The 57,340-nt window shown below is 53.4% G+C and carries 56 protein-coding genes, 1 pseudogene and 1 other annotated feature (2 of these 58 running past the window's edge); of the genes and pseudogenes, 45 read left to right on the top strand and 12 right to left on the bottom strand.

Annotation, left to right across the window (positions count from 1 at the left end; translation table 11 throughout):
- Nucleotides 1–1,066: the 3' portion of a hypothetical protein gene (locus KNP76_RS03630; protein WP_214842729.1), read on the top strand. 473 nt of this gene lie to the left of the window's left edge; the window shows 1,066 of its 1,539 coding nt (coding positions 474–1,539); the start codon falls outside the window, past its left edge; its stop codon occupies nucleotides 1,064–1,066.
- 42 nt (nucleotides 1,067–1,108) lie between these two features.
- Here KNP76_RS03630 and KNP76_RS03625 read toward each other — a convergent pair whose 3' ends face one another.
- From KNP76_RS03625 to KNP76_RS03610, 4 genes are all read right to left on the bottom strand, one after another.
- Nucleotides 1,109–1,393: a putative quinol monooxygenase gene (locus tag KNP76_RS03625; RefSeq protein WP_214842726.1), complete on the bottom strand. Its 285-nt coding sequence runs from the start codon at nucleotides 1,391–1,393 to the stop codon at nucleotides 1,109–1,111.
- 15 nt (nucleotides 1,394–1,408) lie between these two features.
- A complete protein-coding gene (locus tag KNP76_RS03620) occupies nucleotides 1,409–2,047 on the bottom strand; it encodes a nitroreductase family protein (protein ID WP_214842725.1) in 639 nt (212 codons plus the stop codon).
- Between the two features lie 23 nt (nucleotides 2,048–2,070).
- The gene (locus KNP76_RS03615; protein WP_214842723.1) at nucleotides 2,071–2,481 is read right to left on the bottom strand and encodes a MarR family winged helix-turn-helix transcriptional regulator; all 411 of its coding nucleotides are present in this window, start codon (nucleotides 2,479–2,481) and stop codon (nucleotides 2,071–2,073) included.
- Nucleotides 2,482–2,602: 121 nt separating this feature from the next.
- A complete protein-coding gene (locus KNP76_RS03610; RefSeq protein WP_214842721.1) occupies nucleotides 2,603–3,337 on the bottom strand; it encodes a hypothetical protein in 735 nt (244 codons plus the stop codon).
- Between the two features lie 198 nt (nucleotides 3,338–3,535).
- Between KNP76_RS03610 and KNP76_RS03605 the strand changes: the two genes are divergently transcribed.
- From KNP76_RS03605 to mnhG, 16 genes are all read left to right on the top strand, one after another.
- Nucleotides 3,536–3,928 carry a GntR family transcriptional regulator gene (locus KNP76_RS03605; RefSeq protein ID WP_251137318.1) on the top strand — a complete coding sequence of 131 codons (393 nt, stop codon included), beginning with the start codon at nucleotides 3,536–3,538 and terminating at the stop codon, nucleotides 3,926–3,928.
- Nucleotides 3,894–4,775 (top strand): ABC transporter ATP-binding protein, encoded by an 882-nt coding sequence (locus KNP76_RS03600; RefSeq protein WP_214842719.1) that lies wholly within the window; start codon nucleotides 3,894–3,896, stop codon nucleotides 4,773–4,775. The genes KNP76_RS03605 and KNP76_RS03600 overlap by 35 nt, the downstream gene beginning before the upstream one ends.
- Nucleotides 4,765–5,892 (top strand): ABC transporter permease subunit, encoded by a 1,128-nt coding sequence (locus KNP76_RS03595; protein ID WP_214842717.1) that lies wholly within the window; start codon nucleotides 4,765–4,767, stop codon nucleotides 5,890–5,892. The genes KNP76_RS03600 and KNP76_RS03595 overlap by 11 nt, the downstream gene beginning before the upstream one ends.
- Nucleotides 5,893–5,904: 12 nt before the next feature.
- Nucleotides 5,905–6,378, top strand: coding sequence for a DUF4825 domain-containing protein (locus KNP76_RS03590; protein WP_214842715.1), 474 nt, complete (start codon nucleotides 5,905–5,907; stop codon nucleotides 6,376–6,378).
- Between the two features lie 137 nt (nucleotides 6,379–6,515).
- A complete protein-coding gene (locus KNP76_RS03585) occupies nucleotides 6,516–8,189 on the top strand; it encodes an AMP-binding protein (protein WP_214842713.1) in 1,674 nt (557 codons plus the stop codon).
- A gap of 79 nt (nucleotides 8,190–8,268) precedes the next feature.
- Nucleotides 8,269–8,847 (top strand): fatty acid metabolism transcriptional regulator FadR, encoded by a 579-nt coding sequence (locus tag KNP76_RS03580; RefSeq protein ID WP_214842711.1) that lies wholly within the window; start codon nucleotides 8,269–8,271, stop codon nucleotides 8,845–8,847.
- 79 nt (nucleotides 8,848–8,926) lie between these two features.
- On the top strand, nucleotides 8,927–9,700 hold the full coding sequence (locus KNP76_RS03575; RefSeq protein WP_034809796.1) for an electron transfer flavoprotein subunit beta/FixA family protein: 774 nt from the start codon (nucleotides 8,927–8,929) through the stop codon (nucleotides 9,698–9,700).
- Between the two features lie 13 nt (nucleotides 9,701–9,713).
- Nucleotides 9,714–10,679, top strand: a complete 966-nt coding sequence (locus tag KNP76_RS03570) for an electron transfer flavoprotein subunit alpha/FixB family protein (RefSeq protein ID WP_214842709.1) — start codon at nucleotides 9,714–9,716, stop codon at nucleotides 10,677–10,679.
- A gap of 107 nt (nucleotides 10,680–10,786) precedes the next feature.
- Entirely contained in the window at nucleotides 10,787–11,101 is a 315-nt protein-coding gene (gene trxA / locus KNP76_RS03565; protein ID WP_214842707.1) for a thioredoxin, read from the top strand.
- 277 nt (nucleotides 11,102–11,378) lie between these two features.
- Entirely contained in the window at nucleotides 11,379–13,817 is a 2,439-nt protein-coding gene (locus tag KNP76_RS03560; RefSeq protein WP_034816378.1) for a Na+/H+ antiporter subunit A, read from the top strand.
- Nucleotides 13,801–14,241 carry a Na(+)/H(+) antiporter subunit B gene (locus KNP76_RS03555; protein ID WP_034816510.1) on the top strand — a complete coding sequence of 147 codons (441 nt, stop codon included), beginning with the start codon at nucleotides 13,801–13,803 and terminating at the stop codon, nucleotides 14,239–14,241. Before KNP76_RS03560 ends, KNP76_RS03555 begins: the two co-directional genes overlap by 17 nt.
- A complete protein-coding gene (locus tag KNP76_RS03550) occupies nucleotides 14,241–14,582 on the top strand; it encodes a Na(+)/H(+) antiporter subunit C (RefSeq protein WP_034816376.1) in 342 nt (113 codons plus the stop codon). The genes KNP76_RS03555 and KNP76_RS03550 overlap by 1 nt, the downstream gene beginning before the upstream one ends.
- On the top strand, nucleotides 14,575–16,059 hold the full coding sequence (locus KNP76_RS03545) for a Na+/H+ antiporter subunit D (RefSeq protein WP_034816374.1): 1,485 nt from the start codon (nucleotides 14,575–14,577) through the stop codon (nucleotides 16,057–16,059). The genes KNP76_RS03550 and KNP76_RS03545 overlap by 8 nt, the downstream gene beginning before the upstream one ends.
- A gap of 7 nt (nucleotides 16,060–16,066) precedes the next feature.
- Nucleotides 16,067–16,552, top strand: a complete 486-nt coding sequence (locus KNP76_RS03540; RefSeq protein WP_034809784.1) for a Na+/H+ antiporter subunit E — start codon at nucleotides 16,067–16,069, stop codon at nucleotides 16,550–16,552.
- The gene (locus tag KNP76_RS03535) at nucleotides 16,549–16,848 is read left to right on the top strand and encodes a Na(+)/H(+) antiporter subunit F1 (protein WP_081825915.1); all 300 of its coding nucleotides are present in this window, start codon (nucleotides 16,549–16,551) and stop codon (nucleotides 16,846–16,848) included. The genes KNP76_RS03540 and KNP76_RS03535 overlap by 4 nt, the downstream gene beginning before the upstream one ends.
- Nucleotides 16,826–17,185: a monovalent cation/H(+) antiporter subunit G gene (gene mnhG / locus KNP76_RS03530; RefSeq protein ID WP_034816371.1), complete on the top strand. Its 360-nt coding sequence runs from the start codon at nucleotides 16,826–16,828 to the stop codon at nucleotides 17,183–17,185. Before KNP76_RS03535 ends, mnhG begins: the two co-directional genes overlap by 23 nt.
- 262 nt (nucleotides 17,186–17,447) lie before the next feature.
- Here the strand turns inward: mnhG and KNP76_RS03525 are convergent, their stop codons facing one another.
- Nucleotides 17,448–18,761: a dihydrolipoyl dehydrogenase family protein gene (locus tag KNP76_RS03525; protein WP_214842705.1), complete on the bottom strand. Its 1,314-nt coding sequence runs from the start codon at nucleotides 18,759–18,761 to the stop codon at nucleotides 17,448–17,450.
- Nucleotides 18,762–18,833: 72 nt separating this feature from the next.
- On the opposite strand from KNP76_RS03525, the gene uvrC reads away from it, so the two are divergent.
- Nucleotides 18,834–20,618 carry an excinuclease ABC subunit UvrC gene (gene uvrC, locus KNP76_RS03520; RefSeq protein WP_211779784.1) on the top strand — a complete coding sequence of 595 codons (1,785 nt, stop codon included), beginning with the start codon at nucleotides 18,834–18,836 and terminating at the stop codon, nucleotides 20,616–20,618.
- 36 nt (nucleotides 20,619–20,654) lie between these two features.
- Here uvrC and KNP76_RS03515 read toward each other — a convergent pair whose 3' ends face one another.
- Nucleotides 20,655–21,047: a YslB family protein gene (locus KNP76_RS03515; RefSeq protein ID WP_251137317.1), complete on the bottom strand. Its 393-nt coding sequence runs from the start codon at nucleotides 21,045–21,047 to the stop codon at nucleotides 20,655–20,657.
- Nucleotides 21,048–21,270: 223 nt separating this feature from the next.
- Between KNP76_RS03515 and KNP76_RS03510 the strand changes: the two genes are divergently transcribed.
- From KNP76_RS03510 to KNP76_RS03400, 23 genes are all read left to right on the top strand, one after another.
- Nucleotides 21,271–21,888 (top strand): succinate dehydrogenase cytochrome b558 subunit, encoded by a 618-nt coding sequence (locus KNP76_RS03510; RefSeq protein WP_034816360.1) that lies wholly within the window; start codon nucleotides 21,271–21,273, stop codon nucleotides 21,886–21,888.
- A 15-nt stretch (nucleotides 21,889–21,903) separates the two neighbouring features.
- Entirely contained in the window at nucleotides 21,904–23,661 is a 1,758-nt protein-coding gene (gene sdhA, locus KNP76_RS03505; protein WP_034816358.1) for a succinate dehydrogenase flavoprotein subunit, read from the top strand.
- A gap of 8 nt (nucleotides 23,662–23,669) precedes the next feature.
- The gene (gene sdhB / locus KNP76_RS03500) at nucleotides 23,670–24,458 is read left to right on the top strand and encodes a succinate dehydrogenase iron-sulfur subunit (protein ID WP_200871127.1); all 789 of its coding nucleotides are present in this window, start codon (nucleotides 23,670–23,672) and stop codon (nucleotides 24,456–24,458) included.
- A gap of 9 nt (nucleotides 24,459–24,467) precedes the next feature.
- Nucleotides 24,468–24,890, top strand: a complete 423-nt coding sequence (locus KNP76_RS03495) for an acyl-CoA thioesterase (RefSeq protein WP_211779782.1) — start codon at nucleotides 24,468–24,470, stop codon at nucleotides 24,888–24,890.
- Nucleotides 24,891–24,979: 89 nt separating this feature from the next.
- Complete coding sequence (locus KNP76_RS03490) at nucleotides 24,980–25,243, top strand: phosphocarrier protein HPr (protein ID WP_021066838.1); 264 nt, start codon at nucleotides 24,980–24,982, stop codon at nucleotides 25,241–25,243.
- Nucleotides 25,244–25,359: 116 nt separating this feature from the next.
- Complete coding sequence (gene racE, locus KNP76_RS03485; RefSeq protein ID WP_034809774.1) at nucleotides 25,360–26,163, top strand: glutamate racemase; 804 nt, start codon at nucleotides 25,360–25,362, stop codon at nucleotides 26,161–26,163.
- Nucleotides 26,156–26,905, top strand: coding sequence for a ribonuclease PH (rph, locus tag KNP76_RS03480; protein WP_034816355.1), 750 nt, complete (start codon nucleotides 26,156–26,158; stop codon nucleotides 26,903–26,905). Before racE ends, rph begins: the two co-directional genes overlap by 8 nt.
- Nucleotides 26,902–27,492: an XTP/dITP diphosphatase gene (locus tag KNP76_RS03475; protein WP_214842701.1), complete on the top strand. Its 591-nt coding sequence runs from the start codon at nucleotides 26,902–26,904 to the stop codon at nucleotides 27,490–27,492. Before rph ends, KNP76_RS03475 begins: the two co-directional genes overlap by 4 nt.
- Before the next feature lie 5 nt (nucleotides 27,493–27,497).
- The gene (locus tag KNP76_RS03470; RefSeq protein WP_214842699.1) at nucleotides 27,498–28,010 is read left to right on the top strand and encodes a metallophosphoesterase family protein; all 513 of its coding nucleotides are present in this window, start codon (nucleotides 27,498–27,500) and stop codon (nucleotides 28,008–28,010) included.
- Nucleotides 28,011–28,553: 543 nt separating this feature from the next.
- A complete protein-coding gene (locus KNP76_RS03465; RefSeq protein WP_214842692.1) occupies nucleotides 28,554–29,456 on the top strand; it encodes a hypothetical protein in 903 nt (300 codons plus the stop codon).
- Nucleotides 29,457–29,544: 88 nt separating this feature from the next.
- On the top strand, nucleotides 29,545–30,837 hold the full coding sequence (tig, locus tag KNP76_RS03460) for a trigger factor (protein WP_034809766.1): 1,293 nt from the start codon (nucleotides 29,545–29,547) through the stop codon (nucleotides 30,835–30,837).
- A 208-nt stretch (nucleotides 30,838–31,045) separates the two neighbouring features.
- On the top strand, nucleotides 31,046–32,314 hold the full coding sequence (gene clpX, locus KNP76_RS03455; protein WP_034809764.1) for an ATP-dependent protease ATP-binding subunit ClpX: 1,269 nt from the start codon (nucleotides 31,046–31,048) through the stop codon (nucleotides 32,312–32,314).
- Nucleotides 32,315–32,384: 70 nt separating this feature from the next.
- Nucleotides 32,385–34,685: an endopeptidase La gene (lon, locus tag KNP76_RS03450; protein WP_214842690.1), complete on the top strand. Its 2,301-nt coding sequence runs from the start codon at nucleotides 32,385–32,387 to the stop codon at nucleotides 34,683–34,685.
- On the top strand, nucleotides 34,685–35,281 hold the full coding sequence (gene yihA, locus KNP76_RS03445; RefSeq protein WP_034809760.1) for a ribosome biogenesis GTP-binding protein YihA/YsxC: 597 nt from the start codon (nucleotides 34,685–34,687) through the stop codon (nucleotides 35,279–35,281). The genes lon and yihA overlap by 1 nt, the downstream gene beginning before the upstream one ends.
- A 116-nt stretch (nucleotides 35,282–35,397) precedes the next feature.
- Complete coding sequence (locus KNP76_RS03440) at nucleotides 35,398–36,567, top strand: AI-2E family transporter (protein ID WP_251137316.1); 1,170 nt, start codon at nucleotides 35,398–35,400, stop codon at nucleotides 36,565–36,567.
- Between the two features lie 184 nt (nucleotides 36,568–36,751).
- The gene (hemA, locus tag KNP76_RS03435; RefSeq protein WP_214842688.1) at nucleotides 36,752–38,095 is read left to right on the top strand and encodes a glutamyl-tRNA reductase; all 1,344 of its coding nucleotides are present in this window, start codon (nucleotides 36,752–36,754) and stop codon (nucleotides 38,093–38,095) included.
- Nucleotides 38,096–38,151: 56 nt separating this feature from the next.
- Complete coding sequence (gene hemC, locus KNP76_RS03430; protein WP_034809752.1) at nucleotides 38,152–39,069, top strand: hydroxymethylbilane synthase; 918 nt, start codon at nucleotides 38,152–38,154, stop codon at nucleotides 39,067–39,069.
- The gene (locus KNP76_RS03425; RefSeq protein ID WP_211780967.1) at nucleotides 39,062–39,727 is read left to right on the top strand and encodes a uroporphyrinogen-III synthase; all 666 of its coding nucleotides are present in this window, start codon (nucleotides 39,062–39,064) and stop codon (nucleotides 39,725–39,727) included. The genes hemC and KNP76_RS03425 overlap by 8 nt, the downstream gene beginning before the upstream one ends.
- Nucleotides 39,724–40,704 carry a porphobilinogen synthase gene (gene hemB, locus KNP76_RS03420; protein ID WP_214842686.1) on the top strand — a complete coding sequence of 327 codons (981 nt, stop codon included), beginning with the start codon at nucleotides 39,724–39,726 and terminating at the stop codon, nucleotides 40,702–40,704. Before KNP76_RS03425 ends, hemB begins: the two co-directional genes overlap by 4 nt.
- Nucleotides 40,701–42,005: a glutamate-1-semialdehyde 2,1-aminomutase gene (gene hemL / locus KNP76_RS03415; RefSeq protein ID WP_214842684.1), complete on the top strand. Its 1,305-nt coding sequence runs from the start codon at nucleotides 40,701–40,703 to the stop codon at nucleotides 42,003–42,005. The genes hemB and hemL overlap by 4 nt, the downstream gene beginning before the upstream one ends.
- Before the next feature lie 47 nt (nucleotides 42,006–42,052).
- Nucleotides 42,053–42,276: a binding site (T-box leader), on the top strand.
- Between the two features lie 56 nt (nucleotides 42,277–42,332).
- Nucleotides 42,333–44,984, top strand: coding sequence for a valine--tRNA ligase (locus KNP76_RS03410; protein WP_214842682.1), 2,652 nt, complete (start codon nucleotides 42,333–42,335; stop codon nucleotides 44,982–44,984).
- An 86-nt stretch (nucleotides 44,985–45,070) separates the two neighbouring features.
- The gene (locus KNP76_RS03405) at nucleotides 45,071–45,826 is read left to right on the top strand and encodes a hypothetical protein (protein WP_214842670.1); all 756 of its coding nucleotides are present in this window, start codon (nucleotides 45,071–45,073) and stop codon (nucleotides 45,824–45,826) included.
- A gap of 156 nt (nucleotides 45,827–45,982) precedes the next feature.
- Entirely contained in the window at nucleotides 45,983–46,192 is a 210-nt protein-coding gene (locus KNP76_RS03400; RefSeq protein ID WP_214842668.1) for a hypothetical protein, read from the top strand.
- Nucleotides 46,193–46,389: 197 nt separating this feature from the next.
- Here KNP76_RS03400 and KNP76_RS03395 read toward each other — a convergent pair whose 3' ends face one another.
- From KNP76_RS03395 to KNP76_RS03385, 3 genes are all read right to left on the bottom strand, one after another.
- On the bottom strand, nucleotides 46,390–46,590 hold the full coding sequence (locus KNP76_RS03395; RefSeq protein WP_214842666.1) for a hypothetical protein: 201 nt from the start codon (nucleotides 46,588–46,590) through the stop codon (nucleotides 46,390–46,392).
- Nucleotides 46,587–46,763, bottom strand: coding sequence for a hypothetical protein (locus KNP76_RS03390; RefSeq protein ID WP_211779771.1), 177 nt, complete (start codon nucleotides 46,761–46,763; stop codon nucleotides 46,587–46,589). Before KNP76_RS03390 ends, KNP76_RS03395 begins: the two co-directional genes overlap by 4 nt.
- A gap of 90 nt (nucleotides 46,764–46,853) precedes the next feature.
- Entirely contained in the window at nucleotides 46,854–48,293 is a 1,440-nt protein-coding gene (locus KNP76_RS03385; RefSeq protein WP_214842664.1) for a protein adenylyltransferase SelO, read from the bottom strand.
- A gap of 108 nt (nucleotides 48,294–48,401) precedes the next feature.
- On the opposite strand from KNP76_RS03385, the gene KNP76_RS03380 reads away from it, so the two are divergent.
- The 3 genes from KNP76_RS03380 (at nucleotide 48,402) to KNP76_RS03370 (ending at nucleotide 54,050) form a co-directional block, all read left to right on the top strand.
- Nucleotides 48,402–49,616, top strand: a complete 1,215-nt coding sequence (locus tag KNP76_RS03380; RefSeq protein ID WP_214842662.1) for a bifunctional folylpolyglutamate synthase/dihydrofolate synthase — start codon at nucleotides 48,402–48,404, stop codon at nucleotides 49,614–49,616.
- A gap of 85 nt (nucleotides 49,617–49,701) precedes the next feature.
- Nucleotides 49,702–53,442 carry a DUF5057 domain-containing protein gene (locus tag KNP76_RS03375; protein ID WP_214842660.1) on the top strand — a complete coding sequence of 1,247 codons (3,741 nt, stop codon included), beginning with the start codon at nucleotides 49,702–49,704 and terminating at the stop codon, nucleotides 53,440–53,442.
- Nucleotides 53,442–54,050, top strand: coding sequence for a hypothetical protein (locus KNP76_RS03370; RefSeq protein ID WP_214842658.1), 609 nt, complete (start codon nucleotides 53,442–53,444; stop codon nucleotides 54,048–54,050). The genes KNP76_RS03375 and KNP76_RS03370 overlap by 1 nt, the downstream gene beginning before the upstream one ends.
- Before the next feature lie 41 nt (nucleotides 54,051–54,091).
- On the opposite strand, the gene KNP76_RS03365 is transcribed toward KNP76_RS03370, so the two are convergent.
- The 3 genes from KNP76_RS03365 to KNP76_RS03355 are packed head-to-tail and all read right to left on the bottom strand — an operon-like array spanning nucleotide 54,092 to nucleotide 56,717.
- On the bottom strand, nucleotides 54,092–55,747 hold the full coding sequence (locus tag KNP76_RS03365; protein WP_214842657.1) for a hypothetical protein: 1,656 nt from the start codon (nucleotides 55,745–55,747) through the stop codon (nucleotides 54,092–54,094).
- 18 nt (nucleotides 55,748–55,765) lie between these two features.
- On the bottom strand, nucleotides 55,766–56,329 hold the full coding sequence (locus KNP76_RS03360) for a prepilin-type N-terminal cleavage/methylation domain-containing protein (RefSeq protein ID WP_024369850.1): 564 nt from the start codon (nucleotides 56,327–56,329) through the stop codon (nucleotides 55,766–55,768).
- On the bottom strand, nucleotides 56,268–56,717 hold the full coding sequence (locus KNP76_RS03355) for a type IV pilus modification PilV family protein (RefSeq protein ID WP_214842654.1): 450 nt from the start codon (nucleotides 56,715–56,717) through the stop codon (nucleotides 56,268–56,270). The genes KNP76_RS03360 and KNP76_RS03355 overlap by 62 nt, the downstream gene beginning before the upstream one ends.
- A 165-nt stretch (nucleotides 56,718–56,882) precedes the next feature.
- Here KNP76_RS03355 and KNP76_RS03350 point away from each other — a divergent pair.
- Nucleotides 56,883–57,340: pseudogene (locus tag KNP76_RS03350) on the top strand (G5 domain-containing protein); its annotated part runs 574 nt beyond the window's last position; the annotation flags it as partial.

Raw genomic sequence — 57,340 nt, 5'->3', positions numbered from 1 at the left:
CCCGATCCTCGCATTAATCGGTCTCGCGGCGTCGTTCCTCTTGATCGACCACAAGGCGCAAATCGACGACAAACAAGTGTATATGCGTAAAGGTTTGATTGAGACGGTGATTCTTCTCGCCATCTTGTTCGTCTCGTACGCGATTGCCATGCTCGTCCAACCCGTCATCGCGCTCCCGCAGATTTTCTTCGCGATGATCGTCTCGTCAGCACTCGGTGCCATCTTCCAAAACTGGACGTATGGTCCGACGGTTCGCGCGCTCCTCTTCGCCGGAATCCCGGTCGTCTTGGCAGCGAACTTCATGGTCGGGGGGTCACGCATCAGTGACGCGTTCGCCATCGAAGGTATGAACTCGGTCCTCTTCTACGGATTCTTCGGCCAGTTGTTCTGGATGTTCGGTGGGATTGCGCTTCTCATGTGGTTCGCCCGCACGGCGCATATCCGTAACCTCGCACCAGGTATGGCCGGATCACTGTCGCATAGTGGTCTCACAGGCGCATGTACGGCTGGTGACTTCGGGAAAGTCGCAGCGAAACGTGCCCCGATCATGATCAACATCCCGTTCTTCGGTCACATCTTCGTCTTCTCGATTTTGGCAGTCAGTGCCGATAACGGGGCGCTCTGGATTTGGCCGACGGCGATCATCGTCTTGGTCGGTCTCACGCTCACGTTCCTCGCGCTCAAAAACTTGCGCGCTGCGAACGGCGAAGACTTCAAAGAAGTCAAGGCGCTCATGCAGTTCTCGTTCGGCTGGCAGATCATGGCCGTCTTCGGCGGACTCGTGCTCCTCAGCTTCAGCACGATCGCATTCGACTATTCGGCAATGGCCCAGTCGTCTGCGATCTCGCACTTCGGTCTCTTCGCGGCGATTCAAGGCGGCATGTTCGGGACGGAAGCATCGCTTCTCATCCCGCTCATCTTCTCGATGCCGTTCCTCGTTCACCCGCTCGTGTTCTACATGTTCGGGAAGGCGCTCGATAACAACGGCGAGATGCCACGCGTACCGGTTTACGCGATGGCGCTCATCGGTGTCCTCGGTGTGTCGGTCGCGATCATCGGACTATAAGCAAAACTCCGCTCCTACATCATGTAGGGCGGAGTTTTTTGTTCAGTTCACTTCCGTCACATGGAGCACCGGTTTCGCCGTCACGTAGTTGCCTACGTTTTGAGCGAACGCGATGAGGTCCGGGTTTTGGTTGTGTTGCTCGACGGCCGCTTGGTCGGCCCAGTTCTCGATCATGACGAACCGGTTCTCTGACGTCGTCGATTGGAACAGCTCATTGCTCAAGCAACCGGCTTCTTGTTTCGACGAATCGATGAGCTTGTTGATGTCCGCTAAGAAGCTGTCAAACGCGTCTTCTTTCACGTCGAAGATGGCATTGATTAGGATCATGTGGGGTTCCTCCGATTATTTGAAGTTCGTGATTGTTTCAGCGTCGAGGCGGACCGATTGGTAGCCTTCTTCTGCAGCTTTACCGACTGAGAGAATCATGACCGGCACGTAGCGGTCTTTGTCTAAACCGAACGCTTCCGCAAGTTGGTCTTTCTCGAAACCGCCGATCGGGTTCGTGTCGTAACCGTGCGCACGGGCGACGAGCATGAACTGCATCGCGGCGAGGCTCGAGTCGATTTTGACGATGTCGTTCATCTCTTGTTTAGACAAGTTTTTGTAGTACGGGAGGATGGCGCCGAGCTGCTGGTCGCGTACTTCTTGTGGCATTTTGCCTTCCGCGACAGCTTGGTCGTAAATCTGTTCGCCATATTCGTAACATTCCATGTCACCGAAGATGAGCACCATCGCAGCCGACGTATCGTTTTGACGGACGTTGAAGCGGATGAGCGGCTTGAGCGTCTCTTTCGCCTCTGGGCTCTCGACGACGACGAAGCGCCATGGTTGCATGTTGACTGAAGACGGGGCTGTTGTCGCTTCCTCGATCATTTGAAGCATTTCAAGTTGTGAGATTTTGACGTTCTCGTCGTAGACGCGGATCGATTTGCGACCGAGCATCACGTCAGTGAATGTGTTGTTTTCGAATGTAGTTGCCATGGATATTACCTCTTTCTCTCTTGTTATAGTTGGTTCAGCTTTTGCAGCAGACTCGACAGCTGATTGATTTCTGACTCGGACAGCACTCTCGTAATCAAATGCTTGCCGCGGTCGTGATCTTGTTCACAGCTCGTCAAGTCATACTTGGCTTCGTCGGTCAAATGGACGAACACTTCACGATGGTTCGCCGTGTTCCGTTCCCGTCGGACGTAGCCTTTTTCTTCAAGGATCTTCAAATGGCGGGTGATGGCCGCATTGTCGATTTTCATCGCCTGCTGAATCTCGCTTTGCGAACAGATGCCCTTGTCATGCACAATCATGAGCATCTCATAACGGGTCAGGCTGAACCCCGTCTCTTTCTCGAACGAGGTCGCGACGCGTTGGTCCGCCAGTTTGATTTGGTACAGCAGTCGGCTGATGTCTCGTAACTCCATCTGTGGTGTCTCACCCCTCTCATTTGATAAGTCAATTGTTGACTCGTCAAATGTAAAACATTCACGATGTCCTGTAAAGGAGAATGCTCACAAAAAAACCATCCGCTTTTGCGAATGGTGATCACTCCTCATATTCCGTCCCGTCAAAGCGGTATTCCGTGATGAACGTCGTCTCGTCGAACCCATATAGCCGGTCGTGGTCGTTCAAGTCGTCGATCGTCTGGAGCGAGGCGAACGAGGGCTCGCCGTCGCGCCCGTTCTGCGTCACGTTCAAATAACGTTCCGTGAAGTCGTCATCCTCATCCGGCGTCCCGTCGAACGAGAAGTGAATCGACCTCACATCGTCCTCGAGCAGACGGATGATGTCGAGGACGCGTTGCTTTTGCTCGTCCGTATTGTCCCACGCCTCGTGCAACATGATCGCGACACCTAAAAATCGTTCAGGGTTCAGTTCGAAGATGGACGTCGCCGGCATCGTCTCGATCGTCTGTCCTCGTCCGGCGCCATCGAACACGGTCGCGCGCACGGTCTCTGCTTCCGTCAAGGCATTCGCGTCGACGAGCCGGGTGTGTAACGTCGACTCTGCTTCGTTCACCCAGTACGTCGGCATCACGTCGTCATGGATTGTCCCGTCACCGTACGTCCGGGCGTGATACGTGCCTCGGAGTGGGGGACGTTCGAGTTCAAACGTCGCTTTGAAGTTCGCCATTTTCCAATCACGTGACACGTCCACCTCGACGTTTTCCCCATATGTGTCATAAATGTATGTCTCGTAACGTTCCGTCGCTTCGCCGCGTCCGTACATCGTGCCTGCCACGAAGAGGGCGGCTGCGCCAATCAATAATCTCTTTTTCATGTCTGCTGTCACCTCTCCTCCAATGTACCCGAAAAGTCCCACCCACGTCTCGGTCTAAAGGCGTATACAAATTATTTCCAATTACCTGTAAACTAAAGATGCCATCGAAGAACTATTGCATTTACGTGTGCTAGTACATATAATACACTTATAACGGATTTAAGGAGAGGGTGTGAGCCATTGCTTTACAACATCGATATGAAAAGTTCGGAACCATTATACGAACAGATCGTCAACCAGACGAAAGCGCTCGTCATCCGTGGCATTTTACGGCCCGGGGACAAGGTCATGTCGGTACGCGAACTCGCGACCGACCTCGTCATCAACCCGAATACGGTCAGTAAGGCCTACCAAGAGCTCGAGCGTCTCGGACTGCTCGAGATGCATCGTGGCCGTGGCACGTTCGTGTCAAAGGATTGGGTCGACCAGGACGCTTCACGCGGACCGGTGATTGAAGCCATTCAAAAACTCGCCATCGATTGCCATTACGCGAACGTCTCGTTCGACGAAGCGGTGACGTTGTTCGAGACCGAATATAAGAAAGTAGGGGAGAGTCATGCTGACAGTCCAGCAACTAACGAAGAAAATTGATCGACAGACCGTGCTCGACGGGGTCGACTTCACGGTCCATCGCGGCGAGATCGTCGCGCTCGTCGGACGGAACGGGGCCGGCAAGACGACGCTCCTCCGGACGGTGGTCGGCATCATCCGACCGGACGCAGGCGATGTCTTATATGGGAAGACGAGTATCTTCAACACGCCGGAATTGAAACGGGACGTCATCTTCGTGCCCGACTCGGCCGACGCGCTCAAACATTACACGGTGAACGAAGCAGCTGCCTTATACGAGTCGATCTATCCGTCGTTCAACCGCTCGACGTTCCGTGAGACGCTCACGCGCTACAACATCGACAACAAGAAGATTCGCCAGCTCTCGAAAGGACAGAAGGCGATGGTGACGCTGTCGCTCGCGTTCGCTGTCCAGGCGAAGTACTATCTTCTCGATGAACCGACCGACGGACTCGATGTTGTCGCCAAAGCGGACGTCTTGAAGCTCATGATCGCGCAAATCGAGCAGCGTGATTGCTCGATCATCGTCTCGAGTCACCAGTTGCACGAGCTCGAGCGAATCGCCGACCGTGTCATCATGATTGAAAAGGGACGGGTCAAAGCCGTCATGACGCTCGAAGAGGCGCGTGCCTTGAGCGTGAAGTGGCAAGTCGTCTTCCAAGACGAGGTGCCGGTCGCGCTGCTCGAACGAAAAGACATCGAAATTTTAAGCGTGACCGGGCGTGTCGTCTTGTTCATGGCCCGGGAGCGGTCGGATGAGCTCGAGGCGTTCGTCGACAGCTACAAGCCGATGCTCGTCGAAGAGATTCCGATGTCACTAGAAGATGTGTTCCGCGTCCAATTAGGAGGTGAGGCGAATGTTGTCTAACGTGCTACTAAAAAAAGATTGGAAACAAGTGTCGCTCTTATGGATCTTACTCATCGGGCTCGGGATTCTCGCCTATACGATTCCAGTGTTCAATGAGATGCAGTTTTATGATGAACAGATCCAAGATATTCAAAATAACCCTTCGCAGTATCAGGAAGGGACACCGAACGACATCACCACACTCACGACGGAAGACTTTTTCAATACGACAGCCGGGGCTGGCTATTGGATTGGTGACTTAGGGTCGCTCTTACCGCTCGAGACGGTCTTCTTCCTCTACGTCGTGTTCGGATTTTTAATGGCGTCCGTCTTGATTGGCAGTGAGCGCAACAGCCAAATGTCCGACTTTTCGATGTCACTCCCATTCAGCCGCAACCAGCTGTACATATCAAAATGGTTGATCGGCGTCAGTGGCATCATCCTCTCATCACTGATTGGCGGGGCAATCATGCTCGTCGTGATTCACACGTCACGCTATGCGTTCTTGATTGAAGGGCAGACGTTGAAAGTGCTTGCTGTCCTCGGTTTTGTCATCTTGGTCGGTATTTCTGTCTTCACGTTGTCGCTTTGGATGGGCTCGTTCGGAGGCGAAGCAATTTCTCAAGTGCTCTGGTCGATTGTTGCTTTCTTGTTCCCGGTTGGAATTTTGTCATTGGTGTACGGGTCGATTCAAGCGACTGCAGGATATGTCTCGTACGACTGGTACTCGGCAGCAATGGAAAGCCTTCCGATGCGCATCGTGTCACCGCTTGTGAACATCGCAAATGTCGACACGTATAACTTGTTTACCGACAACTCGGTGTGGCGTGACTTTTCGACAGTCGGGATATTCAGTTCACTTCTCTTCATTGGGTTGACGTTCGCGCTCGGTCTTCTCACGTTCAACCGGGCCCCGCAGGAGAACAACGGCCGCTTCTTCATGTTCACAGGCTGGCTCTGGCTCGTCCATGTCGTGATGGTCATTTGTTTCGCCATGCTCGGGGGCATCATTTTCTCGGCATTCTCGTACCCGACGAGTGTGACGCTGTATATTATTGGCTTCTTGATCGGCGGCTTCCTCGCGCACTTACTCGCGAGACGTCTGCTTTACCGCTTCAACTTGCAGCTCAAATCATAAGGAGGCATTCCGATGAAACGGTTCAGTCTATTGCTCGCCCTGCTCCTCGTCTTAACGGGTTGTGCGGATTCGTCGACAGATCGCCCGAATCCGTTCCAATACAAAGGTTCATACGTTGGCGACAATAGCGCCGTCATCGGGATTGCCCAAAACTTGCCGATGCATGACTGTTACAAGTCGATCGAGCTGCAGACGAAGAAGCGTCCGTACGGTCTGACCGTGCGCTATGACGATCCGGAGCTCGAACGGATTGAACAAGAGCGGCTCGCCATCCGGAACGCCGCGACGTACTTCACGCTCGTCAAGAACGCCGAAATCGTCCGCTTCGCCTTCCCGAACCGGACGTACGCGTTCTCACGGCCGGAGATGGAGGCGTGGCTCGGCATCGATTTCTCAACAATCAAATGGGAGAAAGACTTGGTGCTTCGCCTCGATGAGAAAATCGGTAACGAGGCGCAGACGGAAGACTACTTCAAACGCATTTGAACGTGATTGGATTTCATCATCCAATCACGTTTTTTCGATATTTTCTGAAAAGTATCGGGTAAAGGGTAGATGAAAGCGTTTTCTTCGTCATATAATGGAATTAACTGAACCATCATTCATTCCAAGGAGGAAAAGCGATGAACAAACCATGGTTACAAGATTACCCAGCCGACATGCCCGAGACGATTGACTATGAGGTGAAGCCGCTTTATGAAGCGCTCAGCCGCGCCGCGAAAGATTTCCCGGACCGGAAGGCCGTCTCGTTCATCGGAAAAGAGCTGACCTACGCCCAAATCGACGATGCAGCGCACCGTCTCGCGACGATGTTGCAGTCGAAGGGACTGCAGAAAGGGGACCGCGTCAGCCTGATGCTTCCCAACTGCCCGCAATACGTCATCTCGTTCTACGCCGTCTTGTACGCCGGAGGCACGGTCGTCCAGACGAACCCGCTCTATACCGAGCACGAGCTCGAAAATTTGATCACCGACTCGGGCGCCAAGATTGTCATCACGCTCGACCTCCTCTATCCGAAATCGCTCCGCGTCAAAGAGAAGACGGATATCCAGACGATTATTACGACGAGCATCGCCGATTACCTCCCATTCCCAAAGAACAAGCTCTACCCGATTAAAGTGAAGCGCGAAAACAATATCGTCATCGACACGACAGGATCGGTCTTGTTCAAAGACTTTAAAAACTTTGGACCGGTGAAGCCGATTGAAGTCGATCCGAAAGAAGATGTCGCCGTCTTGCAATATACGGGTGGGACGACCGGTCTTCCGAAAGGTGTCATGTTGACGCACTTCAACTTGTCGGCGAACGTCGATCAGATTTCGAACTTCTTCTATAAATATAACCGCGGGGACGAGAAGCGCGTCTTGAGCGTCGTCCCGTTCTTCCACGTCTACGGCATGACGTGCTGCCTAAACTTCGGGGTGGCGAACGGCTATGAGCTCGTCCTTGTCCCGCGCTTCGACGTGACCGACGTCCTGAAGACGATCAACAAGAAAAAACCGCACTTCTTCCCGGGTGCACCGACGATGTATGTCGGCATCCTGAACGACCCGAAACTGTCGAAATATGACCTATCGTCCATCGAGGCCTGTATCTCGGGTTCGGCCCCGCTCCCGGTCGAGGTGCAAGAACAGTTCGAGAAAATCACGGGCGGACGGATCGTCGAAGGGTACGGATTGTCGGAGACGTCACCGGTGACGCATGCGAACTTCTTGTGGGATAAGCGCATCGTCGGCTCGATTGGTGCGCCGCTGTCGGACACTTCTGCTAAAATTGTAAAGGCAGACGGCGAGACGCCGGCCGAAATCGGAGAGATTGGTGAAGTCTTGCTCCACGGTCCGCAAGTGATGAAAGGCTACTGGCAGAAGCCGGAAGAGACGGCGACCGTCTTGAAAGACGGATGGCTGGCGACGGGCGACCTCGGTTACATGGGTGAGGACGGGTTCTTCTATATCGTCGATCGGAAGAAAGACATGATTATCGCCGGTGGCTTCAACGTCTATCCGCGTGAAATCGAGGAAGTGCTCTATGAGCATCCGGCCGTCAAAGAAGCGGTCTGTATCGGCGTTCCGGACCCGTATCGCGGGGAGACGGTCAAGGCGTTCATCGTCAAGCGCGACGGCGTCGACGTGACGGAAGAAGAGCTCGACAAGCATTGCCGCGAGAAGCTTGCTGCCTATAAGGTGCCGAAACTGTACGAGTTCCGCGAAGAGTTGCCGAAGACGTTCGTCGGTAAGATTTTGCGTCGTGTCCTCGTCGATGAAGAGAAGGCGAAACAAGTGAAACAAAGCAGTTGACACGGCCTTCACACGTGATAGAATAATAAATGAATGAACCATCATTCATTTTTCAGTAGCGGTAAGGAGCTTGGGGTTTATGACAAAGAATGGATCAAAGAGTGACCGCATTATCGATGCGGCAGTGAAAGTGATTGCGGACCACGGGTATCACGGTGCGAAAGTGACGGCCATCGCCAAAGAGGCGGGTGTCGCCGATGGGACGATTTATCTGTACTTTAAGAACAAAGAACATCTCTTAATCGAGTTGTTCGAGACGAAGATGGGGCTGTTCATCGACTATTCGAAGCAACAGATTGAACGAGAGGCGACAGCCGCCGACAAGCTTTGCCGCTTGATTGAGTCACATCTGAAACAGCTGTCGGCCGATTACGACCTCGCCGTCGTCACGCAAATCGAGCTCCGGCAGTCGAACTTGGCATTGCGTCAAAAGATTAGCGATGTGTTGAAACCATATTTGAACTTGATCGATGCGGTCGTCGCACACGGAATCGAGACGGGTGAGTTCGACAAACAGCTCGACTATCGGCTCGCGCGGCAGATGATTTTCGGTACGATCGATGAAGTGGTCACGAGTTGGATGGCGAGCGGCTTCAAGTACGACTTGATGTCGACGCTGCCGAAAGTACACCATATGTTGAAAAAAGGGCTTGCTTAACCGTAAGCCCTCTCATTGGCCCAAAAAATGAATGCTGATTCATGAGTGATGGTGCGAACAACTTAAAGGGGGAACTACGATGAATATTTTTGTATTGCTGAAACGGACGTTCGATACGGAGGAAGCGATTCAGCTCGAGAACGGGGAAATTCAAGAAGACGGTGCCGAGTTCATCATCAACCCATACGATGAATATGCGGTCGAAGAAGCCATTCGCAAACGTGACGATCTCGGGGGAGAAGTCACGGTCGTGACGGTCGGTCCGGACGATGCGGATAAAGAGTTACGCACGGCCCTCGCGATGGGAGCGGACAAGGCGGTCCGCATCTCAATCGAGGACGACGTCGAGGACGCGGACCATGTGACGATCTCGAAGGTGCTCGCGACGTATTTGAAAGAACAAGCGCCGGACCTGATCTTTGCGGGGAACGTCGCCATCGACGGTGGTAGCGGTCAAGTCGCCCCACGTGTGGCGGAACTGCTCGACATGAACTATGTGACGACAATCACCGAGCTTCAAATTGACGGGACGACAGCGACGGTCACGCGTGACGTCGAAGGGGACACGGAAGTGATTGAAGTGGCGCTCCCGCTTCTCGTCACAGCGCAGCAAGGATTGAACGAGCCACGCTACCCGAGCCTTCCAGGAATCATGAAGGCGAAGAAGAAGCCGCTCGAAGAGCTCGACCTCTCGGACATCGACCTCGATGAAGATGAGATTGAAGCGAAAATCGAGACGATTGAACGGTTCTTGCCGGAAGAGAAGAAAGCCGGACGCATCCTTGAAGGGGACACGGCGTCACAAGTGAGCGAGCTCGTCCAATTACTTCGCACGGAAGCAAAAGTCATTTAAGGGGGACACACATATGAAAGCTTTAGTACTCGCAGAGGCGCGTGAAGGCGCGTTACGGAACGTATCATTTGAAGCCATCGCTGCGGCGAAACAATTGACGGATGACGTGACGGCTGTCGTCATCGGGGAAGACGTCAAAGCACTTGCGAACGAACTCGGGGAATATGGCGCCGGACGTGTCCTCGTCGTCGAAGACGAGCGTCTCAAACATTACACGCCGGACGGTTACGGGCAAGTGCTCCGACAGCTCATCGAGCAAGAGTCACCGGATTTAATCGTCCTCGGCCATACCGCGCTCGGCAAAGACATCGCACCGAAACTCGCGGCCCGTCTTGACGCCGGTCTCATCAGTGACGTCGTCTCGATCGAAGGATCTGGTAAAGACGCCGAGTTCGTCCGTCCAATCTATTCAGGGAAAGCGTTCGAGAAAGTGAAGTTCAAAGACTCGGTCATGTTCTTCACGATTCGACCGAACAACATCGATGCGTTACCACGTACGGCTGGTGCGAGCGCATCGGTCGAGACACCGAGCGTCGAACTGAAAGACCTCGCGATGATCGTCAAAGAAGTCGTCCGCAAAGCGACCGGCAAAGTCGACCTCGCCGAGGCGAAAGTCATCGTCGCCGGTGGCCGTGGCGTCAAGAGCGAGGACGGCTTCAAGCCGCTCGAAGAACTCGCGGAACTGCTCGGTGGGGCGGTCGGTGCTTCACGTGGAGCATGTGACGCTGACTATTGTGATTACGCTCTCCAAATCGGTCAGACCGGGAAAGTCGTCACGCCAGACCTGTACATCGCGTGCGGTATTTCCGGGGCAATCCAGCACTTGGCCGGCATGAGCAACGCCAAAGTGATCGTCGCCATCAACAAAGACCCGGAGGCGAACATCTTCACGGTGGCGGATTATGGCATCGTCGGCGACTTGTTCGACGTCGTCCCGTTGTTGACAGAAGAGTTCCGCAAGCACCTCGTCAGTAGCTAAAGTGCAGAACGTTTGGGGAAACTTACCCTCCGTGGTATACTCTGAACATGAAATGCATGAGGGTTCCTGAGTGGATTCTCACATCTTATTGGGGAGGTATTTACCAAATGGCTATTAAACACGCAACGACTCAATCGTTTGAACAAGATGTGCAAGAGGGCGTCGTCCTCGTTGATTTTTGGGCAGCATGGTGTGGACCGTGTCGTATGATCGCACCGGTTCTTGAGGAGCTCGATCAAGAGATGGGCGACCAAGTCCAAATCGTCAAACTCGACGTGGATGAGAACCCAGAAGTCGCGGGCGCTTTCCAAATCCAAAGCATCCCGACGCTCATGATGTTCAAAGACGGTCAACCTGTCTCGAAGACAATGGGCTTCCAACCAAAAGAAGCGTTGAAAGAGTTCATCGCGACAGCACAATAATGTCCAAAACAGCCGATCGGATCTCCGGTCGGTTGTTTTTTGTATGTCACCCGACAGACGAACTATGAGATTTTTTTTACATTTTCCGACGCGTTCCTTCATATTTAAAAGTTTAGAAATAGTTTGAATTTGTGAAGAAACAGGGAAGTTTTAATCATGGCTAAGAACGGAAAAATTGCGCTATACTCATGTAGAGACGTGATGTAGTCAGATGACCCTACTTTTAGTTTGGGCACGCTATATCGCTTGTACGACTCTGTTCGAAGGAGGAATTTTCTTGTCGGTGTTACATCTCGCTATTTTATTGCCGCTCCTCGCGGCACCGTTTATCCCGTTTCTGTTTCGGGCAGTGAAGCGAATACATACGGGGTGGTTCGTATTAATCGTCCCTACGCTTCTATTCGTGTACTTCTTCCGATACATCGGTATCACGAGTGATGGGGGTGTCGTCACGGAGACGGTCCGCTGGATGCCGTCGCTCGGCATCAACTTCACGGCGTACGTCGATGGGCTCGGCCTCTTGTTCGCGCTCCTGATCACGGGGATCGGTGCGCTTGTTGTCTTGTATTCGATTTATTACTTGAATAAAGACAAAGAATCTCTCGGCCACTTTTACGTGTACTTGCTCCTCTTCATGGGGGCGATGCTCGGGGTCGTCTTGTCCGACAACATGGTCGTCATGTACATGTTCTGGGAGTTGACGTCGATTTCGTCGTTCCTCTTGATCGGCTACTGGTACGAGAAAGAGCGTTCCCGTTACGGGGCGCAAAAATCGATGCTCATCACCGTGTTTGGGGGTCTGTCGATGCTTGGGGGAATCGTCCTCCTCGAGTCGATGGTCGGCTCGTTCAGCATTCGAGAGATGGTCGCGAACCAAGCGGTCATCGTCGATAGCCCGTTCTTCATCCCGGCGATGATTCTCATCTTGCTCGGGGCGTTCACGAAGTCGGCGCAGTTCCCGTTCCACATCTGGTTACCGGATGCGATGGAGGCACCGACTCCGGTCAGTGCATACCTCCACTCGGCGACGATGGTCAAGGCGGGGCTCTATTTGGTCGCGCGGATGAGTCCGGTGTTCCAAGAGTCGTCGCTCTGGCTATGGATCATCGTCTCGTTCGGGACGTTCACCCTCTTCTGGGGGTCGTTCAATGCGGTCAAACAGACCGATTTGAAAGGGATTCTCGCGTATTCGACCGTCAGTCAGCTCGGTCTCATCATGTCGCTCCTTGGTCTTGGGGCTGCGGCGCTTCATTATGACGGGGTCGATGACAACATCTTCATGGTCGCGACGATTGCCGCGATCTTCCATTTGATTAACCACGCGACGTTCAAAGGCTCGCTCTTCATGATGGTCGGAATCGTCGACCACGAGACCGGGACGCGTGACATTCGTAAGCTCGGCGGCTTGATGACCGTCATGCCGATCACGTTCACGATCGCCGTCATCGGTTCGTTGTCGATGGCCGGTCTACCGCCGTTCAACGGCTTCCTCAGTAAAGAGATGTTCTTGAAGGCGACGACGAAAGTGTTCTCGGCCGACTTCTTCGCGCTCGACACGATCGGCCTGCTCATCCCGGTCGTCGCGTTCATCGCGAGCGTGTTCACGTTCGTCTATAGCTTGATCATCTTCACGCGGACGTTCATGGGCAAAGCCCAGTTCGACAAGTTGCCGAAACAGCCGCACGAGGCGCCAATCGGGATGCTCATCCCACCAGCGATTCTCGCCGTGCTCGTCGTCGTGCTCGGCTTCATCCCGAACGTGTTATCGAACACGCTCATCCGTCCGGCTGTCGAATCGATTTACCCGTCGCTCGTCGAAGGCGGACAGGCAGTCGAAGTCGATTTGTATTTCTGGCACGGGATCACGCCTGAGTTGCTCATGACAATCGGGATTGTCGCGCTCGGGACGGTGCTCTTCTTCACGCTCAACAAATGGATGGGCATCTACAACCGTGTGCCGTACCGCTTGACGCTCAACGGAATGTACGACGGTTCGCTCGTCTGGTCGAACAAGGCGGCGTACCGCTTCAAAGACAACTACATGACGGGCTTCATTCGCTCGTATTTAATTTACATCTTCGTCTTCATGTCGGGGATGCTCTTGTTCTCGATGTGGTGGTATGAGATGTTCAACTTCTCGTTCGACGAGATGGCCGAGATTGCGCCATATGAGTATGTGCTCGGTGCGGTCGTCGTCTTGAGCGCGTTCGCGATTCTGTTCATGCGTTCGCGTCTCCCGGCAATCATCTTGCTCGGTGTCGTCGGCTATGGTGTCGCGCTCTTCTTCGTCTTCTTCGAAGCGCCGGACCTCGCGCTCACACAGCTCGTCATCGAGACGGTTTCGGTCGCGCTCTTCCTGCTCGTGTTCTACCACATGCCGGAAATCAGCAAGAAAGAAGTGCGGATGCGCTTTAAAGTCGGCAATGCGATCGTGTCGGTCCTTGTCGGTGTGACGGTCATGATGCTCAGCTTCATGACGCTGTCGAACAAGTCGCTCAGCTCGATCTCGGAATACTATAAAGAAAACGTCTATGAATTGGCTGCCGGGAAGAACATGGTCAACGTCGTCCTCGTCGACTTCCGTGGCTTTGATACATTGTTCGAGATTATCGTCCTCGCGGTCGCCGGTCTCGGGATTTACACGATGATCAAGTTCAGAACGACAGCACAACGTACGAAAGGAGAAGGTGAACATGGACATGAAGCCAAAAAGTGATAAACGCGTCAATGACGTCATTTTGCAGACGGCCGCGGTGATCATCTTCTTCATCATCATCGTCTTCTCGATTCACTTGTTCTTTTCGGGTCACTACTCGCCGGGCGGTGGATTCATCGGGGGATTGATGACGGCAGCGGCACTCGTGCTGCTCCTCCTCGCCTTCGACTCGAAGACGCTCGCGACGGTGCTCCCGTTCGATTATCGCCGTCTGACGGCGCTCGGGGCACTCATCGCGGTGTTGACGGCGATGCATTCTGTCTTCTTCGACTTGCCGTTCTTCACGCACGCCTATGACAAGTTCTACTTGCCGCTCCTTGGTGAAGAGACGCTCCATACGGCGATTGCCTTCGACCTCGGCGTCTACTTCGTCGTCATCGGCGTCACGATGACGATCATTCAAACGATTGGAGAGAGTGAATAATGGAAATCTTCGTTAGCATCATTATCGGTGTCTTGACGATGTGTGCAGTCTATATGATTCTCTCAAAGAGTTTGTTACGCATCATCATCGGCACGTCACTGTTCAGTCACGCCGCCCACTTGCTCGTCTTGACGATGTCAGGACTGAAGACAGGGGCCGCACCTGTCCTCGTCGACGGTGTGACCGACTATACCGACCCGTTACCGCAAGCGCTCGTCTTGACGGCGATCGTCATCAGTTTCGGGGTGACCGCGTTCTTCTTGGTGCTCGCCTACCGCGCCTACCAAGAGCTGAACACGGATAATATGGAGGAAATGAAAGGAACGGAATCGAATGATTAACTTACCTGTGTTTCCGATTGTCATCCCGGCGCTCGCGGCGATCATCATGATGTTCCTGCCAAAGAACGTGCGTCTGCAGCGCGGACTGGCACTTGGATCGATCTTTATCACGTTGCTCGTGTCGCTCTTGTTGGTGCACACGGTCTCGAACGAGGGCATCATGACCCTCAACCTCGGGAACTGGCCGGCGCCGTTCTCGATCACGCTCGTCTCGGACATGTTGTCTGCGCTCCTCGTCACGACGTCGACGCTCCTCACGTTCTTCATCGTCTGGTTCGCTGTCCATTACTTTTCGACGGCGTATGAAGAGAACTACTTATACGTGGCGATGCTGTTCTTGCTCGTCGGGGTAAACGGCGCCTTCACGACTGGCGATATTTTTAACTTGTTCGTCTTCTTTGAAGTGTTCTTGATCTCGTCTTACGTCTTGATCGTCCTCGGCGGCAAGGGCGTGCAGTTGCGCGAGTCGATTAAATACTTGCTCGTCAACGTCCTCGCCTCGGCCCTGTTCGTCATGGCGGTCGCGTATTTATACGGTGCCGTCGGGACGCTCAGTTTGGCCGACCTTGCCCAAAAGATTCCGCTCGTCGACAATCCGAACGTCATCTCGGTCATCGGGGTGTTGTTCATCATCGTCTTTGGGTTGAAAGGGGCGCTCGTGCCACTTCACTACTGGTTACCGGGATCGTACGTCGTCGCACCGACGCCGATTCTCGCGTTGTTCGGAGCACTTTTGACGAAAGTCGGGGTCTACTCGATTCTTCGGACGTATACGCTCCTGTTTGACGTGAACGGGACGTTCTTACAGACGTTCCTCATCGTCCTCGCCGTGCTCACAATCGTGACCGGGATGGTCGGGGCGATCGCCTATAACGACGTCAAGCTCATCATCATCTATAACATCATGATTGCCGTCGGGGTCATCTTGTACGGAATCGCGGTCAACACGCAGACGTCGCTCGAAGGGGCGCTCTACTACTTGATTCACGACATGATGATTAAAGCCGTCTTATTCATGCTCGTCGGGATGATGATCGGTATCACGAGGTCCGGGCAGCTCCGAGGCATGGGCGGGCTCATCACCCGCTTCCCACTGTTCGGTTGGACGTTCTTCATCGCGGCGCTCTCGCTCGCCGGAATCCCACCGCTCAGTGGCTTCTTCGGGAAGCTTCTCATCATCCAAGGTGGGGTCGGAGAAGGGGACTTGTTCGGTCCGATTCTCGTCCTCGTCTCGAGCTTGTTCGTCCTCTTCTCGGTCATCAAGATTTTCTTGAACGGATTTTGGGGCGAAGAGCGCGGCACGTATGACGGCCCACTCGTCCCTTACGCAAGTCGTCTGCTCGTCCCGGTCTGCCTCTTGCTCGCTGTGGCGGTCGCCTATGGGTTCGGTGCTGAGTTGATGCATCCGTATATTACCCAGGCAATCGAACCGCTCACGCAACCAGAACTTTATATCGATGCCGTGTTAAAGGAGTGACTATAAGATGGCCTATCAAATATTGATTAACTTTTTCTTGGCGTTCATCTGGATGTTCCTCACGGGATCGTTCACGACGTATGGGTTCCTGATTGGATATATTCTCGGATTGCTCGTCATCTTCATGATGCGCCGCTTCTTCCGTGAAACAGGGACAAACTTTTATTTCATGCGAGTGATTAAGCTGTTTAAGCTACTCCTCATCTTCTCACGTGAGCTCGTCATGGCGAACTTCGAGGTGTTGCGCCTCGTCCTCAGTCCGAAGCTCGAGATTCAACCCGGGATTTTCCGGTACGAGACGTCGCTCAAATCGGGCTGGAAGATCAGCCTGTTGTCGATGCTCATCTCATTGACGCCAGGGACGCTCGTCGTCCAAGTGTCGCAAGATAGTAAGATCCTCTATATCCATGCGCTCCATATGCCGGATAAAGAGGCACTCAAACGAGACATTTACGAAAACTTTGAATCTAGCATTAAGGAGGCGACGGAATGATGCATTGGTTAGACATCTTAATCTACATCTCACTCGCCATCCTTGTCATCGCGATGTTGTTCATGCTGTATCGGGTCGTGAAAGGGCCGACGACGCCGGATCGCGTCATCGCCCTCGACTCGATCGGGATCGCGCTCATCTCGGTCGTCGCGTTATTGTCGATTTTGCTCGACACGACGATGTTCTTCGAGGTTATCCTCTTACTGAGTATCCTTGCTTTCATCGGGACGGTAGCATTTTCGAAATACCTAGAGAGAGGAGCCATCATCCATCATGACCGCGACAATGATCTTTGATATTTTGACCGGCGTCTTCACGGTCATCGGGGTGTTCTTCACGGTCGTCGCGGCGATCGGCCTTCTCCGTCTGCCTGACATCTACTCGCGTACACACGCGGCGTCGAAGTCGGCGACGCTCGGTGTCATGTTCGTCTTGTTCGCGGCCGTGCTCCACGTCTGGGTCGACCAACGCGTCTTCGATGCACGGCTCTTGCTCGGGTTGTTCTTCGTCTTGTTGACGGCTCCCGTCGGCGGACATTTGATTGCCCGGGCGGCGCATACGAAAGGCGTGCCGCTCTGGAAGGACTCACTCCAAGACGCATTGAAGGAAGACAAGGACAAAGGATTGGAATAACGAAAAGACTCGCCGCGGCGAGTCTTTTGCTTGTTGGCGAACATCGATCGAAGCGCTCGTCCTTCCGGCGCCCATGCTTTCCGCAGGCAATCCCGGAGCCGCATCGCGACTAACGTCACTGCTGGGTCTCCGTTGGATTGCTCTCCTGCAGGGGACAGGACGCTTTGATGTGTTTACAAAAAAAGACGAATCAGGTCGCGATGTGCGAATGGATTCGTCAACCGATTTAAGACTCGCCGCGGCGAGTCTTTTTTACGTGGTCTCATAGTAAGAAGCTCAAGTCGGACGCTGACGTCGGATAGGCGAACTGCAAGTGTTTGACGTGTTGATGGGTCATGTTGTTCTGTATAATGAAAGAGAACAGGTTAATCAGTTCCGGCGCGTGCTGGCCAATTAAGTGGGCGCCGAGTACATGGCCGTCACGGCTGAGCAGGACGCGCGAGAACGCCGTCTCGTCATGGATGCGTTCATACGTCAAAAAGTGGGACAAGTCGATGTCTTTGAATTCGAAATCGATTCCGTTCGCTTTCGCCTCCTCGACCGTCAGACCGACCTTGGCGATCGGCGGCGATGTGAACACGACCGTCGGCGCCGGCCGCTCCGGAAACGGGCGGGTGTTTCCTCGCAAGAGGTTCAAGGCGGCGATCCGTCCTTCTTGCCCGGCGAACGGTGTGAGCGGCGGGTTGTCGCTCGCGCTGACGTCCCCGGCGGCGTAGATGTTCGGGTTCGATGTCTGCAAATAGGCGTTGACGCGAATCCCGTCGTGGTCGGCTCTGACGCCGGCCGCCTCGAGATGGAGCCGCTCGATGCTCGGGATGCGGCCCGACGCGTTAAGGACGAGCCCGTGAAGGGTAGAGTCATCAGACAACGTCAATACGTCCCCGTCGAGCGCGCTCGGATCGACACCATAACGGACGTCAATCCCGATGCGCTCGGTCTCATCGATGAGCCGCTTCACGACGTTCCGGTCGAACGCCTTTAAGGCGCGTGAGCGGACGAGTAGCGTGACGTCGCAACCGAACCGCCGCAGAATATGGGCGAACTCGAACGCGATATAACCGGCCCCGACGATACTCACGTGCGCAGGCAACGACGCGAGGTCGAAAACATCGTCGCTCGTGATGGCGTGCTCCCCGCCCGGGATGTCGAGCGGGCGGGGAATGAGACCGGTCGCGATGATAAAATGATGAGCCGAAATCTCATGTCCGTTGATGACAATTGAGTCCTCATCGATGAAGTGGGGTTCGCCTTCGAATAAATCGATGCCGTGCTCTCTCCAGTTGTGCGTCTTCGTCGTCGGGACCGCGAAACGATATTCATCGACGCGACGCTTGAACGTCGCCCAGTCGAGTGTGATCTCACCGTTGACGCCGAGCGTCTTCATCTGGTCGACCCGGGCTACGAGTTCCGCGCCTTCCGCGAGCATCTTTTTCGGGTCGCAGCCGCGTTGCGGGCACGTCCCGCCGAACGTCCAATTCTCGACGATGGCAATCTCTTTACCGGCGTCACGTAAAATATTTGCCGCTTGGCTCGCGGCCGAGCCGCTCCCAATAATGATGACGTCATACCGTTTCATAACCATTCCCTCCCTCGAAGACTTCACCATATTTTTCCCGTCCTCGAGGAAGCTAAACTGAGGTGACCGAACTTGAGTCAAACTGACCACATTAAACATAAATTGGCGCTCCTCCCGGACGACCCCGGCTGTTACTTGCATAAGAACGAGTACGGCGAGGTCATCTACGTCGGGAAAGCGAAGAACTTGAAGAACCGGGTCCGTTCCTACTTCACGGGGGCGCACGACATCAAGACGATGCGTCTCGTCGCTGAGATTCGCGACTTTGAATACATCGTCACGGCAAGCGAACTCGAGGCGCTCCTGCTCGAGATGACGCTCATCAAAAAGCACGACCCGAAATACAACATCCGGTTGAAAGACGATAAGACATACCCGTACATCAAAATCACGAACGAGCCGTACCCGCGCCTACTGACGACACGGAAGTTGAAGAAGGACGGCGGCTATTATTTCGGCCCGTATCCGAACGCCTATGCCGCGAACGAGACGAAGCGTCTTCTCGACAAGCTGTACCCGCTCCGGAAGTGTCAGCCGATGCCGCGCAAACTTTGCCTGTATTACCATATCGGACAATGCCTCGGGCCGTGTGAGCTCGCCGTCGATACGGACGACCAGAAAGCGATCGTCCAAGAGATTCGCCGGTTCTTGAACGGGGAGACGGCCGAGACGCTCGCCAAGCTCGAGGTCGATATGGGCAAGGCCGCCGAGGAGATGCAGTTCGAGCGTGCCGCCGAGCTCCGTGACCAAATCCGGGCCGTCGAATCGATTATGAACAAACAGAATATGATTACGGCCGACCCGACCGCGCGCGACGTGTTCGGCTACACGCTCGACCGGGGCTGGATGTGTGTCCAAGTGTTCTATATGCGTGGCGGCAAGATGATTGAGCGTGACGTCTCCCTCTTCCCGCTCCACGGGGAACCGTCCGAAGAGCTCGAGAGTTTCATCGTCCAGTTCTACGAACAGAACGTCGTGCCAAAAGAAGTGCTCGTCCCTGAAATCGTCCGCGTCGACTTGTTGGTTGATGCGATCGGCACGAAAGTGATGCAGCCGAAACGGGGAGCGAAACGGCAACTGCTCGCCTTGGCGACGAAGAACGCGGAAATCGCGTTGAACGAGAAGTTCGAGTTGCTCGCCCGCGACGAAGAGCGGACGCTCCTGGCGATGCGCGAGCTCGGTGAGGCGATTGGCATCCCGAACTTGTCGCGCGTCGACATCATCGACAACGCCAACATCCAAGGAAGCGACGCCGTCTCGGCGCTCGTCGTCTTCGAGGACGGCAAGCCGCTCAAGAAAGAGTACCGGAAGTACAAGATTCGCACCGTCCAAGGGCCGGATGACTACGAGACGATGCGCGAAGTCGTCCGCCGTCGGTTCCGTCGGCTGTTGACCGAGGAGAAGCGCTTGCCGGACTTGCTGTTGATTGATGGGGGCATCGGACAGTTGAACGCCGCCCTCGATGTGCTCCAGAACGAGTTCGGACTCGACTTACCGGTCGGTTCGCTTAAAAAAGACGACCGACACCGGACGAGCCAACTCTTGTTCGGGGAGGGTGGCGGCATCGTCGAACTGAACTCGCGCTCGAGCGCGTTCTATCTGTTGCAGCGGATGCAAGACGAGGTCCACCGTTTCGCCATCACGTTCCACCGCAGCCTGCGGACGAAAAAGATGACGAAATCGGTGCTCGACGATATTCCGGGGGTCGGGCCTAAACGGCGCCAACAATTGATTCGACATTTCGGGTCGATGAAACAGATTCGCCTCGCCTCACTCGAACAGTTAAAAGAAGCGGGACTGCCGGAGAAGTTGGCAGAGAAAGTGCTCGAGCATGTGCATGAGGAGACCGATGAATAAGAAAGAGCCGATGCGGAAAATCGCATCGGCTCTTCGTCATTCGTACGAATCTTTTCGGTCTAATTGGACGGTGATGTGGACGGTTTGGCGTGCCGGCTCGGCGAAGCCTTCAGCGACACATTGGAGACGCCCGGCGATCTGTTCGGCTAAAAAGCCCGCCTCGAGCTGATAATAACCGGTCGCTTTTTGCTGTGTCGAAGGAGGCGGAACGAGTTCGAACGAGAACTTACTTCCTTTTTCTTTCACAAGCGTCAATTGCCCCCATCCGGCTTCCTCGAAAAATGCGACGAGCTCATCTTCTGGCATAACCGGGAACTTTCGGGCGACCCGTTTGCCGGCCCAATAGATGACTTGGCCGTAGTCTTCACCAAGCAAGTCTGTCAACACATAATCGCGCAACAATTCAATCGCGAAAGTGGGTTGGCTCATAGTTTCCATCTTCTTCCATCACTCCAATCTCTCTATACCATTATAACGACGAATTGGGATTTGGTCACCGGGATTTTTCGAAAAGAATGTGCCGGAAATCCGTCCGGTTGTCTTGTCATACAATTTTCACAAGAGTAGAATAGGAGTCAGAAAGCTATATTTAGATTTGAAAACGCTTTTATTTACAAAACGAGCCAAGTGCTCGGACAAAGGGGGAACTAGAATGGCAACGCGTCGTGACTATTTCAGTCGTAAAGTCCATTCGCTACTTGGGGTCATCCCAATCGGCTTGTTTTTGATCGTTCACTTGTCGGTCAACTACTATATCGTCGATGGGGTGGAGTCGTTCAACAAGGCAGCAAAATTCATGGAGAGCTTACCGTATTTATACTTCCTTGAAGTGACGATCATCGCCTTGCCGATGATTTTCCACGGTGTGTACGGCGTCTATTATGCGTTCCTCGGGTCGATCAACTCGAACCGATACTCATACGCCCGCAACTGGATGTATATTCTACAACGCTTCACAGGCGTCTTCCTCGTCATCTTCATCGCGTGGCACGTTTGGGAAACGCGCTTGGCGAAGATGCGCGGCGTCGAGGTCAACGCGGAGATGATGCAAAACATCGTCGACAACCCGCTCATGCTCATCTTCTACATAGTCGGGATTCTCTCGGCTACGTTCCACTTTGCGAACGGACTTTGGTCGTTTGCAATCACGTGGGGCATCACACAGTCACCGCGCTCGCAACGTTTCATGAGCTACGTGTCAGGTGCCGTGTTCTTGGCACTATCTTTTGTCGGACTTCGTTCAATCTTGACGTTCGCCGGCATCTTGTAATAGGGGGAATTTTACATGGCAAATCAAAGTTTGATCGTCATCGGTGGCGGTCTGGCTGGACTCATGGCGACGATCAAGTCGGCTGAGATGGGTGTTCCGGTTAAATTATTCTCGCTTGTACCGGTCAAGCGTTCACATTCGGTTTGTGCACAGGGCGGCATCAACGGGGCCGTCAACACGAAAGGGGAAGGGGATTCTCCTTGGCAACACTTCGATGACACGGTTTATGGGGGCGACTTCCTTGCCAACCAACCGCCTGTCCAAAAGATGGCAGAAGCGGCACCGAAAATCATCCACATGTTCGACCGGATGGGCGTCATGTTCAACCGGACGCCGGAAGGTCTTCTTGACTTCCGTCGCTTCGGCGGCACGCTCCACCACCGCACGGCGTATGCCGGTGCGACGACGGGGCAACAGCTCTTGTATGCACTAGACGAGCAGGTTCGTCGCTATGAGGCGCAAGGGCTCGTCGAGAAGTATGAAGGCTGGGAGTTCCTCCGGGCCATCATCGACGAGGCGGGCGTCTGCCGCGGTGCGGTCTGTCAAGATCTTCGTTCGATGGAGATTAAAGCGTTCCCGTCGGATGCGGTCATCCTCGCGACAGGCGGCCCGGGTGTTATCTTCGGCAAATCGACGAACTCGGTCATCAACACCGGGCAAGCGGCCGGGGCGGTGTATCGTCAAGGCGCGGTCTATGCGAACGGCGAGTTCATCCAAATCCACCCGACGGCGATTCCAGGGGACGACAAGCTTCGTCTCATGAGTGAGTCGGCGCGCGGTGAAGGTGGACGTGTCTGGACGTATAAAGACGGGAAGCCTTGGTACTTCCTTGAAGAGAAGTATCCGGCCTACGGAAACCTCGTGCCGCGTGACATCGCGACGCGTGAGATCTTTGACGTCTGCGTCAACCAGAAGCTCGGCGTCAACGGCGAGAACATGGTGTACCTCGACTTGTCGCACAAAGACTCGAAAGAGCTCGACATTAAGCTCGGCGGCATCCTCGAGATTTATGAGAAGTTCGTCGGCGACGACCCACGGAAAGTGCCGATGAAAATCTTCCCGGCCGTCCACTACTCGATGGGCGGACTCTGGGTCGATTACGACCAGATGACGAACATCCCTGGACTGTTCGCGGCAGGGGAATGCGACTACTCGATGCACGGTGCGAACCGTCTCGGCGCGAACTCGCTTCTTTCGGCCGTATACGGCGGGATGGAAGCCGGTCCGGCAGCGGTCAGCTACATGCGTGGCCTCGACCAAGCGACCGAGAGCGTACCGGAAGCCCTCTTCAACTTCAACGAGCGCGAAGAGATTGAACGCTTCAACAACATCCTCGCGATGGACGGTACGGAAAACGCGTATCAGATTCACCGTGAACTCGGTGAGCTCATGACGGACAACGTCACGGTCGTCCGCTATAACGACAAGCTCATCGCGACGGACCAAAAGATTCAAGAACTCCGTGCACGCTTCAATAACATCTCCGCGACCGATACGGCCCGCTGGAGCAACCAAGGTGCCTCGTTCATCCGACAGCTCGACCACATGCTCGATCTCGCGCGCGTCATCACACTCGGCGCTTTGAAGCGGGACGAGAGCCGTGGGGCCCATTACAAGCCGGACTTCCCGGAACGGAATGACGAGCAGTTCATGAAGACGACGATGGCACGCTATGACAATGGGGAAGTCGATATCTCGTATGAAGAGATCGACGTTTCGTTAATCCCGCCGCGTAAACGGGATTACTCGAAGAAAGGGGCGAAGACGAAATGACGACGCCAATGCAATCAGACCAAAAAGACATCCGCTTCATCATCGAACGCCAAGATGGACCGGATCAACCGACGTATACAGAAGAGTTCACGGTACCTTACCGACCGAACATGAACGTCATCTCGGCGCTCATGGAGATTCGCCGGAACCCGGTGAACGCCGAAGGCCAAAAGACGACGCCAATCAACTGGGACATGAACTGTCTTGAGGAAGTATGTGGCGCCTGCTCGATGATCATCAACGGGAAACCGCGCCAATCGTGTACGGCACTCGTCGATAAGCTCGAGCAACCGATCCGTTTATCACCGATGAAGACGTTCCCGGTCGTCCGTGACCTTCAAGTCGACCGTCAGCGCATGTTTGACGCGTTGAAAAAAGTGAAGGCATGGGTCCCAATCGATGGCACGTACGACCTCGGTCCAGGACCGCGGATGCCAGAGAACAAGCGTCAATGGGCGTATGAGTTGTCGAAATGTATGACGTGCGGTGTCTGCCTCGAGGCGTGCCCGAACGTCAACGATAAGACGAACTTCATCGGTCCGGCCGCCATCTCGCAAGTCCGCCTCTTCAACTCGCACCCGACCGGCGCCTTCCACGCGGAAGAACGTCTCGAGGCGCTCATGGAAGACGGCGGCATCATGCAGTGCGGGAACGCACAAAACTGTGTCGAAGTTTGCCCGAAAGGCATCCCGCTCACGACGTCAATCGCCGCGATGAACCGCCAGACGACGCTTCACTCGTTCAAATCGTTCTTCGGTAGCGACAAGGGCCGTACCGGCTCTGCGGTCGAGGCGTAAGGGGAGCGGATGACGAAATACTTCCGCGAAGCCGATTGGGAAACACGTGTCAGAGCAGGGGTCGCACTAGACGTCAAAGTCCGATTCTCGGAGTGCGACCCGTACGGTCACATGAATAACACGATTCCGTTCATCTATTTCGAAGATGCGCGAATCGAGTTGCTTGAGGCGACAGGTTTTTCATTGAAAGATGGGTTCGTCGTCGTGGCGGACGCGCAGTGCGATTACGTCCGCCAAGTAATGCCGCGCCAATCGATCAAGGTATATGCCAATGTCTTGACGGTCGGAAACACTTCATGTGATATTCATTACGGGGCATATGATGGAGAACAGCTCATGTTCGCGGGGCGCACGAGCCTCGTGCACTTGTCGAAATCCGGTCGTCCGGTCGAATGGACTCCAGAATATAAAAACCGCTTGCAGAATTTTTGAGAATCCGCTATCATTTGATAATGAGTTCACAAACAATTATTTTGCAGGTCCGCCTGTAGAATTGAAATTTGAAGGGAGACTATCACGTCATGGAAAAAACGTTCACAGTCGTTGCAGATTCAGGAATTCACGCTCGTCCAGCTACACAGTTGGTTAACACAGCTTCTAAGTTCCAATCAGATATCAACCTTGAGTACAACGGTAAAACGGTAAACCTTAAGTCGATCATGGGTGTACTTTCACTCGGAATCGCGAAAGATTCGACAATCAAAATCACTGCAGCTGGTGACGATGCAGAAGAAGCGGTTAACACGCTTTCTGACATGCTCACAAGCGAAGGTCTTGCTCAGTAATTCGGGCAACGGACGAGGCGGCCAATCGGCTACCTCGTCTTTTTTGTTTGTCACATGACCGTTTCTTTTGCCGGAACGGCTTTTTTGGTAAGATAGATGGGAATGGAAGTGATCACATGAAACGAGCGATTGGAGTACTCGATTCAGGTGTTGGCGGCTTGACCGTAGTCAAAGAATTGATGCGCCAACTACCGAAAGAAGAAATCATCTACATCGGCGACACGGAGCGGTGCCCGTACGGCCCGCGCCCGCACGACGAGATTGAAGCCTATACATGGGAACTGATTGAGTTCCTGCTCAGCAAGAACGTGAAGATGATCGTCATCGCCTGCAACACGGCGACGGCCGTCGTCTTGAAGGAAGCGCGTAAACGTCTCCATATCCCGGTCATCGGTGTCATCGACCCGGGTGCCCGGGCCGCCGTCAAAGGCACGCGCAATAAACATATCGGCGTCATCGGAACGAAGATGACGGTCGAAAGCAACTCGTACGAGACGGCCCTCCGTCACGTGGCGGGCGAGGTCGACGTCTATTCGCTCGCCTGTCCGCCGTTCGTCCCGCTCGTCGAAGCGGGCGAGCTCGAGGGGGAGCGCGTCCGAACGATCGTCGAAGAGACGCTTCGTCCGCTCCAGCCGTCCGAGATGGATACGCTCATCCTCGGTTGCACGCACTACCCGCTCCTCGCGCCCGTCATTCAAGACGTCGTCGGGCCGGACGTGCACCTCATCTCGTCTGGTGACGAGACGGCGCTCGAAGTGGCGGCCATCCTCGATTTCCAAGAACTCGAGAACGACCTCGATACGGTCCCGACGCATCAGTTTTATGCGACGGGGGACGTCGACATGTTCAACCGGCTCGCGACCGAATGGCTCGGTCTATCCGTCACGGCGGAGAAAGTAGAGGTGTCCCTCAATGCGTAGTGAACGAAAATATGATGAATTGCGTGACGTCGAAATCATCCCGCACGTCAATAAGCACGCCGAAGGCTCGGTCCTCATCTCAATCGGGGACACGAAAGTCATCTGTACGGCGACGGTCGAAGAGCGTGTCCCGAATTTCTTGCGCGGCAAGAGACAAGGGTGGATCAACGCCGAGTATGCGATGTTGCCTCGGGCGACGGGAGACCGGACCGTCCGGGAAGTCGTGCGCGGCAAACAGTCAGGGCGGACGATGGAAATCCAGCGGCTCATCGGCCGTAGCCTCCGTTCGGTCGTCGATTTGGAACGGCTCGGGGAACGCACGATTTGGATTGACTGCGACGTCATCCAAGCCGACGGCGGGACGCGGACCGCTTCCATCACGGGCGGATTTTGTGCGCTCGTCCTCGCGGTCGACGCGCTCATCCGCCAAGGGAAACTGACGGACACGCCGATCAAGGAAGGCGTCGCCGCCATCTCGGTCGGACGGACCGATGCGCTCGTGCTCGACTTGGACTATGAAGAGGATGCAGCGGCCGAGGTCGATATGAACGTCGTCATGACGGCGAGCGGACGCTTCGTCGAAGTGCAAGGCACCGGTGAAGAAGCGACGTTCACCCTACAAGAGATGAACGAGCTGCTTCAACTCGCACAAGGCGGGATTGAGCAGCTGTTCAAAACGGCAGAAGCCGCCCTCGGCGCCTCATGGTGGTACGTCGGAGAACAGATGGAGGAAACGACATGAAGTTGATTGTGGCAACACATAACCCAGGAAAAGTGAAAGAGTTGGAGGCGATGTTGATGCCGCTCGGGTTCGAGGTCGAGTCGCTCTTAGACTACCCCGACGCGCCGGAGACGGACGAGACCGGGACGACGTTCGAAGCGAACGCTGAACTGAAGGCGACGGAAGCGGCACGTTATTTCGGACAGGCGGTCCTCGCGGACGATTCAGGACTTGAAGTCGATGCGCTCGACGGGGCACCGGGGATTTACTCGGCCCGCTTCGCCGGACCGGAGAAATCCGATGCGGCCAACAACGCACTGTTGTTAGAGAAATTGAACGGGGCGACCGATCGTACGGCTCGCTTCGTCTGTGCCCTTTGCCTAGCGAAACCGTCGGGCGAGACGTTGACGGTACGCGGGACGCTCGAAGGGACGATCGGCTATGCACCGCATGGCGAGAACGGTTTCGGGTACGACCCGCTCTTCATCGTCCCGTCGCTCCATAAGACGGCGGCGGAACTCGAGCGGGACGAGAAGGCGGCGGTCAGTCACCGCGGACAAGCGTTACGGAAGTTGGAGGCAGAAATCATTTCGTTCATGGAAGGGTGAGCCGTATGCGTTTTCTAATCGTCAGTGATAGTCACGGATTGACAGAAGAACTATTGAGCATCTTCAACCGGCACGAACAAGAGATTGATGACGCGTTCCATTGTGGGGACTCGCAGCTCGCACTCGTCGATGAGCACTTGCTCCCGTATCGGACCGTACGCGGCAACTGCGATTTCGGTGGCGACCTTCCGCTCGAACGCGTCGAGGCGACGCCGGCCGGGACGATTCTCATCGTCCACGGTCATCACCATGACGTGAAGTATGACTTGAACCGATTGCGTTACCGGGCCGAGGAGGTCGGGGCGAACGTCGTCTTGTTCGGCCACTCCCACGTCGCCGGGGCGTTGATTGAGGACGGGATTGTATACATCAACCCGGGTTCGATTCGGATGCCGCGCGGTCGCAGTGAGAAGACGTATGCGCTCCTTGACCTTGAGAACGGAGCGGCCTCGGTCCGGTTCTATCAATCGGAAGACGGCTCGGCTGTACCGGACCTCGACGTGAGCGGAAAGCTGTGACGGAATGAAAAGAAGGAATTGACAGCAAACCATTTTTCTATTATAGTTTTCTTGTCAATGTCCCAATAGCTCAGCTGGATAGAGCAACGCCCTTCAAGACAAATAGGAGCCTTTATAGGGAAACAAGAACCTATGAAGTGGACGACACTATATCGGTGAAGCCTTAACAGATCATGCTGATGGTAATACCGAGGAAACTTGTACCTTTCCGAAGGTCGAGCTGGTTCGAAGGACTGTACATGTTGCAGAGGTAGAGCTAGTGAAGGAACGTTTTCGTTCGTGAGGTTCCGTAGAGACTACACGTGTCGCACCTGAAACGGTGAAGATATAGTCCAGACTACAAACAACACACGTTGGTGGCGAAAGCCATGGTGGTAAGCTAAGGCGTCGGTCGGGGGTTCGAATCCCTCTTGGGACACTTCCATTTAAAATAGAGATAGCCTCCACGGGGGCTGTCTCTTTTTTCGTTTTTCATGGGAATGATTTGACATTCCACTCGATCCTAAGGAAGATGGAGAAGAGTGGAAGAAAGGGTGTGGGGAGATGGATCAAAACCAGCAGTATCCGTTTCCGGGGAACTGGACACGACTTCAAAAGATGGTGAAAGAAGCCGACATGGCCGGGGAGCGGCAACGCATCGAACCGATTCTATGGGAATGGTATGAACAGTTAAGCGGTGACGTCTACTTGTTCATGGAAATCTTTCAATGTCTGATGGAACGTCCGGACGAGCCGGAGACGCTCGAACGACTCGAAGAGCTCGTCACGACGCAGATGGAGACGTCGGAACGGCCGGAGACGTGCGGCCTTCAAATCGCCCAATATTACATCATGCGCGATCAACCGTTCGAGGCGGCCCATTGGATTGAAAAATATTTGAGTGTCCAAGACGGCGACAACGTCAACACGCAGGCGTATCAAGTGCTTCAAGTGTTGAAACTGACGGAGTTCCCGGCGGCGATCGCGAAGTTGAAGCGGACGCTCCATCAAGGGAGCACGGCCGAGCAGATCGAGATGCTCGCACACGTTCATTTCAATATCGACGACGTGCTTGATAACGTGTTGAAGGCATACCTCCTCGCGGACCGGCCGAAAGTGATTAAAGTGATGGTGCTCGAGCGGGCGATCGCGGAACTTGAGACGATTGAATGGACCGACCGTGGGGAACGATACGTGTATGACCGTACCGAGGCGAGCACGTTCGCGCGCGAATGGGGCTTCACGTATGGTGATTTGCAAAAACGGTTTTATGGGGACGAGATCGCGACGCAGCTGTCGACGAACTATTGTTACGTCCATTACCCGTTCGTGCCCCATCTCGCCGATGAGCTTGAACCGGCCATCGTCGAGGCGAAACGGGCGATGTTGAACGCGATGGAAGCGAACGGTCTTGCCGGGGAAATACTTGAGGCGGACGCCTCGTTCACACGGTCACTCCTCGACTAAATCGTTGTGTGCTCGTGTCGGATTTATGCTATAATACGGATTGTTGTACATTCTTGTACGTATAAACGAATTGTTGGAGGGACTTAGCATGACAGCAAAATGGGAAAAAACATCAGGTAGCCAAGGCGTACTCACGTACGAAGCACCTGCAGAAGCTTTTGATAAAGCAGTCGACGCAGCATTCAAAGACGTCGTCAAATCATTGAACGTGCCTGGCTTCCGTAAAGGGAAATTGCCACGCCCAATGTTCAACAAAATGTATGGGGAAGAGGCACTCTACCAAGACGCACTCGACATCCTCTACCGTGACACGGTTCAATCTGCAGTCGAAGAAGCTGGTTTCGAACCAATCGCACTCGAAAATATCGATGTAGACGGCACGCTCGAAAAAGGCAAGCCTGTAACGTTCAAAGTAACGTTCGTTGTTGAGCCTGAAGCTGAGCTTGGCGAGTACAAAGGTCTCGAGTACGAAGCTGTTGAAACAACAGTCACTGACGAAGAAGTCACAGCAGAACTTGACGCGCTTCAACAGCAAGGCGCTGAGCTTGCTGTTAAAGAAGGCGCAATCGAAAACGGCGATACAGCTGTCTTTGATTTCGCAGGTTTCGCTGATGGCGAGCAGTTCGAAGGTGGCACAGCTGAGAACTACACGCTTGAAATCGGATCAGGCCAATTCATCCCTGGCTTCGAAGAGCAAATGGTCGGCATGACAGCTGGTGAAGAAAAAGACGTTGAAGTAACATTCCCTGAAGAGTACCACGCTGACAACTTGGCGGGTAAACCAGCGACATTCAAAGTCAAGCTTCACGAAGTGAAAGCGAAGCAAGTACCTGAGCTCGACGACGAGTTCGCAAAAGACATCGACGAGTCAGTATCTTCACTCGACGAGTTGAAAGCGAAAATCCGTGAGCGTTTAGAAGCTGGCAAGAAGCAAGAAGCAGACGGCACGATGCGCGACCAGCTCGTTGAACAAGCGACTGCAAACGCGACAATCGACGTACCTGCAGTTCTCGTCGAGCAAGAAGTAGACCGCATGGTTCAAGAGTTCGGTACGCGTGTATCTTCACAAGGCATCGACCTCAACATGTACTTCGAACTCACAGGAACTTCTGAAGACGCAATGCGCGAAGAAATGAAAGAGCAAGCAGAAGAGCGCGTAAAAGCTCGTCTCGTCTTGAAAGCCATCGCTGAGAAAGAAGCAATCGAAGTGTCTGACGAAGATGCTGAAAAAGAGCTCGAAGAAATGTCTAAGCTCTACAACATCGCACCAGACCAACTCCGCACGATGCTCGCGCCACAAGGCGGAATCGAGACACTTAAAGGTGACCTCAAGTTCCGTAAAGCGATTGACATCCTCGTTGAAAACGGGAAAGCGAAGTAATCGGATCGAAAGGACGGCTGCCGCGCAGTCGTCCTTTTTTCGTCACGACACTTTGCATGTGTTAATCTTTGATGAAGTGATTTGTTCATGCTACAATTATTGCAACGCAGAGATGTAAATGTCTTTTCACGGTGCAAGTCGCACCGGAAAATACAAATAGGCGATTTATCGCACTTACATCCATTTCCATTCAGAAGGGGTGTACCGAATGTTCAAATTTAACGAGGAAAAGGGGCAACTCAAGTGCTCGTTTTGCGGAAAATCGCAAGAACAAGTCCGTAAATTAGTCGCCGGTCCTGGCGTATACATTTGTGACGAATGTATCGAACTGTGCAATGAAATCGTCGAGGAAGAGCTCGGTGTGGAGGAAGAAGTCGAATTCAAAGACATCCCGAAACCACAAGAGATTCGCAACATCCTTGATGAGTATGTCATTGGTCAAGACCGCGCCAAACGTGCGCTTTCGGTAGCTGTCTACAACCACTATAAACGCATCAACGCCGGCGGCCGTTCGGACGATGTCGAACTTTCGAAGTCGAACATCGTGATGATCGGACCGACTGGTAGTGGTAAGACGCTTCTCGCTCAGACGATGGCACGCGTCTTGAACGTCCCGTTCGCAATCGCGGACGCGACGAGCTTGACAGAGGCAGGTTACGTCGGGGAAGACGTCGAGAATATCTTGCTCAAGTTGATTCAATCGGCCGACTACGACGTCGAAAAGGCTGAGAAGGGCATCATCTATATCGATGAAATCGATAAGATTGCCCGCAAGTCGGAAAACCCATCGATCACGCGTGACGTATCGGGTGAAGGCGTTCAGCAGGCACTTCTTAAAATCTTGGAAGGTACGGTCGCGAGTGTCCCGCCACAAGGTGGTCGCAAGCATCCGCATCAAGAGTTCATCCAAATCGATACGACGAACATCTTGTTCATCGTCGGCGGCGCGTTCGCCGGCATCGAAGCGGTCGTCAAACGCCGCATCGGGAAGAAAGTCATCGGTTTTGGGAACGACCAAGAGAACCGCGAGTTGACGCAAGAAGACTTGCTCGCCCGTGCGCTTCCGGAAGACCTTCAGAAGTTCGGGTTGATTCCTGAATTCATCGGTCGTTTACCGGTCATGGCGACGCTCACGACGCTTGACGAAGAAGCGCTCGTCGAGATTTTGACGAAGCCGAAGAACGCCCTCGTTCGTCAGTACGAGAAAATGCTCGAACTCGACGACGTCGAACTCACGTTCACAGACGAGGCGTTGATTGAAATTGCCAAACTTGCGATTAAACGTAAGACTGGCGCACGCGGTCTCCGCTCGATTATCGAAGAAATGATGCTCGATGTGATGTTCACCGTCCCATCGCGCGACGATATCGAGAAAGTCATCATCACGGATGAAACGATTACGGGTCTTGCCGGTCCGAAATACGTCCTCCGCGATGGCACTGTCGAACAGACGGGCGACAACAAAGAGACAGCATAACTTTTAACGTAAAAGGCTCAAACACTCGGCACATCCGAGTTTTGGGCCTTTTTGCACAGGAGGCGTTGTAATGGAACAATTACCAATCCTTCCTTTGCGTGGAGTCGTGGTCTATCCGCTGATCGGAGTGACGATCGATGTCGGTCGTCCGCTCTCCTTACGGGCACTCCTTGCCGCAAAGGAACACGAGACAGATTTGATTGTCGTGACCCAAAAAGAGACAGGCAAAGAATCACCTGAGCAGGAAGATTTATATGCGATCGGGACGCGCGTCCACATCGCCAAGATGAGCGAGTTGTCGAACGAGACGGTACGGGTCCGCCTCGTCGGGAAAGAACGCGTCAAAATCAATGCGATTGATGAGACGAAGGAAGGCTGGTTCGCCGACGTCGAGCCGCTCGAACTCGTCGAAGGCGAAGAAGTCGAACGGACGGCACTCGTCCGGTTGTTGAAAGAACAGTTCGGCAAACTCGTCGGGTCGATTAAAGGGTTGTCGCCGGACGAACGGCGCCGTTTCGAGATGTATGAGCGGCTCGAGTCGCTCACCGACTACATCGCTTCGAAGCTCGACATCGATGTCGACCTCCGCCAAGCGATGCTCGAAGAGCCGGACGCCGTGAAGCGCGGGCTCGAACTGCTCGAGATCATGACGCATGAAGTCGAGATCATTGAGCTCGAGCAAGAGTTGCGTGAACGGACGAAGAAGACGATCGAGCAGGCGCAAAAAGAGTACTATTTACGTGAGCAGATGAAGACGATTCAACAAGAACTCGGTGACCAGTCGCAAGACTCAGAACCGAACCGTCTCCGTGAGAAGCTCGAGGCGCTCGACTTGCCTGAGACGACACGGAAGAACGTCATGCGCGAAGCCGAGCGGTTGAACGTCGTACCGGCGACCTCGCCAGAGTATGCCGTCATTCGCAACTATCTCGACTGGGTCGTCTCGCTCCCGTGGGGCATGGAAACGGAAGACAAACTCGACGTCAAACACGCGGCCGACGTCTTAGACGACGACCATTACGGGCTCGAGTCGGTGAAAGACCGCATCCTCGAGTACTTGGCCGTCCGCCAATTGACGAACTCGCTCCGTGGCCCGATTCTCTGTTTATCTGGACCTCCCGGGGTCGGGAAGACGTCGCTCGCCCGCTCGATCGCTTCGGCGCTCGAACGGCATTTCGTCCGTGTCTCGCTCGGCGGGGTGCGGGATGAGGCCGAGATTCGCGGTCACCGCCGGACATATATCGGCGCGATGCCGGGTCGAATCATTCGTGGCTTGAAGCAAGCCGAAAGCAAGAACCCGGTGTTCTTGCTCGATGAGATTGACAAGATGGCGTCCGACTTCCGGGGTGACCCGGCGTCAGCGATGCTTGAAGTGCTCGACCCAGAACAGAACGTCTCGTTCTCGGACCACTATATCGAGGAGCCGTTCGACTTGTCGAACGTCCTCTTTATCGCGACGGCGAACGACGTGTCGCAAATCCCAGCACCACTCCTTGACCGGATGGAACTCATTCAAATCGGGGGCTACACCGAGCTCGAGAAAGTCGAGATTGCGAAGCGCCACTTGATTCCGAAACAATATAAAGAGCACGGGTTGAAAAAAAGCCAGCTGACGATTAAAGAGGACGCGCTCTATGAGGTCGTCCGTCGCTACACGCGTGAGGCCGGTGTCCGGAACCTAGAACGCGTCATCGGTTCGCTCTGCCGGAAAGCAGCGAAACAGATTGCCATCGGCGAGAAAAAACGCGTCACGATCTCGTTGAAGAAACTGAGTGACTATCTCGGGAAACCGAAGTATCGCTACGGGAAAGGTGAGACGGAAGACTCGATTGGAGCCGTCACGGGCCTCGCGTACACGGCGTTCGGGGGCGATACGCTCACGATTGAAGTGGCGCTCGCACCAGGCAAGGGCAAGCTCCAGTTGACGGGTAAACTCGGCGACGTCATGCAAGAATCGGCACAGACGGCGTATAGTTACGTCCGTGCCAACGCCGAGCGGTTCGGCATCGACCCAACGTTCTATGAGCGCCAAGACGTGCATATCCACGTCCCGGAAGGTGCCGTCCCGAAAGACGGTCCATCGGCCGGCATCACGATCGCGACCGCGCTCATCTCGGCACTGACCGGCAAGAAAGTCCGCCGTGACATCGGCATGACCGGAGAAATTACGCTCCGGGGCCGTGTGTTGCCAATTGGCGGATTGAAAGAAAAGGCGCTCGCCGCACATCGGGCCGGACTCACGACCATCGTGATTCCGCACGACAACGAGCGCGACATCGACGACATTCAAGACACGGTCCGTGAGAAACTGACGTTCGTGCCTGTGACGACGCTCGATCAAGTACTAGACGTAGCATTTGGAGGAAACTAATGAAAATCACTAAAGCAGAATTTATCACGAGCGCCGTCGCGCCTGACCATTACCCGGTACATGAATTGCCAGAAGTGGCGCTCGCCGGACGCTCGAACGTCGGGAAGTCGTCGTTCATCAACAAGATTTGTCAGCGTAAGGCGCTCGCGCGGACGTCATCAAAGCCTGGGAAGACGCAGACGCTCAACTTCTTCAACATCAACGACGAAATCATGTTCGTCGATGTCCCGGGCTATGGCTACGCGAAAGTGTCGAAGACCGAACGCGAGAAGTGGGGCGTCATGATGGAGCAATATTTGACGACGCAACAGGCACTCCGTGGTGTCGTGCTCTTAGTCGACATCCGTCATGAGCCGACCGGCGACGATGTGACGATGTACAACTTCTTGAAGCATTACGACATTCCGGTCATCGTCGTCGCGACGAAGCTCGATAAAATCAAGAAGAGCCAGCGTCAAAAACACGAGTCGGCCGTCAAGCGCAAGCTTCAGTTCGACCCGTCGGACCGGTTCGTCGCCTTCTCAGCGGAAACCGCCGAAGGAAAAGACGAGGCGTGGAAAGCGATTTACGACTTGTTGACACGCGAAGACGACTGAACGAGGCGAGGGGATTCCCTCGTCTTTTTTGTTTTCATGGTTACCGGAGCGGGTATTTATCGTATAATTGTCTACATATATTGTTAGGACAAGAGAATATTGAACGAGGTGGAAGGATGCATATTATGTTTGGGAACAAATGGTACCGCGCATTATTTTGGACGCTGACGATTTTCTTAGTCATCTGGGTCGGAACACAGATCTCATTCGTGTTTCAACCGGTAAAAGTGATTTTAGCGCTCGTCACGGTGCCGCTTATTATCGCAGGACTTTTCTTTTATTTTCTCGTCGGCATCGTCGACTATTTAGAGAAGCGCTCTGGGAAACGCGGCGTATCCGTCGCCATTACCTTGACGTCACTCCTGCTCATCATCACAATCGTCTTCAGCGTGCTCGGGCCGCTCCTCGTCGAGCAAGTGACGTCACTCGTGAACGCCTTGCCGAGCATCGCGAAAGAGTTGCAGGTGCAAATCTTCGCCGTTCGGGACTCGCTCATGGAAAACGAGTTCTTGTCACGATTCGTCAATGAGAACGATGACATGTTCACCGAGTTCACGAACAACATCACGGCGTACCTAGGGGACATCTTCGGCAACGTCGCCTCATCGGTCGGTCGTCTCGTCGGCTTCATCACGTCGGCCGTCATCACCATCGTCGTCATTCCGTTCATGCTCATCTATATGCTCCTTGACGGGAAGCGTCTTCCGGACTCGATCGTCAAATGGTTGCCGAAGAGCTATGAGACCGAGACGCGCAAAATCTTGAACGACATGCACACGACGGTGAAGAACTATGTGCACGCACAATTGCTCGTCGCGTTCTTCGTCGGCATCACGTCGCTCATCGGGCTTTGGATCGTGGGGGTCGATTACGCGATTCTGCTCGCCCTCTTCATGATGGTCACGAACATTATCCCGTACGTCGGTCCGTTCCTCGGTGCCGCGCCGGCCGTCGTCGTCGCTTTCATCCAAGAGCCGATTATGGCCGTCTGGGTCATCATCGTCATCATCGTCGTACAGCAGATCGAGTCGAACGTCATCTCGCCGCTCATCCAAGGGAAATCCCTCAAAGTGCACCCGCTCACGATCATCATCGTGTTGCTCGTCGCGGGGAATCTCGCCGGCATCATCGGGATGCTCATCGCCGTGCCGACGTATGCGGTGGCGAAAGTCGTCGTCCAAAACATCGTCCGCATCTATAAGTTGCGGGAGCATAAGCAATACTTGGAGGCCGAAGAAGAAAAATCGGAAAGTGCGATTATCACCGATCCTTCCGGGTTGAAATGACGAAAAAAGTAGAAATGGCTTCGTTGTCCGTTTCTACTTTTTTTCGTCACAAAAAGTTCTTATTTTATTTCAAGAAAATCAAACAGAAGATTATAGTTCCCAGATAAGAACTGTTATAATGTACGGTAGAGATTGAAATAGAAAAGACAACCGTCGGTGGATTTTGGATGAGGGGAAGAGATACATGCATATTGTCGTCGTTGGACTGAATAACAAGACAGCCCCTGTCGCGATTCGGGAGCAGTTCTCGTTTGGGGAGCAAGAAATCGTGGATGCGATGATTGCACTTCGCGAAGAGAAGAGCATTTTCGAGTCGGTTATTTTGTCTACGTGTAACCGGACGGAGCTATACGTCGTCACCGACCAGCTCCATACGGGACGTTATTACACGAAACGTTTTTTGGCCAACTGGTTCGACCTTGAGATGGACCAGTTCACGCCATACTTGTCGATTCGTGAAGGCGAAGAGGCGATTCGCCACTTGTTCCGCGTCACGTCTGGACTCGATTCGATGATTATTGGGGAAACACAGATTTTAGGGCAAGTGAAGTCGAGCTTCTTCCGTGCCCAAGAGAACGGCACGACGGGGACAGTGTTTAACAAACTGTTCAAAGAAGCTGTCACGCTCGCCAAACGGGCTCATACCGAGACGCAAATTGGGGAAATGTCGGTATCGGTAAGCTCGGCAGCGGTCGCGCTCGCGCAAGAGATGTATACGTCACTCGACGACAAGCAAGTCGTCGTCGTCGGTGCCGGCGAGACGGGCGAGTTGACGACGCTCAACTTATTCGAGGCTGGGGCGAAACAAATCGCCGTCTTCAACCGGACCGAGAGCAAGGCGAAAGCGGTCGCGGACAAGTTCAAAGGCCGGGCCCATTCGATTCGTGAGATTGCCTGCGGTCTGCTCGATGCGGACATTTTAATCAGCTCGACGGGCGCGAAGCAAGCCGTCATCGAATATGATGACGTGGCGGCAGCGCAACTGCTCCGCCGTGAACGTCCGCTCTTGTTGATTGACATTGCCGTACCGCGAGATATCGATCCAGCGGTACGTGCGCTTCCGGGTGTCCACTTGTTCGATGTCGACGACTTGAACGGCATCGTCAACAAGAACTTGGCGGCCCGCCTCGTCGAAGCCGAGAAGATTGAAGTGAAGATTGACGCTGCGATTCACGAGTTCCAGGCATGGCTCGTCACGCTCGGCGTCGTGCCGATCATGAACGAGTTGCGCGGCCGCGCGCTCACGATTCAAAAGGAGACGATGGAGAGCCTCGAGCGTAAGCTCGACCATTTATCGGATCGCGACAAAAAGGTCATTGGCAAGCATATGAAGTCAATCATTAACCAGATGCTTCGCGAACCGATTGACTATATTAAAGACGCAGCCGCTCAGCCGGATGCGAACACACGCATCAACCAGTTCGTCGAGACGTTCGGTCTCGATGTCGACATCCCTGACGCCGAACCGGAAACGGAAGAAGCCGAAGCGATGTCAGCTAAAGCACCACTACGCGCTTTGATGCGCTAATACAAAATCAAACAGGCGGCGAATCTCGTCGCCTTTTTCTATGAAGGAGACCAATCATGCGTAAAATCATTGTCGGCTCACGCCGTTCCCAACTCGCGATGACACAGACGAAATGGGTCATCGAGCAATTGAAGAAAGCTGGCGCACAAAACGAGTTCGAGATTAAAGAGATCGTGACGAAAGGTGACCAAATCGTCGACGTCCAGTTATCCAAAGTCGGCGGAAAAGGGTTGTTCGTCAAAGAGATTCAACAACAGATGCTCGACGGTGACATCGATTTTGCGGTCCACAGCATGAAAGACGTCCCGGCCGAACTTCCGGAAGCGCTCTACATCAGCTGTATGCCAAAGCGCGTCGACGCGCGTGACGTCCTCATCTGTGAGAACGGCCATACGCTCGAGACGCTCCCGGAAGGTGCGATTATCGGGACGAGCTCGCTCCGTCGCGGCGCGCAAATGCTCGCGGCGCGCCCGGACTTCGAGATTCAATGGATTCGAGGCAACATCGACACACGACTAAAAAAACTCGAGACGGAAAACTTCAACGCCATCTTGCTCGCCAAAGCCGGGCTTGAGCGCATGGGGTGGACGGACCGTGTCGACTTCGAAGCGCTCGACCCAGACATGATGGTCCCGGCCGTCGGCCAAGGCGTGCTCGCCATCGAGAGCCGGAAAGACGACGCTGAAGTGACGGCGGTCTTACAACTGTTACACGATGACGTGACGGCGAAAGCGGCGACGGCCGAGCGGACGTTCTTAAAGGCGATCGAAGGGAGCTGCCACGTGCCGGTCGGTGGTTACGCGACGGTCGACGGGGACGATGTGACGCTCACCGGGCTCATCGCCTCGGTCGACGGGAAAGAAGTGCTCCGCGTGACGAAGACGTCGAAGGATGAAATCGCACTCGGTCAAGACGTGGCGAACGAACTCCTTGGACGTGGCGGACGCGAGATTCTCGCCTCGGTCGATGTGTGACGTCTGGTACACAGGGACAAAACGATTGACCGCTTCGCAACGGGCCACGCTCGAGGCGAGCGGTCTTTCCGTTCATCACGTCCCGCTCATCGAGACAAGATTGACCGATGCGCCACTACCGACCCGTTCATTCGATTGGCTCGTCGTCACGAGCCAGACAGCCGTACCGGCGCTGACGGACGTCCCGCGCGACGTCCGCGTCGCCGCCGTCGGCGAGAAGACGAAACAAGCGCTCGAACGAGTTGGCTTCACCGTCTCGCTCATGCCGGAGACGTATACGGGCGAGGCGCTGTTCCACGAGTTGGCCCACGTCGTCAAACCAGACGAGACCGTCGTGTTCGCCCGGGGCGATTTGGCGAACACAGATCATATGAAACAACTTCACCATGTCGTCGACTGGGTCGTCTATGAGACGGTCGGTCGTGACTTGACCGAGGCGGAAGTCGAGGCGCTCGAACGCGTCAACGCACTTCTCGTCCTCAGCCCGTCCGCCGTTCGGGCGATCACACCGTACCTCGACCGTTTCGACGGGACGTGGTACGCCATCGGTGAAGTGACCGAGCGCGCCGTCCGGGAAGTGTCGACGTTACCGGTCCGCGTGCCTGAGTGTTATACTATGGATGCATTAATACAGTGTGTAGGGGAGGATTTTTCATGAACCAGTTCGACCGTCACCGTCGCCTTCGTTCATCGAAGTCGATGCGTGCACTCGTACGTGAAAACCATGTTCGGAAAGAAGATTTGATTTACCCGCTCTTCATCATCGAAGGGACAAATATTAAGCGTGAGGTCAGTTCGATGCCCGGCGTCTTCAACTTCTCGCTCGACCGGCTCGAGGACGAAATCAAGGAGATCGTCGACCTCGGTATTCAGTCGGTGCTCTTGTTCGGCGTACCGGAGCATAAAGACCCGGAAGGTTCGGAAGCGTATCATGACCACGGCATCGTCCAAGAAGCGATCCGTCAAGTGAAAGCGTGGGCGCCAGAACTCACGGTCATCGCCGACACGTGTCTCTGTGAATATACGTCAACGGGCCACTGCGGCATCGTGAAGAACGGGGACGTCGATAACGACGCGTCACTGCCGCTTCACGTGCAGACGGCGATCACGCAAGCGCAAGCGGGTGCAGACATCATCGCGCCGAGCTCGATGATGGACGGCTTCGTCGCATCGATTCGGGAAGGGCTCGACCAAAACGGATTCAGTCATATCCCGATCATGAGTTACGGCGTCAAGTACGCATCGGCGTATTATGGACCGTTCCGTGACGCGGCCCAGTCGGCACCAGGTGAAGGTGACCGGAAAGGCTATCAGATGGACCCGGCCAACCGCCGCGAGGCGTTCCGTGAGTCACAATCGGACGTCGAGCAAGGCGCCGACTTCATGATCGTCAAACCGGCGCTCGCGTTCATGGACATCATCCGTGACATGCGCGACTCGCTCGATATGCCTATCGTGGCATACAACGTGAGCGGAGAGTACGCCATGGTCAAAGCGGCGGCCTTGAACGACTGGGTCGATGAGCAACGCATCGTCATGGAGACGATGGTCGGCTTTAAACGGGCCGGCGCGGACCTCATCGTCACGTATTTCGCAAAAGACGTCTGTCGCTATTTGGAAGGAGACTACGCATGACCTACAAACAAACACGCTCAGAAGCAGCATTTGAACAAGCACGTCCGCTCATGCCGGGCGGGGTAAACAGCCCGGTCCGTGCCTATAAATCAGTCGGGATGACACCAATCTTCGCCGAACGCGGTGAAGGCTCACGTGTGTACGACATCGACGGCAACGAATATATCGACTACGTCCTCTCTTGGGGACCGCTCATCCTCGGTCACCGTGACCCTGTCGTGACGAAAGCGATCCAAGAGCAGGCCGAGAAGGGCTGGACGTTCGGGACACCGACCGAGCTCGAGACGAAGATGGCGGAACTCGTCATCGACCGCGTCCCATCGATCGAGATGGTGCGTATGGTCAACTCGGGTACGGAAGCGACGATGGCGGCACTTCGCCTCGCACGCGGTTACACGGGCAAGACGAAAATCTTGAAGTTCGAAGGCTGCTACCACGGTCACGGCGACTCGCTCCTCATCAAGGCGGGATCGGGTGTCGCGACGCTCGGCCTCCCGGACTCACCGGGCGTGCCGAAAGAACTCGCGAGCCACACGCTCACGGTGCCGTATAACGACTTAGAAGCGGTCCGCGTCGCGTTTGAGAAGTACGGCGATGACCTCGCAGGTGTCATCGTCGAGCCGGCTGCGGGCAATATGGGCTTCGTGCCACCGCAGCCTGGTTTCCTCGAAGGACTCCGTGAGATCACGGAGCAAAACGGCGCGCTCCTCATCTTTGACGAGGTCATGACCGGCTTCCGTGTCGGCTACAACTGTGCCCAAGGCTACTTCGGTGTGACGCCGGACTTGACGTGTCTCGGGAAAGTCATCGGCGGCGGTCTTCCGGTCGGCGCGTACGGCGGGAAACGCGAGATCATGGAACAAATTGCGCCGCAAGGACCGATTTACCAGGCGGGCACGCTCTCAGGAAACCCGCTCGCGATGATTGCCGGCTACACGACGCTGTCGCAACTCAAACCGGAACATTATGCGGAGTTCGAACGCAAAGCGGATCGTCTCGCCGAAGGCTTCACGAAAGCGGGCGAGACATACAACATCCCGCACGACACGAACCGTGCCGGGTCGATGTTCGGCTTCTTCTTCACGAACGAGAAAGTGACGAACTTCGAGAAGGCGAAATCGGCCAACCTCGAGATGTTCCGCTCGTATTATCAGAAGATGGCGGCGCGCGGCGTGTTCTTGCCACCGTCACAGTTCGAAGGCTTGTTCCTCTCGACCGTGCATACGGACGAGGACATCGAGCAGACGCTCGCAGCGGTCGAAGCGACGTTCAAAGAGCTACAAGAAGAGTTTTCACTCTAATCTTGACGGAACCCGCTTCTGTCGCTACAATTGTTTAACAGATACGAACAAAAGCTATGATGAGGAATAGTACGCAACAAACATCCTTTCCCAGAGACGCGGCCGTTAGGTGCAAGGCCGCGAAGGATGGTGCGGAAGTCGCCTCGGAGCTGACCTTTTGAACGCGAGTAGAGAGGTCCGGTCCATCGACCGTTATTCGATTTTGAGGGCGCCAACGTGTTTGGCGAACTAAGGTGGTACCGCGGAAGATTCGGCTTCTTTCGTCCTTAGCGTATAGGACGAAAGAAGCCGTTTTTGTGTTTACATTTTATAGAGGGGGCATTATATATGGCCAACGAGACAAACGAAATCACCATGCCGACGAAGTACGACCCGAGTGCGACGGAAGCGAAATGGTACGACTACTGGTTAGAGAACGACGTATTCAAAGCAGACGAGGACGACTCGAAAGAGCCGTACACAATCGTCATCCCGCCACCGAACGTGACAGGAAAACTTCACCTCGGACACGCATGGGACACGACGCTCCAAGACTTATTGACGCGCTTGAAGCGCATGCAAGGCTATGACGTCCTCTGGCTCCCAGGGATGGACCACGCCGGCATCGCGACACAAGCGAAAGTCGAACAAAAGCTCCGTGAGGACGGCATCATGCGTTACGACCTCGGTCGCGAGAAGTTCCTCGAGAAGACGTGGGAGTGGAAAGACGAGTACGCGGACACGATCCGTGCCCAGTGGTCAAAACTTGGCCTCGGCCTCGACTACTCGCGTGAGCGCTTCACGCTCGACGAAGGGCTCTCAAAAGCGGTTCAGGAAGTATTCGTCCGCTTGTACGAGAAAGGCTTGATTTACCGTGGCGAGTATATCGTCAACTGGGACCCGGCGCAAAAGACTGCCGTCTCGGATATCGAAGTCATCTATCAAGAAGTCGAAGGCGCGTTCTATCACATGAAGTACCCGCTCGCGGACGGTTCGGGCCACATCGAGATCGCGACGACGCGTCCGGAGACGATGCTCGGCGATACGGCCGTTGCCGTCAACCCGAAAGATGAGCGTTACGCGCACCTCGTCGGCAAGACGATCATGCTCCCGGTCATGAACCGTGAGATTCCAATCGTCGCGGACGACTACGTCGACATGGAGTTCGGTACAGGCTGCGTGAAGATCACACCGGCACACGACCCGAACGACTTCGAGATTGGGAACCGTCACGAACTCCCGCGCGTCCTCGTCATGGACGAAGGCGGCAAGATGAACGAGAACGCAGGCAAGTACGAAGGGCTCGACCGCTTCGAATGCCGCAAGCAACTCGTGAAAGATTTAGAAGCGGACGGCACGCTCGTCAAGATCGAGCCGCACACGCACTCGGTCGGTCACTCGGAACGTTCGGGCGCGGTCATCGAGCCATATCTTTCGAAACAGTGGTTCGTCGACATGGAGCCGCTCGCCAAAGCGGCGCTCGAAGCGCAAGGACATGACGACACGAAAGTCAACTTCGTCCCGGAGCGGTTCGAAGGCACGTACCTCCGCTGGATGGAGAACATCCGCGACTGGTGTATCAGCCGTCAACTCTGGTGGGGCCACCGCATCCCGGCCTGGTACCATAACGAGACGGGCGAGGTATATGTAGGAAAAGACGCACCAGCGGACAGCGAGAACTGGACGCAAGACGAAGACGTGCTCGACACGTGGTTCTCGTCAGCGCTCTGGCCGTTCTCGACGATGGGCTGGCCGGACACGGATGCGAAAGACTTCAACCGTTACTTCCCGACGAGTGCACTCGTCACGGGTTACGACATCATCTTCTTCTGGGTATCGCGTATGATTTTCCAATCGCTCGAGTTCACAGGGAAGCAACCGTTCAACGACGTCCTTATCCACGGTCTCATCCGCGATTCGGAAGGCCGCAAGATGTCGAAATCGCTCGGGAACGGTGTCGACCCGATGGAAGTTATCGACCAATACGGTGCCGACTCGCTCCGCTGGTTCCTCCTCACAGGGTCAACACCAGGAAACGACCTCCGTTTCTATTGGGAGAAGATCGAATCGACTTGGAACTTCGCGAACAAGATTTGGAACGCGAGCCGTTTCGCTCTCATGAACATGGACGGCATGAAGTTCGAAGATATCGATCTCTCAGGTGAGAAGACGCTTGCTGACAAATGGATTCTCACGCGCTTGAACGACACGGTCGACCAAGTGACGCGTCTCGTCGACAAGTACGAGTTCGGCGAAGCCGGTCGCTACTTGTACAACTTCATCTGGGAAGAGTTCTGTAACTGGTACATCGAGATGGCGAAACTCACGCTCTACGGTGAGGACGAGGCGGCGAAAGCGACGACACGTTCCGTGCTCGCGCATACGCTCGACTCGATCATGCGTCTCATGCACCCGTTCATGCCGTTCCTCACAGAAGAAATTTGGCAGCACTTGCCGCATGAAGGCGACTCGATCGTCCGTGCGAGCTACCCGACACGCCGTGACGACCTCCACTTCGCGGACTCGGTCCCAGCGTTTGAGGCGGTCATGAACGTCATCCGCTCGGTCCGGAACATCCGCTCGGAAGTGAACGCTCCGATGTCGAAACCGATTCAACTCTTCATCTCAACGAGTGATGAGGCGACACAAGGCTACTTGAGCGCGAACGAGGCGACGATCGGCAAGTTCACGAACGCGACCGAGCTTGAGATTGCTCGTGGCTTGACGGCGCCGGACAAGTCGATGTCAGCCATCATGACGGGAGCAGAACTGTTCATCCCACTCGCCGACCTCATCAACTTCGAAGAAGAGATCGCCCGTCTTGAAAAAGAAGTGGCGAAGTATGAGAAGGAAGTCGAACGCGTACAGAAGAAACTCGGCAACCCAGGCTTCACTGGCAAGGCCCCGGCTCACGTCATCGACGAAGAAAAAGCGAAAGAAAAAGACTACCTCGACAAGCGTGACGCGGTCCGCGCCCGTTTGGAAGAGTTGCGTAAGTAATGCATCGACCTTCTTTGGAGAAAATTTCTCCGAAGAAGGTTTTTTTGGTAGAATTAGGTATTACATACGATAAAGGTGGATGAGATATGAAGCGACGATTGGTCATCGCCAGCCTTGTTGTGTTCGGTTTGAGCGGGTGTATGGCGGAAACGCCTGCGCCGATTGAACGAACCGAATCCGAAGTAACAATCAACGAAGCAACCAAATCACCATCGGAGGAGAAAGACGTGTTCGGCTCCGTGATTGAAGATGTGCCGAAAGGGACCGTTCGACTTGTCGATGCGGTCACGGCCCAATACACACTTCAATATACGGATGGCACGTCCGAGCAACCCTCGAAAGAGGGTGTTTTCTACGAAACGGTCCTCGATAATCTTGGACTCATCGCCATCCGGTTGCCTGATCGCGACGATTCGTTCGGCGTGTTCAACTATTCACGGGGCGAGGAGTGGATGTTGCATGGTATTCAACACCTCACCGTGTCCAAGGCGGCTGAAAAAGTCCGACACGGATTGGAATTGCCTGAGGCGGAGCTCTTTGTCGCCCACTTTGAGATGAATCAACTGGAGCGCCCGGTCGAGATGTGGACGTTGTATGATGAGACGGAGCGTATCACGATTCTGTCGACCGATGCGTTCAGTGTGACCGACGGAGAAGTGATTGACCGACGAGACGTTTCGAATGAGCGGTATCGCTTAAATCAACCGGTAGGGAACGGCTTGTACTACTTCGACCAAGGGAGACTGATTGTCGTGACAGGGAACGTATCGGAAGAGACGTTGCTCGACCTCTCGGACTCGTTACCAGAGGCGTCATCGGCAGACTTTCCAATGAAAGAATAAATTAAAACAGGAGAAAGGATGGGTTCTCGTTTGCCAGTGCACGAATTTGATTTATGGGATCGAAATTTGAAAACGCCTATTCGTAATCCAGAATATAGTGGATACACTGAGGTTGATGATGATTTTATCCAAGAGCTTATGGAGGCGTGTTCGATTATGCGTACCTATTTCCATTCGTATCATCGTACTGAGCTCGGGTTGGACTATTACGGAATTACAATCATCCCAAACGAATCGTTGTCGATGTTTTATGAGATTATCACGCAATCACGTGCGTTTCCTCGTTCAGAAGAGTTGAGCGATTTAGCTCGTCTCATCGTTCAAGCCGAACGTGAAGGCAAGGACTTAGTTCATTTTGGGATTTAAATAAGCAACGAGAAACCCCGAGCATCGTCATCGATGTTCGGGGTTTCGTTTGCGTCCAACGTAGATGATGCCAAATAAAACAATAACAATCATAGCATGGAGGAGTAACGGCTGAGGATGCCCAATGCGGAATAGATGAATAGCATAGAAGACATAAAGGATGCTGCCGAATCCTAGCAACATGGAATTAAGAACCTTCATACGTCCACTTCCTCCGGTTCTGTCCAAAACGGAAGGCGACCGGTTGTCACGAAATAAGATGATGTGAGCAGGACGCCGATTGCAAGTCCAGTTACTCGAGGTTGAATCGACTCACCTATCAATGACAAATAAAAACTGTAGACGAGATACGACGTGGACACGACGATAAGCGTCATGAGCAAAATAGTCATCTTCATTTTGTCTCCTCCCATTCAAGCTCGTTCACATGTTTCATGAACTGGAAGAACGAAACGATTAAGAAAAACGCAGGCATGGACCAAACCCAGCCGCTATAAAAGGGACCTTGCCACAATTCGAGCGAGATAAGGCAGGCAAACCCGAGTGAGATGAGTGACGCAAGCAGACGCATAAGGACCCTCCTGAATGATTGATACTCATCTATACGTCGATTGATTATAGAAGGTTCCTAAAAAAATCCATCCCGCACAAGCGGAATGGATCACGTGCCACAATACGTTTGATACGGAACCATTCGTGGCGGCCCGGATGAGACGTAGCGGCCATAGTCCGCTTCATAATCATACGGGTTTCTAAGAACGTCGAGCAGTGCATGCGTCGGTTCAAAGTCACCTCGTTCGGCTGCTTGAATCGCTGACTCGACATGATGATTGCGCGGGATGACGGCCGGGTTGTACTGGCGCATGAGCCGAGTTACATCTGCTTCCGGGAGACCTTGCTCACTGAGGCGTTTTTGCCAAGCGGCGAGCCATGCCTTGCCGTCGTCTTGTTTGGAGAAAGCGAGCGCATCGATATCATCGAGCGTCAAGGCACGGAACGTGTTCGTGAAGTCCGCCTCGGTCTCGACCATCAGGCGAAGCAACTCGTCCGTGAGCGCATCGTCTCCGTCTTTTCGGACGTATAGCCCGACCTTATGCGCAAGTCCCGTGAAGTACGCTTCTTTATACGTCTCGGTATACCCGTCCAACAGCTTGTTGGCGATATCAATCGCCCCTTCTTGCGTATCGGTGAGGAGCGGTAACAGCGTCTCAGCAAGACGTGCCAAATTCCATGACCCGATGTACGGCTGATTCGCGTAGGCGTAACGGCCGTCCCGATCGATGGAGCTGAAGACGGTGTGCGGGTGATACGTGTCCATGAAGGCGCACGGCCCATAGTCGAGGCCTTCCCCGCTGATGAACGTGTTGTCCGTGTTCATGACGCCGTGGATGAAGCCGACGAGTTGCCAGTCGGCAATCAGTTTCGCCTGACGTGTAATGACGCGCCGGAGGAACTGTTCGTAGCGGTCGGGTTGTCCAACAAGGTCTGGGTCGTGACGCTTGATCGCAAAATCCGCAAGTGCGATGACGTCGTCAATTGAACCAGCCGCGGCCGCGTATTGGAACGTGCCGACCCGCAAATGGCTCGAGGCGACACGTGTCAACACGGCCCCGTGCTCCGGCTGTTGCCGCAGGACAGGTTCACCGGTCTTGACGACGCTTAAGGCACGATTCGTCGGGATACCGAGTGCGTGCATCGCCTCGCTGATGATGAACTCGCGCACCATCGGACCGAGGGCGGCCCGTCCGTCGCCGCCCCGGGAATACTCGGTTGGACCCGAACCTTTCAATTGGACATCAAATCGTTTCCCGTTCGGGGCGACGTGTTCCCCGAGCATAAGCGCACGGCCGTCCCCGAGCATCGTGAAGTGACCGAACTGATGGCCCGCATACGCCTCAGAAAAGGACGTGTCGGTCTGACTGTTTCCGGCTAATAGGGCGACGTCTTGCTTCACCGCCTTGACGTTGAGGCCAAGCGATTTCGCGAGGTCGTCATTGAACAAGACGAGCTCAGGTGCTTCAACCGGGTTGACCGGTCCACGGTGATAAAACATGTCACGGAGTTCGAGATACGTTGCCTCGAAGTTCCAGTTGGTTGTCATCGCAATCCCTCCTTCTTCGCCTCGAGTATAGCACAGCCGATTCATTCGTTCGGTGTCTGCGAATTTTGGTAAGATGAAAAAGAAGTGTACATATAGGAGTGAATCGAGATGAAGACGAGACAAGACGTACTGAAATGGTTGAACGGACAGCTTCGCTTCGGCATCAAGCCGGGGCTCGAACGAATGGAGTGGATGCTTTCACGACTCGGGATTGAGGAGTTGCCCTCGGTCCACGTTGCAGGGACGAATGGGAAAGGGTCGACCGTCGCTTTCTTGCGGTCGATGGCGATGCAGGAGGGCTTGGACGTCGGGACGTTCATCTCGCCGTATATCATCCAGTTCGAGGAGCGGATCATGTTGAACGGGGAGCCGATTCGGGAGGATGACCTCGTCCGGATTGCCAACCGGGTCCGAGACATTGCGAGTGCGTCGCCGGAGACGTTGACCGAGTTCGAACTGCTGACGGTCATGGCGTGGCTCTATTTCCACGAGCAACAGCCCGACCTCGTCATTTGGGAAGTCGGGCTCGGGGGTCGGCTCGACTCGACGAACGTGTTGAAACGGCCGCTCGCGACGGTCGTCACATCAATCGGGCACGACCATCAAGGCATTCTCGGTGACACGCTCGAAGAGATCGCGCTCGAAAAGTTCGGTATCATGAAGCGAGGTGTGCCGATGTTCCATAGTTTGACGGATGAGCGGTTGATTGGGTTGCTTGACGAACGAGGAGAGACGATGGACGCCCCGATTCATGACGTCACATCACTCGTCACGTCGATTGAGGACGGGCGCGAGACGGTCGTGACATACGACGGCTTGCCTCCGGTGACGCTCGGATTGACCGGACACCATCAAGCGTATAACGGGGCGTGTGCCGTCGCGGTCGCGCGTCATCTCGGATGGGGAGGAACGGCGATTCGGTCAGGGCTTGAGACAGCGCAGCATCCAGGCCGATATGAGCTCGTGTCGAAGACGCCGCGCATTCTGCTCGACGGAGCCCATAACGCGGAAGGGGTCGAGGCGCTCATCGAGCAAGTACGGCTCGAAGACGACGTGACGATCCTCGCGGCCATCCTCGCCGATAAAGACCGAGCCAGCATGGTGGCGTCGCTTCAAACGGTCGGAACAGTGTACGAGACGACGTTCGATTTCCCGCGGACACGGACGAAAGAAAGTTTGATCGAGGACGGGGCCGACTATGTCGACTGGAAACTATGGCTCAACCGTTGGGTGAAGAACCCGCAGTCGAAGACGCTCGTCGTGACGGGGTCGCTGTACTTCATCAGTGAAGTAAGAACGTATTTCCAAGGTTTGCAAAAATGACCTTGTTTTCCATCCATTTAAAGCGTATGAATGAGTATGAGAACGTATGTCTTATTTAACTCATATCCCAAGGAGGAAACGCACCATGGTCAGTCAGCGAAGATTGAAACGACCCGTAGCGGCATTCGTCGCGATCGTCTTCTTAACATCACTCCTTATTTCGACTTTATTTGAAATTTATACGACTGTTTCGGCAAGTACGCCAGTCAAACCAGTCATTTTAGAATTAACGGATATAGCAAAAGCGAATGAGAATACAATTGATGTGAAGGTGAAAATCGCCTCACAACTTAACCTAGGTTCTGGATATACTGTTCAGACGATGACGATGAAACAGTTCAACGCCTCCCGAGAGGATTTATTAGGGAAATATGACGCTGTCGTCTTTGGTCCTTCACGGGCGACGGTTAGCCAAGAGAAATACAGCGCAAATACGGTTAAGTACGATTCCAACTTAAGTGGGTTCGATAATATAAGAGCAGTAACGAAAGAGTCGCATAACACCACCGTGTATGATAATGACATTACAGCGTTGAAGGTGCAACAACTTCAACGTGAGCTTCTTGCGAACGGTGTTCCGGTATTGCTTCATGAGGACGTGTTTGCCACCAAAAATAACACGGCGAAAAAATTTAACCTACTAAAACAAACTCAAGCTGTCGTGTTCAAAACGACCGATGAGGCGAAAACGGTGTTAAATACGTTTTTCAATACGAATAAGCCGAATAAGGTGAAACAAGTCGTGACGAAGCAAGGAACGAAAACATTGACGTCATTGGTCGATGTGAAATCGGCAACTTCAATCGTGCCAGCTGAGCGCGGTAAGGAAATCAGATTTGAGTACACTCTTGAGAACGCTCCTTCGTCCAATGCGACGGTCGAATTGTACATCGACCTAGACAGCAATGACCGATTCACTCCGAACGAATGGGTCGAAACATTGCCTGCTAAGCAAGCTGGATCAATCAGCTATCGTATCGATGCTCCTAGTTACACGAGCCCGCGATACTGGAAGCTCGTGTTAAAAGATCCAAGTGCCCGTACTTATTCTTATCAGACAGGCCGTTTTTTGTTGAAAGATGAGAAGGCGGTAGCTAATGTCCTGCAAGTTACGTCGGATATGACTCAAAACGCAACTACAGGAAAGTTAAGCGATACTTTCGTAAACAATCAGATGTTAAGTCATAGTGATCTTTATTCATTTAATTTAGAGACGATTAGTTACAAAGAATTAATTGACAAAGTATGTGGTAACAAAATATCCACTAATCAAAAATGGTTTTACAGTAAAGATTTAATTATCTTCGGTTTTAATGATACTTACATCTCTACTCTTAGTGACGATTGTGTTCATCCAGAATTGATAAAATTTATGGATCAAGGTCGTGGCGTCATGTTTACGCATGACATGTTATATCGGACCGAGACGAGCGGTCAATTTAAAGCAACAAACAGTTGGGAATCAAATTTCGCTTCCCGTTTCGCGACGCGTGAATATACGAACATGGGGATTTATGCACAAAATCCCTCGACATCGGTCATTCAAACGGCTACCGGTTTATTCACTGAATATCCGTATAAGTTGAGTGCGAGCACTGGTACGACAAAAAAAGTTAAGACAACACACAACCAATACTTCTCACTCGATTTAGAAAATGAGGAATTGACGACCTGGTTCAACTTGGTGGGAAGTAACCGGACTGCAGGCGACAGCGCAAACCATTACTATATGTATACGGTCGGCAACTTGACGTATTCTGGGGCGGGTCATGTTCAAACGTTTAATGAGCAAGAAGAGAAAGAGATCTTCGTCAATACGATGTTCCGTGCTTTTATCGGATCAAACCATGCTCCAAAGATTGATGTACTTGCACCGGTCATGAACGAGTCGAAGAAACGGACCGTATATGACATCGAACCACTATACTTGTCGTGGAAGTCCATCGACTATGACTTTGCAGACCAATTTTTAGACACGCGTGTCCTTGTCGACGGAAAACAAGTGTTTCCGAAAGAAGAAGGGAAGTTCGCTAGCGTGCGAAACGATGAGGCGACCGGTTTCTTTTATGACCATAAAGCCAAAGCCGGGTCAACGTTGAACGTTCGAATTGAAACGAAAGAGCAACGTGCGAAGGGAGCTATCACCTCCTCTGAGACATTTACGGTCGATGTACTTGCTTCAGAAGAAGCAGCATTCGTCTCTCGTACAATCAGTCCGTTAGTGACCGAGACGGGCAATCAAGTCACACTCGCATACAATATTAATCAGTCTGTCCCGTTCATTCAGTCGCCAAACGGAAATGCTTATAAACAATTCTCTTGGACGATTAATGTGGAAGACGTCATTCCGACAGGTTACGCGGTCGTTCCAGCCACATTGCCGAACGGTTGGAGAGTCGATGGGAACAAAGTGAGTGGCTCTTTCACGAGTCAGTGTCTCATTGAAAAGGGTGATAAGACCTGCAAAGTGAACGATACGAAAGTGGAAGTGAAATTAACGGCGACGAAAGTCGGAAATTACTCGTTCGATAAAGGTAAATTTAACTACGTATTTGACGCAGAACACAATGCAAACGGAACAGATAAGCATGATGTGCAAAAACGAGGATCCGGGAACTTATCAGCCGTCAATACGACTATTCTTGAAAAAGAGATTGAGCAGCTACGACTCACTGGACCAATTTATTTGAATATTAATGAGGTGCGACAAATTGCGCCGGCCATCACACCAGATACATCTCGGAAGCTTGATTTACGTTGGCGTGTCGGCTCAGATGTAGTCGAGTTATCACCGAGTTATGTTAATAACAGCGCGACATTGAAAGGATTAAAACCTGGAAAATCGACCGTTCGTGTGGAGTACACGTCACCGGTGACTGGAAAAACGATTCAATCGAATGAAATCGACATCATCGTCGATGATCCACCGACACAGTTTGTTGCAAACAGCTTGAAGTTGCTCGTTGGAGAAGATGGAACGATTCAACCGACAATTAAGTCAGTGAATGAAGATTACCGGAATTTCCGATTTGAGGTCGTCTCTGGTCAGAATGTCATCACTGTCGTCGAAGGAACAAAGCAGACGCTCAAGGTGAAAGGTAGCACTCCGGGAACGGCGCAAGTGAGAGTGTCGCTAATCAATCAACCAATTACACAGTCCGTTATCCCTATTTTAGTAAACGTTGAAGTCGCATTGCCGACCCTCAGTATTTCTCCATCACAGACAACCTTATGGGTGTACCGCGACAAATCCGGGGCAATGGTTCGACAAGCGAGAGAGTTGACCATGACGCAGAGCGGATCCGTTAAACTACCGATCTCTTGGACATTGCCTGTTAACACAAAAGAAGTGACGCTTGAAAATCCAACACTCGATCGTGTGACTGTTCGAGCCGTTCAAGGACCAGGAACGTCGAACCGTTCCATTCCTGTCAAAGGGACCCTTGAACAATTCACATCGCAACAAGTGACCGCATCGATTGAAGTCAAAGAATATCCACAAGATGTTCTTGCCCCGAACATCGAGCTGTATATGGAAAACTCTCCATACACGTATGAACCGGTCTTCTTGCCGGCGACGGCAAACATTCGAGGGTTTGGAATGAGAGTGGCCGAAGGTACGGATGTCGTGGAAGTGGTCAATCAGACGAAACTCCGACTTAAAAAACCAGGACTGGCCAAAGTTCAAATTGCGACCGAAGACGTCAGTCGCTTCTTCTCGAACGATCAAGGACCGTCCATCGTTTATCGCGAATTTTATGTCCGCGTCCGGGAAGGCAATGATCCGAACCCAGGCACGCCAAATGATGCAGGAGATTACTATTGATGAAATGGAAAGTAACCATACTCGTTGGGATACTATTGTTCGCCGGACTCAGCGCTTCGGGATATGTGTTGTATCAAAAGCAACAAGTCGAACATACGATGGTGGATGGTGATGTGGAGCGGTTAGAACGAATTCTCAATCGCCCGCTCGTAAGTGTGGACGATCGATGGATGAGTGAGGCGGTCGAGCGATTCGATGTCAACACAGCGATTGTCTTATATGAACAAGGTGGAAAGTTATCCGACGAGCAGTGGGTGTACCTCGCTGACTTGATGACGTTCGAACAATTTCAACGTACTGTTGAGGCTGGGGCACCGCTGAATGTGGCGCTCCCGTCTCAGACGTTACTCGAGGGACTGTACAGTTTGAACGATGAACCTGAAAAGTGGCAGCTCGCACATGAGCGAATCGACTCATCTTTTTTAAACGAACATCCGAACGTGTTGGTTCGTGCGATTCATGATGGGAACTCGGAAGCATTCATCGATTTAATCAATCGGATGGATGAAGCGGCCATTCCCTTTGACACCGTAGAGCAACTCACTATGGAACAAGACCAACGACTCATGCTCGAGGCACTGAAACAAAAAGGATATGGATCAAACTAAAACAAGGACAATCCGTCGCGGATTGTCCTTGTTTGCTGACTTTATCGAAGTTGAACCGGATTGCTTACGAAAAATTGAAGTTGGTTCGTCACGGGCAACGTGTTCAACTGGTTGAAGACAGCATCGTTATACGAGAGTTTAAGACGAGATAAGGCAGCATCATGGCTCGCAGTACGGCTGTCGAAATATGCTTCAGGCGTCAACAGATCGTCTTCACTAAAAGAGCCGCGGAAGACGTTCACAACCATCGGACCCTTACTATAAAGTCCACCGTTAATTTCAAGCGTGGATCCAACGGCATAAACAAAAGTTGTGTCGCTGGAGTCACTATAAAGAAAAGCCTGCAACGTCGTAGGGGTCGACTCGAATTCATTGATACGATTCAACAAAATTTGTCCTTTTGATAATAAAATCAACGAGTTTCCTTTCGCCTCATCGATTGGCAAAATGTTAGCTCGATCGATGAACGTATTGCCTAGCGTGTAGACGGTTGAAGCGAACGAGACATTTCCTCGAATCGTTAAATTGCCTCTCACAATTAAAGGGCGCTCGATGGTAAGCTGATTTGTCGATTCGATTACGACGTCACCGTCAAAAAGAAGTGGGGCCGTTTGCGTAGCAATCGATTCTGTCACATACATCGGCCGATCTGAGAGGCTTGGCGGTGGTTTAATGATGGTCGGTTTTAAAAAACCGTTATAGACGCTAGCCGTCACATAAGAGGTTGGGCGCTCAATGACAGTCAATCCATCTTCGCTAAGGACTCGTTCAACGTTAAATGCTTGATCCGTTGACGCAATCATATTCTCCTCAAAAATAGTTTTACTTACGTCTGTCGTATATGCGAGCGTGCGGTCCACGTGACGATTTAAAAACTCGATAATGGAGTACTCGTATTGAAACGGCGAGAATTGACTCTTCGAGATGCCATAATCAGCCGTTTCACTAACAACTTCTTTGCCTGAAGTGAAGTAATCGTTCGCTGCGCAAGTCGAACAGTTGGCCGGATTCGATAAATCGATTCGTCCATCTAGATGAAACATGCTAGACGGCACGTTCGGCAGCAGTCGTTTTTCCCCGTTTAACTGATACTCAGCGGTTCGATTGAATGATAGTGGGCCACCCGAGTAAATATTCCCTTTAACGGTGGGCATCCCATTGATGGCTAACTGCTGGTCGGAGCCGAGTACGTAGTATAAGAAAGAGGGCAACGCCGTCAAATAAAGGTCTTGCGTGTACTCGACGGATAAGAGTGGTTGCTCGGGATTCAGCTGGCGGCTCGCAACGACATTCACTTGCAAAATCTTTGTGAAAGGAGCTGTCTCAAGCAGATTTGTGGCTTCGTCTTGTTTAAGGCGGATCGAGTATGTGATAGTACTGTCGCTCGTTTCGGCTAACGATTCAAATGGCGAATTTACTGCGAGCACGTCTTGAATCGCGCTATCGAACGCGGCCTCTGACGCCATGTGCTCAGGTACGGTTTGTGCGTCATGGAGTGGGAATTTGTTGCGAACGTCTGCCGCAATCAAGTTGAGGGCGCTTCTCGCATCCTCGTTCAACTGTGTATCTTCAGTTCGGATGACGGTCAGTTTGTTCGTCACGAGGTTCACCTGCATCGCGGCGAGCGACAGCACCGCTAGTGCTGCCATCGTCACGAGGACAAGGACGAGCACATATCCCTCTTCACGTTTTTGCATGCGGATGGCCTCCTTTCTTTAGAATGGGATGGAACTTTTAAATGTCTTCGCCGATTCAGGATTAGTGGCGAGCGATAACCGCATCTCGATTTCAAGTAAGCCACTTGTCATATAACTCGGACGACGTTTGTCATAAGTTGGATCGATAAGTTGAATTGAGATTGCTTCAAGTACGATGTTTGGGTTGCTTGGTTCATATGACTCGTTTGATAGATTGAGCGGGATAGCTTCATAGCCGGCCTCACGATAAATCATGCCTGATTCAGATATGTTTGGGTCTGATAGGCGGTGGAATTGAAACGTGTCATCGATTTGGGTGACCGCATCGAATTGACTTCGGTTCACCTCCGAGAGGATCGATGAGACCAAATAGTCCGCCTCACTACGGAGCTCACTTGTTTCATTCGTCAAGCGAAAGCCGAGCGTGCCTGAGATGAAGGCCGTTATGATGACGCCGCTCAAGATGGAGGCGACGACGACTGTCACAAGCAATTCGACTAAGGTGAACCCGTTTGATTGTTTACTTATCGTTTTCGCTTTCTGGGACAGCCGTTTCAGGGAACGGCTCACGTAACGTCGCATTCGAGATCACTCCTTTCAATCGGACGGGGGAGGACATCGTGTCTGTCGTGACAGATACTTCAAGCTCAATCGTATGACCGGATTGCGTCGGGCCAATCTCCGTCACGATTACATTGAACGATTGTCCGTTGATCTCCGCACAAAACGGACAAGGACCGCTCGGTGTCAGCGTCGTAAGAGAGAGCACGTCTTCAAGCGAAGAGGCTCTTCGATCTAACGTATGTAACGTATTCTGTGCGACTTGATTGGCAATTGTACGATTCAAACTATCATTCGTCGTTTTCAAGCTTTGACTAAATATATTTAACAAGGAGAAAGACACAATAGATAGAATAACAATCGAGACGAGTACTTCGACGAGCGTGAAACCTTGTTCAGAACGAGCCAACGCGTTGACCTCCTTTTCAAAAATAGTAAAACTGTAGGCAAAAACAGTCTATTTTCCTGAATTAATTGTTATTTTCTGTACAATGCATATTATACTAAAGTTACAGTGATTTCGGATAGTCCATCGAAAGTCTCATGGATCGACCATTTAGGGGGAATTTAAATTATGAAACGATTTGGGATGCACGTTCTCATCCTAGCAGGGCTCGTCCTGCTCGTGTCGCTGCCGACGATCGGGCTCGTCAACTACTTGGACGTGGCCGCGAAGACGAGTGCTACATATAAAGACACGCGCGTCGCCGGCATCGATGTGTCAGGCATGACAAAGCAAGAAGCGGTGATCCGGCTTGACAACGCCGTCAAAGATTTTCAAAACGCGCCGTTCAACGTGACGCTCGTCGACGGGACGACGCTCGAAGTCGGGAAAGACGTCGTGACGTTCAACGTTGACGGTACGCTCGAGACGATCACCGAACCAGGGGATTACCCGCTCGCGGTCGCCCTTGACGAAGAACGGATCACCCCGTACCTCGACAACCAGCCGGTGACGATGACGATGGTGACCGGACCGATCACCGCGTCGGCATCTCAGCTTGACTCGAATATCGTCCTTGAGACGATTGC

It is taken from the genome of Exiguobacterium sp. s150, assembly GCF_018618435.1.
Taxonomy (GTDB): domain Bacteria; phylum Bacillota; class Bacilli; order Exiguobacteriales; family Exiguobacteriaceae; genus Exiguobacterium; species Exiguobacterium alkaliphilum.
The sequence above is the reverse complement of the archived record's forward strand: the minus strand, read 5'-3'. Positions and strand labels throughout refer to the sequence as shown.

Bases quoted from the DNA above. Each gene is read 5' to 3' on its own strand.
- KNP76_RS03625 (WP_214842726.1), bottom strand. From the start codon at position 1,393: ATGATCCTAATCAATGCCATCTTCGACGTGAAAGAAGACGCGTTTGAC.
- KNP76_RS03620 (WP_214842725.1), bottom strand. From the start codon at position 2,047: ATGGCAACTACATTCGAAAACAACACATTCACTGACGTGATGCTCGGT.
- KNP76_RS03615 (WP_214842723.1), bottom strand. From the start codon at position 2,481: ATGGAGTTACGAGACATCAGCCGACTGCTGTACCAAATCAAACTGGCG.
- KNP76_RS03610 (WP_214842721.1), bottom strand. From the start codon at position 3,337: ATGAAAAAGAGATTATTGATTGGCGCAGCCGCCCTCTTCGTGGCAGGC.
- KNP76_RS03605 (WP_251137318.1), top strand. From the start codon at position 3,536: ATGAAAAGTTCGGAACCATTATACGAACAGATCGTCAACCAGACGAAA.
- KNP76_RS03600 (WP_214842719.1), top strand. From the start codon at position 3,894: ATGCTGACAGTCCAGCAACTAACGAAGAAAATTGATCGACAGACCGTG.
- KNP76_RS03595 (WP_214842717.1), top strand. From the start codon at position 4,765: ATGTTGTCTAACGTGCTACTAAAAAAAGATTGGAAACAAGTGTCGCTC.
- KNP76_RS03590 (WP_214842715.1), top strand. From the start codon at position 5,905: ATGAAACGGTTCAGTCTATTGCTCGCCCTGCTCCTCGTCTTAACGGGT.
- KNP76_RS03585 (WP_214842713.1), top strand. From the start codon at position 6,516: ATGAACAAACCATGGTTACAAGATTACCCAGCCGACATGCCCGAGACG.
- KNP76_RS03580 (WP_214842711.1), top strand. From the start codon at position 8,269: ATGACAAAGAATGGATCAAAGAGTGACCGCATTATCGATGCGGCAGTG.
- KNP76_RS03575 (WP_034809796.1), top strand. From the start codon at position 8,927: ATGAATATTTTTGTATTGCTGAAACGGACGTTCGATACGGAGGAAGCG.
- KNP76_RS03570 (WP_214842709.1), top strand. From the start codon at position 9,714: ATGAAAGCTTTAGTACTCGCAGAGGCGCGTGAAGGCGCGTTACGGAAC.
- trxA (WP_214842707.1), top strand. From the start codon at position 10,787: ATGGCTATTAAACACGCAACGACTCAATCGTTTGAACAAGATGTGCAA.
- KNP76_RS03555 (WP_034816510.1), top strand. From the start codon at position 13,801: ATGAAGCCAAAAAGTGATAAACGCGTCAATGACGTCATTTTGCAGACG.
- KNP76_RS03550 (WP_034816376.1), top strand. From the start codon at position 14,241: ATGGAAATCTTCGTTAGCATCATTATCGGTGTCTTGACGATGTGTGCA.
- KNP76_RS03545 (WP_034816374.1), top strand. From the start codon at position 14,575: ATGATTAACTTACCTGTGTTTCCGATTGTCATCCCGGCGCTCGCGGCG.
- KNP76_RS03540 (WP_034809784.1), top strand. From the start codon at position 16,067: ATGGCCTATCAAATATTGATTAACTTTTTCTTGGCGTTCATCTGGATG.
- KNP76_RS03535 (WP_081825915.1), top strand. From the start codon at position 16,549: ATGATGCATTGGTTAGACATCTTAATCTACATCTCACTCGCCATCCTT.
- mnhG (WP_034816371.1), top strand. From the start codon at position 16,826: ATGACCGCGACAATGATCTTTGATATTTTGACCGGCGTCTTCACGGTC.
- KNP76_RS03525 (WP_214842705.1), bottom strand. From the start codon at position 18,761: ATGAAACGGTATGACGTCATCATTATTGGGAGCGGCTCGGCCGCGAGC.
- KNP76_RS03515 (WP_251137317.1), bottom strand. From the start codon at position 21,047: ATGAGCCAACCCACTTTCGCGATTGAATTGTTGCGCGATTATGTGTTG.
- KNP76_RS03510 (WP_034816360.1), top strand. From the start codon at position 21,271: ATGGCAACGCGTCGTGACTATTTCAGTCGTAAAGTCCATTCGCTACTT.
- sdhA (WP_034816358.1), top strand. From the start codon at position 21,904: ATGGCAAATCAAAGTTTGATCGTCATCGGTGGCGGTCTGGCTGGACTC.
- sdhB (WP_200871127.1), top strand. From the start codon at position 23,670: ATGCAATCAGACCAAAAAGACATCCGCTTCATCATCGAACGCCAAGAT.
- KNP76_RS03495 (WP_211779782.1), top strand. From the start codon at position 24,468: ATGACGAAATACTTCCGCGAAGCCGATTGGGAAACACGTGTCAGAGCA.
- KNP76_RS03490 (WP_021066838.1), top strand. From the start codon at position 24,980: ATGGAAAAAACGTTCACAGTCGTTGCAGATTCAGGAATTCACGCTCGT.
- racE (WP_034809774.1), top strand. From the start codon at position 25,360: ATGAAACGAGCGATTGGAGTACTCGATTCAGGTGTTGGCGGCTTGACC.
- rph (WP_034816355.1), top strand. From the start codon at position 26,156: ATGCGTAGTGAACGAAAATATGATGAATTGCGTGACGTCGAAATCATC.
- KNP76_RS03475 (WP_214842701.1), top strand. From the start codon at position 26,902: ATGAAGTTGATTGTGGCAACACATAACCCAGGAAAAGTGAAAGAGTTG.
- KNP76_RS03470 (WP_214842699.1), top strand. From the start codon at position 27,498: ATGCGTTTTCTAATCGTCAGTGATAGTCACGGATTGACAGAAGAACTA.
- KNP76_RS03465 (WP_214842692.1), top strand. From the start codon at position 28,554: ATGGATCAAAACCAGCAGTATCCGTTTCCGGGGAACTGGACACGACTT.
- tig (WP_034809766.1), top strand. From the start codon at position 29,545: ATGACAGCAAAATGGGAAAAAACATCAGGTAGCCAAGGCGTACTCACG.
- clpX (WP_034809764.1), top strand. From the start codon at position 31,046: ATGTTCAAATTTAACGAGGAAAAGGGGCAACTCAAGTGCTCGTTTTGC.
- lon (WP_214842690.1), top strand. From the start codon at position 32,385: ATGGAACAATTACCAATCCTTCCTTTGCGTGGAGTCGTGGTCTATCCG.
- yihA (WP_034809760.1), top strand. From the start codon at position 34,685: ATGAAAATCACTAAAGCAGAATTTATCACGAGCGCCGTCGCGCCTGAC.
- KNP76_RS03440 (WP_251137316.1), top strand. From the start codon at position 35,398: ATGCATATTATGTTTGGGAACAAATGGTACCGCGCATTATTTTGGACG.
- hemA (WP_214842688.1), top strand. From the start codon at position 36,752: ATGCATATTGTCGTCGTTGGACTGAATAACAAGACAGCCCCTGTCGCG.
- hemC (WP_034809752.1), top strand. From the start codon at position 38,152: ATGCGTAAAATCATTGTCGGCTCACGCCGTTCCCAACTCGCGATGACA.
- KNP76_RS03425 (WP_211780967.1), top strand. From the start codon at position 39,062: ATGTGTGACGTCTGGTACACAGGGACAAAACGATTGACCGCTTCGCAA.
- hemB (WP_214842686.1), top strand. From the start codon at position 39,724: ATGAACCAGTTCGACCGTCACCGTCGCCTTCGTTCATCGAAGTCGATG.
- hemL (WP_214842684.1), top strand. From the start codon at position 40,701: ATGACCTACAAACAAACACGCTCAGAAGCAGCATTTGAACAAGCACGT.
- KNP76_RS03410 (WP_214842682.1), top strand. From the start codon at position 42,333: ATGGCCAACGAGACAAACGAAATCACCATGCCGACGAAGTACGACCCG.
- KNP76_RS03405 (WP_214842670.1), top strand. From the start codon at position 45,071: ATGAAGCGACGATTGGTCATCGCCAGCCTTGTTGTGTTCGGTTTGAGC.
- KNP76_RS03400 (WP_214842668.1), top strand. From the start codon at position 45,983: ATGCGTACCTATTTCCATTCGTATCATCGTACTGAGCTCGGGTTGGAC.
- KNP76_RS03395 (WP_214842666.1), bottom strand. From the start codon at position 46,590: ATGAAGATGACTATTTTGCTCATGACGCTTATCGTCGTGTCCACGTCG.
- KNP76_RS03390 (WP_211779771.1), bottom strand. From the start codon at position 46,763: ATGCGTCTGCTTGCGTCACTCATCTCACTCGGGTTTGCCTGCCTTATC.
- KNP76_RS03385 (WP_214842664.1), bottom strand. From the start codon at position 48,293: ATGACAACCAACTGGAACTTCGAGGCAACGTATCTCGAACTCCGTGAC.
- KNP76_RS03380 (WP_214842662.1), top strand. From the start codon at position 48,402: ATGAAGACGAGACAAGACGTACTGAAATGGTTGAACGGACAGCTTCGC.
- KNP76_RS03375 (WP_214842660.1), top strand. From the start codon at position 49,702: ATGGTCAGTCAGCGAAGATTGAAACGACCCGTAGCGGCATTCGTCGCG.
- KNP76_RS03370 (WP_214842658.1), top strand. From the start codon at position 53,442: ATGAAATGGAAAGTAACCATACTCGTTGGGATACTATTGTTCGCCGGA.
- KNP76_RS03365 (WP_214842657.1), bottom strand. From the start codon at position 55,747: ATGCAAAAACGTGAAGAGGGATATGTGCTCGTCCTTGTCCTCGTGACG.
- KNP76_RS03360 (WP_024369850.1), bottom strand. From the start codon at position 56,329: ATGCGACGTTACGTGAGCCGTTCCCTGAAACGGCTGTCCCAGAAAGCG.